This window comes from Desulfobacterales bacterium (assembly GCA_029211065.1).
Classification (GTDB): Bacteria; Desulfobacterota; Desulfobacteria; order Desulfobacterales; family JARGFK01; genus JARGFK01.
Genome location: JARGFK010000009.1, coordinates 1 through 57671 on the forward strand (window position 1 = coordinate 1; position 57671 = coordinate 57671).

At 53.1% G+C, this 57671-nt stretch carries 52 protein-coding genes and 1 tRNA gene; 34 read left to right on the forward strand and 19 right to left on the reverse strand.

The window, feature by feature from the left end; translation table 11 throughout:
* The 6 genes from P1P89_03440 to P1P89_03465 form a co-directional block, all read right to left on the reverse strand.
* Positions 1-647 (reverse strand): hypothetical protein (locus tag P1P89_03440; GenBank protein MDF1590547.1); only part of this gene is annotated, 647 nt, incomplete at its 3' end.
* 230 nt (positions 648-877) lie between these two features.
* Positions 878-2209 carry a M48 family metalloprotease gene (locus P1P89_03445; protein MDF1590548.1) on the reverse strand — a complete coding sequence of 444 codons (1332 nt, stop codon included), beginning with the start codon at positions 2207-2209 and terminating at the stop codon, positions 878-880.
* 63 nt (positions 2210-2272) lie between these two features.
* Complete coding sequence (locus P1P89_03450) at positions 2273-2512, reverse strand: ORF6N domain-containing protein (protein MDF1590549.1); 240 nt, start codon at positions 2510-2512, stop codon at positions 2273-2275.
* A 27-nt stretch (positions 2513-2539) separates the two neighbouring features.
* Positions 2540-3256, reverse strand: a complete 717-nt coding sequence (gene pyrF / locus P1P89_03455) for an orotidine-5'-phosphate decarboxylase (GenBank protein ID MDF1590550.1) — start codon at positions 3254-3256, stop codon at positions 2540-2542.
* Between the two features lie 85 nt (positions 3257-3341).
* Positions 3342-4397, reverse strand: coding sequence for a dTDP-glucose 4,6-dehydratase (gene rfbB / locus P1P89_03460; protein ID MDF1590551.1), 1056 nt, complete (start codon positions 4395-4397; stop codon positions 3342-3344).
* Positions 4398-4626: 229 nt separating this feature from the next.
* Entirely contained in the window at positions 4627-5559 is a 933-nt protein-coding gene (locus P1P89_03465; GenBank protein MDF1590552.1) for a diacylglycerol kinase family lipid kinase, read from the reverse strand.
* Between the two features lie 343 nt (positions 5560-5902).
* On the opposite strand from P1P89_03465, the gene selA reads away from it, so the two are divergent.
* From selA to P1P89_03485, 4 genes are read left to right on the forward strand one after another with little or no spacing between them, the layout of a single operon-like run.
* Positions 5903-7330 (forward strand): L-seryl-tRNA(Sec) selenium transferase, encoded by a 1428-nt coding sequence (gene selA / locus P1P89_03470; protein ID MDF1590553.1) that lies wholly within the window; start codon positions 5903-5905, stop codon positions 7328-7330.
* On the forward strand, positions 7327-8664 hold the full coding sequence (locus P1P89_03475) for a tetratricopeptide repeat protein (GenBank protein MDF1590554.1): 1338 nt from the start codon (positions 7327-7329) through the stop codon (positions 8662-8664). Before selA ends, P1P89_03475 begins: the two co-directional genes overlap by 4 nt.
* Positions 8665-8704: 40 nt before the next feature.
* Complete coding sequence (locus P1P89_03480; GenBank protein MDF1590555.1) at positions 8705-9280, forward strand: D-sedoheptulose 7-phosphate isomerase; 576 nt, start codon at positions 8705-8707, stop codon at positions 9278-9280.
* A 1-nt stretch (position 9281) separates the two neighbouring features.
* On the forward strand, positions 9282-10232 hold the full coding sequence (locus P1P89_03485; GenBank protein ID MDF1590556.1) for a deoxyhypusine synthase family protein: 951 nt from the start codon (positions 9282-9284) through the stop codon (positions 10230-10232).
* A gap of 363 nt (positions 10233-10595) precedes the next feature.
* Here P1P89_03485 and P1P89_03490 read toward each other — a convergent pair whose 3' ends face one another.
* The 4 genes from P1P89_03490 to P1P89_03505 all read right to left on the reverse strand — a co-directional run bounded on the left by P1P89_03490 (position 10596) and on the right by P1P89_03505 (position 14152).
* On the reverse strand, positions 10596-11807 hold the full coding sequence (locus P1P89_03490) for an MFS transporter (GenBank protein MDF1590557.1): 1212 nt from the start codon (positions 11805-11807) through the stop codon (positions 10596-10598).
* A 1-nt stretch (position 11808) separates the two neighbouring features.
* Positions 11809-12504, reverse strand: coding sequence for an isochorismatase family protein (locus P1P89_03495; GenBank protein ID MDF1590558.1), 696 nt, complete (start codon positions 12502-12504; stop codon positions 11809-11811).
* Between the two features lie 80 nt (positions 12505-12584).
* On the reverse strand, positions 12585-12740 hold the full coding sequence (locus tag P1P89_03500; GenBank protein ID MDF1590559.1) for a hypothetical protein: 156 nt from the start codon (positions 12738-12740) through the stop codon (positions 12585-12587).
* 14 nt (positions 12741-12754) lie between these two features.
* The gene (locus P1P89_03505; protein MDF1590560.1) at positions 12755-14152 is read right to left on the reverse strand and encodes a UbiD family decarboxylase; all 1398 of its coding nucleotides are present in this window, start codon (positions 14150-14152) and stop codon (positions 12755-12757) included.
* 365 nt (positions 14153-14517) lie between these two features.
* On the opposite strand from P1P89_03505, the gene P1P89_03510 reads away from it, so the two are divergent.
* The 5 genes from P1P89_03510 to P1P89_03530 all read left to right on the forward strand — a co-directional run bounded on the left by P1P89_03510 (position 14518) and on the right by P1P89_03530 (position 17970).
* Positions 14518-14748: a zinc ribbon domain-containing protein gene (locus P1P89_03510; GenBank protein ID MDF1590561.1), complete on the forward strand. Its 231-nt coding sequence runs from the start codon at positions 14518-14520 to the stop codon at positions 14746-14748.
* Positions 14748-15695 (forward strand): hydroxymethylbilane synthase, encoded by a 948-nt coding sequence (gene hemC, locus P1P89_03515; GenBank protein MDF1590562.1) that lies wholly within the window; start codon positions 14748-14750, stop codon positions 15693-15695. The genes P1P89_03510 and hemC overlap by 1 nt, the downstream gene beginning before the upstream one ends.
* Entirely contained in the window at positions 15670-17199 is a 1530-nt protein-coding gene (gene cobA / locus P1P89_03520) for a uroporphyrinogen-III C-methyltransferase (protein ID MDF1590563.1), read from the forward strand. The genes hemC and cobA overlap by 26 nt, the downstream gene beginning before the upstream one ends.
* 181 nt (positions 17200-17380) lie before the next feature.
* Positions 17381-17617: a DUF433 domain-containing protein gene (locus tag P1P89_03525; protein MDF1590564.1), complete on the forward strand. Its 237-nt coding sequence runs from the start codon at positions 17381-17383 to the stop codon at positions 17615-17617.
* A 29-nt stretch (positions 17618-17646) separates the two neighbouring features.
* Complete coding sequence (locus tag P1P89_03530) at positions 17647-17970, forward strand: DUF5615 family PIN-like protein (protein MDF1590565.1); 324 nt, start codon at positions 17647-17649, stop codon at positions 17968-17970.
* Positions 17971-18270: 300 nt separating this feature from the next.
* On the opposite strand, the gene map is transcribed toward P1P89_03530, so the two are convergent.
* Positions 18271-19164 (reverse strand): type I methionyl aminopeptidase, encoded by an 894-nt coding sequence (gene map, locus P1P89_03535; protein MDF1590566.1) that lies wholly within the window; start codon positions 19162-19164, stop codon positions 18271-18273.
* 205 nt (positions 19165-19369) lie between these two features.
* On the opposite strand from map, the gene P1P89_03540 reads away from it, so the two are divergent.
* From P1P89_03540 to P1P89_03560, 5 genes are all read left to right on the forward strand, one after another.
* Positions 19370-20518: an acyl-CoA dehydrogenase gene (locus P1P89_03540; protein MDF1590567.1), complete on the forward strand. Its 1149-nt coding sequence runs from the start codon at positions 19370-19372 to the stop codon at positions 20516-20518.
* A gap of 5 nt (positions 20519-20523) precedes the next feature.
* Positions 20524-21345: an electron transfer flavoprotein subunit beta/FixA family protein gene (locus P1P89_03545; protein MDF1590568.1), complete on the forward strand. Its 822-nt coding sequence runs from the start codon at positions 20524-20526 to the stop codon at positions 21343-21345.
* Positions 21342-22343 (forward strand): electron transfer flavoprotein subunit alpha/FixB family protein, encoded by a 1002-nt coding sequence (locus tag P1P89_03550; protein MDF1590569.1) that lies wholly within the window; start codon positions 21342-21344, stop codon positions 22341-22343. Before P1P89_03545 ends, P1P89_03550 begins: the two co-directional genes overlap by 4 nt.
* Before the next feature lie 12 nt (positions 22344-22355).
* Positions 22356-23180, forward strand: a complete 825-nt coding sequence (locus P1P89_03555; GenBank protein ID MDF1590570.1) for a mechanosensitive ion channel — start codon at positions 22356-22358, stop codon at positions 23178-23180.
* Positions 23181-23345: 165 nt separating this feature from the next.
* Positions 23346-24215, forward strand: coding sequence for a radical SAM protein (locus tag P1P89_03560; GenBank protein ID MDF1590571.1), 870 nt, complete (start codon positions 23346-23348; stop codon positions 24213-24215).
* Between the two features lie 9 nt (positions 24216-24224).
* Here P1P89_03560 and P1P89_03565 read toward each other — a convergent pair whose 3' ends face one another.
* Entirely contained in the window at positions 24225-25376 is a 1152-nt protein-coding gene (locus P1P89_03565) for a transglycosylase SLT domain-containing protein (GenBank protein ID MDF1590572.1), read from the reverse strand.
* Positions 25377-25542: 166 nt separating this feature from the next.
* Positions 25543-26343 (reverse strand): sugar phosphate isomerase/epimerase, encoded by an 801-nt coding sequence (locus tag P1P89_03570; protein ID MDF1590573.1) that lies wholly within the window; start codon positions 26341-26343, stop codon positions 25543-25545.
* A 427-nt stretch (positions 26344-26770) separates the two neighbouring features.
* On the opposite strand from P1P89_03570, the gene P1P89_03575 reads away from it, so the two are divergent.
* Positions 26771-29806 (forward strand): pitrilysin family protein, encoded by a 3036-nt coding sequence (locus P1P89_03575; GenBank protein ID MDF1590574.1) that lies wholly within the window; start codon positions 26771-26773, stop codon positions 29804-29806.
* A 30-nt stretch (positions 29807-29836) separates the two neighbouring features.
* Here the strand turns inward: P1P89_03575 and P1P89_03580 are convergent, their stop codons facing one another.
* Positions 29837-30112 (reverse strand): helix-hairpin-helix domain-containing protein, encoded by a 276-nt coding sequence (locus P1P89_03580; protein ID MDF1590575.1) that lies wholly within the window; start codon positions 30110-30112, stop codon positions 29837-29839.
* A 424-nt stretch (positions 30113-30536) separates the two neighbouring features.
* Here P1P89_03580 and P1P89_03585 point away from each other — a divergent pair, with 424 nt between their 5' ends.
* From P1P89_03585 to P1P89_03640, 12 genes are all read left to right on the forward strand, one after another.
* Complete coding sequence (locus P1P89_03585; GenBank protein MDF1590576.1) at positions 30537-31127, forward strand: hypothetical protein; 591 nt, start codon at positions 30537-30539, stop codon at positions 31125-31127.
* Between the two features lie 492 nt (positions 31128-31619).
* On the forward strand, positions 31620-32891 hold the full coding sequence (locus P1P89_03590) for an ABC transporter substrate-binding protein (protein ID MDF1590577.1): 1272 nt from the start codon (positions 31620-31622) through the stop codon (positions 32889-32891).
* Between the two features lie 312 nt (positions 32892-33203).
* Positions 33204-34070, forward strand: a complete 867-nt coding sequence (locus P1P89_03595) for a branched-chain amino acid ABC transporter permease (GenBank protein ID MDF1590578.1) — start codon at positions 33204-33206, stop codon at positions 34068-34070.
* Entirely contained in the window at positions 34067-35086 is a 1020-nt protein-coding gene (locus P1P89_03600; protein MDF1590579.1) for a branched-chain amino acid ABC transporter permease, read from the forward strand. The genes P1P89_03595 and P1P89_03600 overlap by 4 nt, the downstream gene beginning before the upstream one ends.
* A complete protein-coding gene (locus P1P89_03605) occupies positions 35083-35877 on the forward strand; it encodes an ABC transporter ATP-binding protein (protein MDF1590580.1) in 795 nt (264 codons plus the stop codon). The genes P1P89_03600 and P1P89_03605 overlap by 4 nt, the downstream gene beginning before the upstream one ends.
* Positions 35864-36610, forward strand: coding sequence for an ABC transporter ATP-binding protein (locus tag P1P89_03610; GenBank protein MDF1590581.1), 747 nt, complete (start codon positions 35864-35866; stop codon positions 36608-36610). Before P1P89_03605 ends, P1P89_03610 begins: the two co-directional genes overlap by 14 nt.
* A gap of 180 nt (positions 36611-36790) precedes the next feature.
* Positions 36791-38449 (forward strand): AMP-binding protein, encoded by a 1659-nt coding sequence (locus P1P89_03615; GenBank protein ID MDF1590582.1) that lies wholly within the window; start codon positions 36791-36793, stop codon positions 38447-38449.
* Between the two features lie 319 nt (positions 38450-38768).
* Complete coding sequence (locus P1P89_03620; GenBank protein ID MDF1590583.1) at positions 38769-39626, forward strand: MurR/RpiR family transcriptional regulator; 858 nt, start codon at positions 38769-38771, stop codon at positions 39624-39626.
* A 128-nt stretch (positions 39627-39754) separates the two neighbouring features.
* A complete protein-coding gene (locus P1P89_03625) occupies positions 39755-40798 on the forward strand; it encodes a TAXI family TRAP transporter solute-binding subunit (protein ID MDF1590584.1) in 1044 nt (347 codons plus the stop codon).
* Between the two features lie 52 nt (positions 40799-40850).
* Positions 40851-42722 carry a TRAP transporter fused permease subunit gene (locus P1P89_03630; protein MDF1590585.1) on the forward strand — a complete coding sequence of 624 codons (1872 nt, stop codon included), beginning with the start codon at positions 40851-40853 and terminating at the stop codon, positions 42720-42722.
* 70 nt (positions 42723-42792) lie between these two features.
* Entirely contained in the window at positions 42793-44181 is a 1389-nt protein-coding gene (locus tag P1P89_03635) for an acyclic terpene utilization AtuA family protein (GenBank protein MDF1590586.1), read from the forward strand.
* A gap of 2 nt (positions 44182-44183) precedes the next feature.
* Positions 44184-44510: a DUF4387 domain-containing protein gene (locus P1P89_03640; GenBank protein MDF1590587.1), complete on the forward strand. Its 327-nt coding sequence runs from the start codon at positions 44184-44186 to the stop codon at positions 44508-44510.
* 54 nt (positions 44511-44564) lie between these two features.
* Here the strand turns inward: P1P89_03640 and P1P89_03645 are convergent, their stop codons facing one another.
* Positions 44565-45392, reverse strand: coding sequence for a hypothetical protein (locus P1P89_03645; protein ID MDF1590588.1), 828 nt, complete (start codon positions 45390-45392; stop codon positions 44565-44567).
* Positions 45393-45754: 362 nt separating this feature from the next.
* Between P1P89_03645 and P1P89_03650 the strand changes: the two genes are divergently transcribed.
* The 4 genes from P1P89_03650 (at position 45755) to P1P89_03665 (ending at position 49221) form a co-directional block, all read left to right on the forward strand.
* Entirely contained in the window at positions 45755-47029 is a 1275-nt protein-coding gene (locus P1P89_03650; protein MDF1590589.1) for an MFS transporter, read from the forward strand.
* Complete coding sequence (locus P1P89_03655; protein MDF1590590.1) at positions 47022-47201, forward strand: hypothetical protein; 180 nt, start codon at positions 47022-47024, stop codon at positions 47199-47201. Before P1P89_03650 ends, P1P89_03655 begins: the two co-directional genes overlap by 8 nt.
* A gap of 113 nt (positions 47202-47314) precedes the next feature.
* On the forward strand, positions 47315-48631 hold the full coding sequence (gene chrA / locus P1P89_03660) for a chromate efflux transporter (protein ID MDF1590591.1): 1317 nt from the start codon (positions 47315-47317) through the stop codon (positions 48629-48631).
* Between the two features lie 26 nt (positions 48632-48657).
* The gene (locus P1P89_03665; GenBank protein ID MDF1590592.1) at positions 48658-49221 is read left to right on the forward strand and encodes an HDIG domain-containing protein; all 564 of its coding nucleotides are present in this window, start codon (positions 48658-48660) and stop codon (positions 49219-49221) included.
* Positions 49222-49547: 326 nt separating this feature from the next.
* Here the strand turns inward: P1P89_03665 and P1P89_03670 are convergent, their stop codons facing one another.
* Complete coding sequence (locus P1P89_03670; protein ID MDF1590593.1) at positions 49548-49808, reverse strand: GIY-YIG nuclease family protein; 261 nt, start codon at positions 49806-49808, stop codon at positions 49548-49550.
* Positions 49809-50149: 341 nt separating this feature from the next.
* Between P1P89_03670 and P1P89_03675 the strand changes: the two genes are divergently transcribed.
* Both P1P89_03675 and P1P89_03680 read left to right on the forward strand, forming a co-directional pair.
* On the forward strand, positions 50150-50764 hold the full coding sequence (locus tag P1P89_03675; GenBank protein ID MDF1590594.1) for a type IV toxin-antitoxin system AbiEi family antitoxin domain-containing protein: 615 nt from the start codon (positions 50150-50152) through the stop codon (positions 50762-50764).
* Positions 50761-51678 carry a nucleotidyl transferase AbiEii/AbiGii toxin family protein gene (locus P1P89_03680; GenBank protein MDF1590595.1) on the forward strand — a complete coding sequence of 306 codons (918 nt, stop codon included), beginning with the start codon at positions 50761-50763 and terminating at the stop codon, positions 51676-51678. Before P1P89_03675 ends, P1P89_03680 begins: the two co-directional genes overlap by 4 nt.
* Positions 51679-52493: 815 nt before the next feature.
* Here P1P89_03680 and P1P89_03685 read toward each other — a convergent pair.
* From P1P89_03685 to hisS, 3 genes are all read right to left on the reverse strand, one after another.
* Positions 52494-52569: transfer RNA gene (locus P1P89_03685), tRNA-Asn, on the reverse strand.
* 317 nt (positions 52570-52886) lie between these two features.
* A complete protein-coding gene (gene aspS, locus P1P89_03690) occupies positions 52887-54662 on the reverse strand; it encodes an aspartate--tRNA ligase (protein MDF1590596.1) in 1776 nt (591 codons plus the stop codon).
* 136 nt (positions 54663-54798) lie between these two features.
* A complete protein-coding gene (hisS, locus tag P1P89_03695; GenBank protein MDF1590597.1) occupies positions 54799-56070 on the reverse strand; it encodes a histidine--tRNA ligase in 1272 nt (423 codons plus the stop codon).
* Positions 56071-56457: 387 nt separating this feature from the next.
* On the opposite strand from hisS, the gene P1P89_03700 reads away from it, so the two are divergent.
* A complete protein-coding gene (locus P1P89_03700) occupies positions 56458-57435 on the forward strand; it encodes a TRAP transporter substrate-binding protein (GenBank protein MDF1590598.1) in 978 nt (325 codons plus the stop codon).
* Positions 57436-57671 lie beyond the last annotated feature (236 nt).

A 57671-nucleotide genomic window follows, 5' to 3' on the forward strand; every position in this document is an offset into this window, starting at 1 on the left:
ACCGTCCCGCAATGCGCCCATACCAGCCTAAGCTTCTTGTTGTAGTCCAGTAAGTTTTCCAGGGATCTGATCGCATCAGCCTCGGGCTCCATGTGGACAGTCATCACGACATTGTATTGTACGACGATATCGCTTAATTTCTTAATGAAGGGAGAATCAGCCGGCACATTAATAGCAGGTTCATCCTTTGAAGGGATTCCGTAGTACCGCAGCATCACTTCACCAACCCCCTTGAAAATACCGGTGCTGAGTTGTCTCTCGGCAAAGGAAAGCACCCGCTCATCTTGCCTATGCCAACCAGGATACATGCTGCTCACAAACGGCAGAATTCTCTGCGGAGCTTGTTTGTATATCTCAGTGGTTAGCGCATCGTTCCGTCCCCTGGCCATCAAAACCATGTGACTGATGCCTGCCATATCCATCAAAGAAATCACTCTATCCGCTTTCAGACCAGGAACCGTATGACCGTGCGCATCAACCCTTGCAAATTTAACGCCTTGCAAGGCATTGGGGTGGGCCGGAGCTGTTGGTAATGTCTTGTTGGTTGCTACGCAGGAGGTTAAGCTGCCAAAACCGAGAGTCATTCCGGTTTTTACGCAATAGCTTAAAAATTTTCGACGATTCATAAAGCCGCCATTTTTATCCATTTCATAATTGATATTTCCTTTTGACCGTTAAGTGCTCAAGTGGAATTGATAAGTAGAGCTTTACTTAAACAGCGCCTGAGGCCCGAGCACTCCTTGCCATAAACCGCCACACTACTTTTCATCTGAATAATTTCGGACTACATTAGACAAACCTCGAATCTGAATTTTCTCACTCACCGCTCGGTTTACTGACCGGTATCTGAGCATACAGCACTTAGTCCATATCGTTACTACTTGATGTAACCCCACTCCTTCAGCCGCTGATACGCATATTGCGCCAGTTTCCCCTGCCGGACCTGGTTCAGATATCGGATGTAGGCCTTCGCAGCCGGATCGATTTTCTGCATGCCTTCCAGGGAAAGACCCTTGAAGAACACCGTGTTGGGATTTCCCGGAAGAAGCCGCTCGTAGGTAGAAAAATCCTCATGGGCGGCTTCGTATTTTTTTGTGCGGATCTTGGCAATGCCGCTGATATGACAGCCTTGGGCCTCATCGGGATAGACCTGCCTGGCCCTGTCCGCATAGCGCTCCGCCTCGCCGTCTTTCTTCTGGACCAGCTGGCACTTGGCCATCAGCAGCAAGCCTGTGTAATCGTCAGGAACCTGGACAAGGGCCTGCTTGAACAGTTCTTCGGCCTGACTGTAAGCTTCCCTGCCCATGGCCGCTTCACCCTCCTGCATCGTTTTAAGGGCGGCTTTGATTTTTCTAAGATCGGCGGTAGCGTCCATGTATCGCTCTCGAAACAATGGCTGGCCGCTGTACTGCCGGTAATCGTCGGTGGCCTGGCTCACCGATGTCTGGTAGCGTTCAGCGCTCATGGGATGGGTGGCAAAGAGAAGATCCGTGGCACCGGACTTGTGCCGGCTCATGCTGTTGAGCATCTCCATGAGGCCCACCATGCCCTGGGGACCGTAGCCGGACCTGGCCATGTATTCCATGCCCAGGCTGTCTGCCTGGCGTTCGTTGTCCCGGCTGTATGAGGCCAGCAGGGCGCCCGAGCCCAGCTGACCGAGCTGCCCGGCAATCTTGCCGGCGCCTGATCCCAGGGCCGCACCGGTCAGGATGGAAAGTCCGCCTGCGGCCATGCCGGCCAGCGCGGCCTTTGACATGATTTCCGCGGTATGCCTGGCATTGACGTGGCCCAGTTCATGCCCCAGCAGGGCCGCCAGCTCCGCCTCATTATCAAGCTCCAGCAGGATTCCCCGGGTGCAGGCGATGCTGCCGCCGGGAAACGCGTAAGCGTTTACATAATTGGCGTTGACGCAGTGAAAGTTGTAAGGCATATGGCTGCGGTGGGTGTTGGCGGCAATCCGCTTGCCGGTGGCCTGGATGTAGTCCTGCAAGCCTCGGTCCCGGACGGTCCCGTAATCCGAAGAAAGCTGGTGCGGCGACTGCTGCCGGTCGACCGCTATCTCCTGCTGTTCATCCACGATCATGAACTGGGATTTTCCCGTGACCGGGTTGACGGCACACCCCGCGGTCAGCCCGGCAGCGGCCATGCCGGTCATAATCAGAAATTCACGGCGGCTCAGTCCGTTGATCACTCTTCTGGAAACACGCATATGTCCACTATCGATTAAGATCCAAAATTCGATGAGTTTCAAGTAATTGCCCGATGACTTCGATTAACGAAGCACACGCAAACTTGAGGTCACAATTTGTGACCTCAAGTTTGCGAACTCATCCCTCCCAAGTTCAAACATAAAATCTTCAGGAAAACGATCAATATTTCTCTTGACAGCCTGCTTTAACACCTTGGTTTCAACTCCATAACGTTCTGACAGATCCCTATCCAGCATGATCTTTTGGCCGCGTATGAGATATATTTTACTTGTAATCCGCGCAACCGGAACTTCCGTACTCATGACAAGAGCTGCTCCTCATTTTAAAAATCATATGACTTCATCAATCTCTTCCGCAATCCGCCGAGCGGCTTCCCGCGGGTCGTCTGCGTTGCGAATGGGACGACCGATAACCAGGTAATCGGCGCCGTCCTTGACGGCCTGGGCCGGAGTGGTGATTCGTTTCTGATCATCTTTGCCTGCGTCCCAGAGTGGCCTGATCCCCGGGGTGACGGCAACAAAATCCTTGCCGAATTTCGCTTTCACGGATTTTACTTCAAGGCCGGAGCAGACGATTCCGGTGCAGCCGGCGGCCTTGGCCATTGACGCCCGTTTCATGACAAGGGCGGACAGATCGCCGGCATACTCCGGGCTGAAACCGGCCGCCTGGATGTCTTTAGCGGAAACGCTGGTCAGAACCGTAACGCCGAGAACACCGACGCTCCGGCCTGCGGCATCAACCGCCGCCTGCAGCATTGCCGGCGACTCGCCGCAGTGAACCGTTGCAAACTGAACGCCCAGGTCTGCAATGACCTTCATGGCGCCCGCAACCGTTGCCGGAATGTCGTGAAGTTTCAAATCCAAAAAAATTCCCGCAGGACCGCACGCTTGAATCAGTTTTACGATTTCAGGCCCGGAACGGACAAACAGCTCCAATCCGACTTTAAACATGCCCACATCATCCGCCAGCAGTTCAACGTACTTCCGAGCTTCAGCCGCTGTGGGAACGTCCAGGGGGAAAATAATATAGTCTTTTGAGGGTTTCATGCACATCCTTTTATGTTGGCTTGCAAAGGGTTGTGGCAATTCTCAATTCTCAATTGCCAATTGCCAGTTGTCAGCCTATCCCCCTTCAGCCTTGCCGGTAATGATCTTCCATCCACTCCCGGTAAGCGCCGCTTTTCACCCGCTCAACCCAGTCCCGTTTTTCCATGTACCAGGCAATTGTTTTGCGGATGCCGGTCTTAAACGACTCGATCGGCTCCCAGCCCAATTCCCGCTGCAGTCTTGAAAAATCGATGGCATATCGCAAATCATGACCGGGCCGGTCTTTGACAAACTGAATCAGGTCCCGGTGCGGGCGCTTGTCCGGCAGCGGTTCCATATCGTCCAAGAGATCACATATCATCCTGACGACATCGATGTTGCGCATCTCGCCGCGGCCGCCGATATTGTAGGTTTTTCCCGGCTCGCCCCTTTTCATGACTTCCCACACCGCCCGGCAGTGGTCCTCGACATACAGCCAGTCCCTGATGTTGCGGCCGTCGCCATAGATTGGCAGGGCGCTGCCTTCTATACCATTGAGGATGATCAGCGGAATGAGTTTTTCCGGAAACTGATAGGGGCCGTAATTGTTGGAGCAGTTCGACAGGGTTACGGGCAGGCCGTATGTTTTAAAGTAGGCCCGCACCAGATGATCGGAGGCCGCTTTGGAGGCGGAATAGGGACTGCTGGGGTCATAGGGGGTGTCTTCCCTGAAATAACCGTCAGCCCCCAGGGACCCGTAGACTTCATCCGTGCTGATATGATGAAAACGGATCAGCCGGCCTTGATGCCCCCGGGCGGCTTCCAGCAGATTAAAGGTGCCGACGATGTTGGTCTGGACAAACGCATCCGGTGCTGCAATCGACCGGTCCACATGCGATTCTGCGGCAAAATGGCAAACCGAGTCGATTTCAAATTCACTGAAAATCTTTGCCAGAGCAGCGGCATCGCAAATATCGACTTTTTGAAAATAATACCGGTCGGAAAACGTTTGTTCAATATCTGCCAGGTTTTCCGGATTGCCCGCATAGGTCAGCTTGTCGGCATTGACGATGCGGCCTGAAAAGTCGGATTCCACTAACAGATATCGGATAAAATTTGCCCCGATAAAACCGGCGCCGCCTGTAACCAGCATATTTTTCATAAGATCCCTTAAAGGCGTTTATGGTAAATGCTGTTTAGACAATTCTGTTTAAATTGAAAACGCCTTGCGTGACGATAGGATGCTTGGATGCTATGACGTCAAGGCGTTGCCCTTTAAGCTTCCCGGCTTCCCAGCCTCCCAGCTTTATCGCTTATTTTCACTTCCCCTGAACCGTTCGACTGAGCTCGCCGCAAGCCCTGGATCTCTTGAACCATCGAATCCTTTTCTTTTACCTCTCGGGCGTGATCAGGTTCAGCGCACGGGGCAACAGGTCTATGACAACCGGCAGGGTCCCGGGCTGCTCGCCGTCAATATCCAGCAAGACCCGCTGGGACGACGACGCCTCTATTTTTCTGCCGGTAACGGAAAATACATTCTTCACCTGCAAAATCCGGCCGTTATACAGCCGTGGCAGATTGAGCAGCACTTCCGGCACGCTCAGATCGCCGATGACGGTGACATGAAACAACCCGTCATCAACAGACGCATCCGGCGCAACCCACATCCCGCCGCCGTGGTACTGACCGTTGGAAACGGCCACATTCCATACGATGCAGGTCTGTCTAAAATGATCATCAATTTTCAGATAGACCTTTTTTTTGCCGTACTGAAATATGGATACCAAGGTTGCCCATATAAAGGATACAAAGGGGCCAAACGGTTTGGCGGTCCGGTTGACCCGCTGGTCGACCTCTCCGCCCAGGCCGAAACTGCTGATGTTATGAAAATAGCGGCAGCGGGTATTGCCGTCATGGTCTTTATAATGAAGTCTGCCGACATCGACGGCGCACACGTTGTTTGCAGCGATCACCCCCACAGCCTGTTTGATATTGCCCGGTATCTGAACCGTTTTGATAAAATCACACCCGGTCCCGTTGGGAATAAAGCCCAGTCGGACGCCGGAACGAACGCTTTCTGCGTGGGCCATGTAGCCGTTGAGCACCTCGTTGAGGGTCCCGTCCCCACCGACGCAGACCACCTGATCCGCCCCTGAAGCGATGGCCTCTTTGGCAAAACAGCCGGCATCCCCGGGACCGGTGGTAATGTAATACTCAAATGGAGCCAGGCTGCTTTTGGCCAGCACGCGGATATGCGGCCAGTTCAAACCGGTGGAGCCGTTGCCGGCATTGGGATTGACGATAAACACACGCTTTGGTGTCACGGCCACACTCCTGGTTGACAGTCGTTATCCCCGAGCCGCACTGCTTGCCGGAGGCGCTAATTTCGTAAGCTTTTCGCTGTTCAAAAATGCGGTTGCTGCCGACGCACTCTTTATGTCTGTGGTGAATCATTAAAAAATACGTTATGATATTTACGAAACAGAGGACTTAATTCATCATATAGACCAAAATCGGCATCCGATAAAGCATTTTTTCAATTCCCCTGCTAGCGTTAAAAAAAATATTGAAATAATTAGCTTTAAATTGTATTAGTTTCAAATAAAGGATTTTTCGGAAGTCTTTACCCGGTGATCGGAACCCACTATTTTTACCCCGGAATGATTTATGGCAAAAACTGACACAATGCATTCCCGCCTGCGGATGCTTCCCGGCGTCGACCACCTTCTTGAAATTTCCAAAGAAGACCCATTCTTTCAGACCCTTCCGAAATCTGTTCTGGTCCGCGCCATCCGCACCGTCATTGAAATGCTTCGGGCGGAAATTCTTTCCGGCAAAGCCGATGACCCTGAAAAAGCCCTCAGCGAACCTTCGATCCTGGCAACCGTCAAGACCGCCGCCCGTGCGCTCATGGCCCCGAAGCTGGCCCCTGTCATTAATGCAACCGGAGTGGTGATCCATACCAATCTGGGCCGTTCCGTCCTCTGTGATAAAGCCCTTGAGCAGCTGACAGACATCGCCGGCGGATACTCCAATCTGGAGTTTGATCTTAAAACCGGAAAACGGGGCTCGCGCTATTCCAGCGTGGAAGACATTCTCTGCGAACTCTCCGGCGCGGAAGCCGCCCTGGTTGTCAACAACAATGCCGGCGCTGTCTTCCTGGCGCTGGACACCATTGCCAAGGATAAACAGGTCCTGATATCCAGAGGAGAACTCGTTGAAATCGGCGGATCATTCCGCATTCCGGATGTCATGGCCAAAAGCGGTGCGATCCTGAAAGAAGTGGGCACCACCAACCGGACCCATCCCGAAGACTATGAAGGTTCCATTGGAAGCCATACCGGCCTGCTGCTGAAGGTCCATAAAAGCAACTACAGCGTCGAGGGGTTTACCGCGGAAGTTTCGCTGAAAGAGCTGGTGGCGCTCGGGCAAAAGTATCAGATTGCGGTGATGGAAGATCTCGGCAGCGGGACCTTTATTGATTTCTCCCGCTACGGACTGATAAAGGAACCCACCGTTCAGGACTCCGTCAGAACCGGTGCGGACGTGGTCACGTTCAGCGGCGACAAGCTTCTGGGGGGACCCCAGGCCGGCATTATTGTCGGCCGCAAAGAAATGCTGGACCGCATCAAAAAAACCCCCCTCGCCCGGGCCCTGCGGATCGACAAGCTGACGCTGGCGGCGCTGGAGGCGACCCTGTCGTTATACCGGGATGAACCCCGGGCAATGGCATCCATCCCGACCCTGCGGATGATGACGCTGCCCATCGATGTGATCCGGAAAAAAGCCAATAAACTCCGAAGACGGCTCATGGCGCTGAAATCTCCGGACCTGCAGGTTAAGTCCCTGCAGCTGGATTCCCGGGTCGGGGGCGGTGCGCTGCCGCTTCTGAAACTTCCCAGTTTCTGTTTGGGCGTCACGGTGCAGGGGATGCCCGCCAACGGCATCGACGACTACTTGCGGCAGTCTAAACCCGCCGTCATCGGCCGGATTGAAGATGATTTTTTTATCATGGACCTGCGCACCGTCCGGGACAGCGAGATTCCGGTCATTGCTGCCGCATTCAAAGGCCTACTGGAAAGGACGGCCCCATGACCAAGCAGCAGGAACTTATTCGCAGACGCGCTTCAACCCGGCAATTTTTACTATCCCGAACAGACCCCGAGGCCAAACCCAAACCGACCTTCAAGGCTGCCGCCGTCACTCCGGATCCTTTACTGGAAGCCTACCCCCAGGCTCTCAGCAACCGCAAATTTCTGAACCATGCCATGGCCGAACTCTATATGTGCCAAAAGTTCAGCGCCCTGGTCATGCGCATCGATAATTTTCGCAGCAATCCGTCCGAAACCCGGCTGACGACGGACTGTCTGTTGGCCGCGGCTGAAATCATCGACACCTTTTGTAAAACCGCAAACGGGTTGTGGGGCCGCTTAAAGTCAGATGAACTTGGGTGCTTCTTTCCGGAAAAAACCGCTCTGTTTTCTTTGAAGACAGCCAAGAAAATCCGCAAAGCACTTACCGCTCACTGCCGGGAAACCGTTTCCATCGGAATCGCGGCTTACCCGACCATCACCTTTTCCAAGCGCCAGGTGCTTGAAAACGCCTACAAGGCCCTTGACCATGCCGCTTTTTTCGGCCCCGGCAGCTGCGTCTCCTTTGATGCCGTCAGCTTGAACATCAGCGGCGATAAGCGTTACCATGAAGGCGACATCCCCGGCGCCATTGAAGAATTTAAGCTGGCCCTGCTGCTGGACCCGGCCAATGTAAATGTCCACAACAGTCTGGGCGTTTGTTACGGCCTCCAGGGATCTTTTGAAAAAGCCCTGGAAACATTTTCAACCGCCATTCAGCTGGATGCCGGCGAAGCCATGTCCGTCTATAACGCCGGTCTGGTCCACATGCTGTCCGGCCAACAGGAAAAGGCGCTGACGCGCTTTCTCGAAGCGCTGAACATTTCAAAAGACGTGTTTGAAATCCTGTTTCAAACCGGCCGGCTATACCTGGAGATGGGCGACTTTGAAAACGCCCGGCGCTATCTTGAAAAAGCAGCCGACCGCCATCCGACCGCCGGATCGGTTTATCGTTACCTCGGCGACTGTTATGTGGCCGGCGCCATGCCCGCCAAGGCGGCCGACGCCTACCGCAAGGCCATCAAACTGAATCCCAATGACGCAGCTGCGCTTTCCGCCCTGGGAGACCTGTTTGGGGTGATGGGCGAAAATGCGGAGATTGCCATCATGTTCTGCCGGCAAAGCATCGAAATCTCCCCCGACAACGGCCTCTTCCGCCACCGTTTGGGAACGCTTTATCTAGATCAAAATATGCTGGAACCGGCCTTAAATGAATTTAAAAAGGCCGTAAAGCTCGGCCATGATTCCACTCAATTCATAGACAAGATCCGGGACCGCTTGATGGCAAAGGCCTCTTAATGGTTACAGCATGATTAGAAGAAAAGGACACGCCTGATTTATGAAAGACATCATTCTGGAGGCGCTCTCAGACAGCATCCGGGTCAAGGAAGCGTTCATCACCGGCCATCTCGACCGGATCATTCAGGCTGCTGAAATGGTGGCGACCGCCATCGTTTCAGGCCATAAACTGCTTGTTTTTGGAAACGGCGGCAGCGCCGCCGACGCTCAGCATATCGCTGCGGAATTCATCAACCGCTTCCGGATCGAACGGCAGCCGCTGGCCGCCCTGGCCCTGACAACGGACACATCCATCATCACCAGCATCGCCAACGACTACCATTTTGACGAAATATTTGAAAAGCAGCTCCGGGCCCTGGGGAAAAAGGGGGACATCGCCTTAGGGATCAGCACCAGCGGCAATTCCCGCAATGTCATCCGGGCTGCTGCCGCCGCAAAAGAAATCGGACTCCTGACCGTCGGCCTGACCGGACCGGGCGGCAAATTGTCCGAGATGGTCGACTTAAATTTTGCGGTTGAATCCCGGATAACCGCCCGAATTCAGGAAGCCCACATTATGCTGGGGCATCTACTGTGCGAACTGGTGGACCGGATTCTTTTTCTGGAAAAATTTTAGCATGAAAAAGCCCATCAAACCCATCGACCTGAATCACATCAAAACGCGCCCGCTTTCGGACCGTAAGAGCCTGGTTAAGGTCAATGACGCTGCCAGGCCCTGGCAAAAAGGGTCGTCATTTACAAATTTTCTCGATTCCCTGCCGAACATCCTGGCCGGCGACCATGTTCGCAAGGTGATTGCGGCAATGGCCGCCGCCGCTGAAAATGAGAAGGTCGTCATCCTGGGAATGGGGGCCCACGTCATAAAGGTCGGGCTTAATCCGGTGGTGGTGAATTTGATGGAACGCGGCATTGTGTCGGCCGTTGCCATGAACGGCGCCGGAATTATCCATGACTTTGAGCTGGCCCTGACGGGCCAGACATCCGAAGACGTGTCTGCCTCTTTGCAGGACGGCGCTTTCGGCATGGCCGATGAAACCGGCGTTTTCTTATGCGAGGCCATTCAATATGCCGGCCAGCAGCAGATCGGAATCGGTGAAGCTGTGGGCAGGTCCATCATCGGCAACAAACTCCCCTTTAGCGATAAAAGCATCCTGGCCGCCGGCGCCCGTTTGGGCATTCCGGTTACCGTGCATGTCGCCATCGGAACCGACATTATCCACATGCACCCGCAATTTGACCCGGCCGCCGCCGGGGAAGCCTCCCACCGGGATTTTCGCACCTTTGCCGGCTTGGTGGCCGATCTCGAGGGCGGCGTTTACCTGAATGTCGGCTCGGCTGTCATCTTACCGGAAATTTTTCTCAAAGCCGTCAGCCTGGCCCGCAACCTGGGACACCGCTTGGACAGCTTTACCACCGTCAACATGGACTTTATCGCTCACTATCGCCCCCTGACCAATGTGGTCAAACGGCCCACCGCCGGGGGAGGCCAGGGATTTAACCTCATCGGGCACCACGAAATCCTGCTGCCCCTTATCGCCGCCGGTGTGATCGAAAAATTGGAAAGATAATCGCGCCTATTACAACTATTCTTAAGTATCGTAATGTATTATTTTTAATTTCACCACCCATTCGCTGCACTCATTCGAGACACGGAGATTACGGAGGAACTTTTATTTTTGCCCATCGGGAGACCCCGGTTAAACTGTAAGGTTTAACTGGGCAGGCGGCGACGGGCAAAAAATCATCTCCTTAATTATCGCTGCATAAGCTGATAACGTACATAGGGTGTATATTTTGTCTGAACCGGTATCTCCCGTTCAGACAAATGGATTCATTTCTCCGTGTCCTCCGTGCCTCCGTGGTGAATCATCTGAATAATATTAGAAGCTATTTAATTTGCCGCCCTCTGGACTCCGGCCCTCGCCCCTCAGCTAATCATGTTCTTCCTTTTTTCTCCGCCGCGGCAGGGACTCCTTGGCCGCAAACATCAGCAAGAAGGCCGCCAGCAGATGCAGCGGTGCAAAAAACAGAAAGGAGATGGCGGCGCCATAGAGGTTCGCGATGACGCCCCCCAGGAGCGGACCGGTGAATGCACCGACTTCCCCGATGGTCCGACGCATGGCCTGCAATTGGGCCCGGGTGCGGTAAGGGACGATGTCGTAGGTATAGGTCGTCATGGAGCCGAGCGCCATGCCGTTGGCGATTCCCAGCATGGCCGCCAGGACCATCAGCCCCGACGGTCCGGTTACCAGCGGATAGGCCGCAAAAGCGATCCCGGAGAGCAGGGCCGGCGGAACGGTCGCCCATTTGCGGCCGAACTTGTCCGAAATCACCCCCGCCGGAACGATCATGCCGAATGTGATGGCGCCGATGACAAAAAAGATAAAACCGACATGGGTCGCGCTGTAGCCCAGTTCATCGACCACATAGATGGGGAGCATGCTGCTGAGCACTTCGGAGCGCAGCATGGCGCCGAAGGTGGCAAGGATTAAAACAAGATAGGTTCCACGAAAATAACGCTCGATTTGATCGAGCCGGGCAAAATTAAAAACCTCCCGACGGGAAACGGCCGCGCGCTCATGGGTCTCCTGGACCGTTGCTGAAATAGCCAGAACCACCGCCGCCATGGCGGCAAATATTAAAAACAGGCTCCGAAACCCCCAGGTGTCCAGAATAATGCCGCCGATGGCCGGCCCCAGCGCCGTTCCCGAGGCATGGATGCCGAACAGGGCGCTCATCTGGCGGCCGCGCTGGTCCACCTTTACCAGGTCGATGGCCGCCAGTTCCCGACCAAGCCGCCACAGGGTCAGGCCCACGCCCCAGCAGCACTGGGAAAGCAGAATGATCCAGAAGGACGGTGCAAAGGCTGTCGCCACCGTGCTGATAACAGCGATAGCGGCCCCAATCATCATACCCATGCGAAAACCGGTCCGGTCCAGCAGCATGCCCGAAGGGATCATCGATACGGCCCGCCCCAGCACCTGGGCGGTCACCACCTGGGCCGCCAGCCCCATGGAAACCCCGAATGTCCGACCCAAGAGAGGCACCGCCGGAACGATCATCCCGATCCCCAGGGCCATGATCAAGGACGGAAGGTATATTTGGAAAACAGCCTGCCGGGCTTGTCTGGAGAGTATCTGCATGTCAGTTCAGAATGGTTTCACTCAGATGTGCCTTGACTTCCTGAAGGTGCATGACATCGGCATATTTATGATGCAGATCAAACAGGTTGACCTTATGGGAAAGTAGGCTGCGGTCAAAACAGCATTCTTCCACCACAACCGCATGAAAGCCGTATGAATAGGCATCCACCACGCTGGCCCGCACACATCCGCTGGTGCTTTCACCGCAGACGATAACGCTGTCCACTCCGAGCCGGGTCAGATAGGCAATCAATGGTGTGCCGAAAAAGGCGCTGGCACGCTCTTTCCGGATAATGAGATCCTGCGGCCGTGGACTGAATTCCGCCTTGATTTCATATGCCCGGGGACTAAGTTTGCGGGCCTTTCGATGGGTGGCATGCACAGCTGTGTTTTGAGTTTTTTTGCGGATGTCATTGGTGGTGTAGATGACCGGGATGTTTTTAGAACGGACCAGGGCCAGCAGGTCCTGAATGGGCTGGATGGCATCCCAGGCGAAACTGCCGCATGAACTTGGATGGGTCTTTACGGCCTCATGAACCGGCAGCGGACCGCCCTCAAATACCAGATTGTATAAATCGATGGCCAGCAAGATCGGTTTAGAACCGATATAGGTCTTTCTTTTGTAGGCGCTGTAGATATCCAGAATCTCCGGATCGACAATATCTTTCCAGCAGTGGTCTTCAAATGCATCGGTCATGTTTCTTCCTCGATACGAGGCCGTTGAAAAATACCCCTTCTGCCGATTGAGACGGAACATGATTTTGACAGATGCCTATATCAGTCGCTGTCGATCACGTCCCTGGCCTCTTTGTCCAGGAACCTTTCGCTGCAAAAGGGGCACATGAGCTTGCGCGGCTGGAACCGGAAATCATCCTTGGCGGCATAGAATTTTCGGTCGCATTTAGGGCACACCACCCAGAAAATTTTAGCCATAATCGTCCCCTTTCTCAGCCTATAAAATCTTTGAGGTCGATCCGGTCCATCACGTCGGCCGGAATATTGATCCTTTCGGAAAACGGCCGGTTGACCGGCCGGGTCGCGTCAATGATCATTTTGCCGCCCACGGCATGTTTGACCGCGGAAGGATCCAGGGCCCCGCCCCGTGCGTTCTTGATGATATTGATATCCAGGTCCGGCTGCACCCGGGTCGCCATGGCCCACAGCACGTCGCGTTCATTAAAGGGATCGACGTCATCATCCACCACGATCACGTGTTTGAGTTCGTCATGATGGGGAAAAGCCGCCATACCGGCAACGATTCCTTCGCCGTCAACCCGCTGATGCAGTGAAATATAGGCATGGAAGCGGCAGCAGCCTGAAATCGGAAAATGAACCGCTTTGACGCCCGGCACCGCCCGTTTGATCTCCTCGTATATGCCGGCCTCCTTGGGAATGCCGCCTAAAATAGCCGTATCCGCATGCCCCACTAAAATGTTCAGGTAGATGGGGTCCCTGCGGTGGGTGACGGCCGTTATTTTAACCGACGGCGACCAGCGCTGGGGGCCATAGTAACCGGTAAATTCACCGAACGGCCCTTCTGCATCCCGCTGGTTGGGCAGTATTTCACCCTCGACAATGACTTCCGCATCGGCCGGCACCAGCAGCCGTTCTCCGTAAGTTTCTGAAGGGACCAGCCGCAGCGGTTCGCCGATGACGCCGCCGATGGTCTCATACTCATCGACCTCCATGGAACTGATGGCCTCGGAACCCAGATAAAATCCGGGATGATGACCCGGCACGTGGGCGATCGGCAGGGGCTTGCCTTGTTCCTGGGCGCGCATGTAATAATTCCATAAATGCCGCGGCGACATCCAGATGCGCGACTCCGTTTTGCCGGCCACGATCATGCGATGGTGGGATGAATTGTAATTTTTGCCGGTATCGGGGTCCGCCGCAACCACCGCATCCGGAAGATAGGGATAGCCGTCCATCTCATGATGCGTCACCACCGGCAGGTCCCTGAGGTCGACATCAGCGCCTGTAATGACCACTTCCTTAACCGGCGCAGCACTCTTGTCGATCACCACCGGCTTTTGCGGCTGCAGGCATCTTTCGGCAAATTTGAAACTGGTCTCCATGCGCCACTGTTCCCGGTCCAGGCCCAGCGCAACGGCGCAATACTGGCGCATGGCAAAAATGTTGGTGGCGACTTTGAAACCGCTTTTCCGGCCTTTTACATTTTTCACATTTTCAAAAATCAGAAATGGAAAACGGCCTTCATTCTCAAGTTTTTGCTGGATGGCCGTTATCTCGAATTTGGGATCGACTTCATTTTTAACCACAATGACTTCATCGGGCATTTCCTTCTGAAGCTTTTTAATAAAAGATCTCAGATCCGCAGCCATACCTTGCCCTCCCTTTTTCAAAGAAATACTTACGCGTCAAACCCATTGAAATTTCGTTAAAATACGGCTTGCTGACTATAAAAAAGCAGATGGAAGGTGTCAAGCCCAAAGAAATTATTGAAAATCACCGCCTATTTAACTGGAAAATCCTTTTCGGCCTTACGTTTCCGTTGAACCGAGCGCCCATATCCTTTTCGGGAATACGCCGCCGGCAAATTGATTTGTTTTGGTGGAATATAGTTCCGATGAACGCTTGACTTCAAACCAAAAACATAAGAGTATGGCCATTGATTTTATGAATAGTATACCTATTTTTAATTCAACCCATAAAGGTTAAAAATAGTTTTGAACAGGGGGAATATTGAATGCCGATCTATGAGTTTCGTTGTAAAAAATGCAACCGGGAGTTTGAATATCTGGTTTTTGGCAGCGACAAACCTGTCTGCCCGTGCTGTAAGAGCAAGAACGTCGGAAAACTGATGTCTGCATGCGGGTTTGTCAGTAAGGGCGGCAGCGGGGAAACCATGCGCTCATCCGCATCCGCATCCTCCTGTGGCGGCTGTTCGGCCGGCAGTTGTGCGGGATGCGGGCACTGATGCCGGCAACCGTTAAAATAGGAACCAGGGGCAGCCAACTCGCACTCTGGCAGGCCCACTGGGTGCGGTCCGCCATCCAGAGGATGAATCCTTCCCTTTTGATTGAAATTGTTACGATCAAAACCAAGGGGGATAAAATTCTGGACACGCCGCTTGCCTTGGTAGGCGGCAAGGGGCTTTTTGTAAAAGAAATTGAAGAAGCGCTCAGCGACGGGCGCATCGATCTCGCGGTTCACAGTTTAAAGGACATGCCGGCAGACATCCCGGCGGGGTTATGCATCGGCCCGATTCCAAAGCGGGAGAGCCCCCAGGACGCTCTGATATCCAAATCCGGCCTGCCGCTGGCACAGTTGCGAAACGGCGCCCGCATCGGGACCAGCAGCCTCCGGCGCGCCGCCCAGTTGCTCCACCGGAGACCGGATATTATCATCCTGCCGTTAAGGGGCAACCTCGACACCCGTATCCGCAAGCTTGAAACTGAAGATATCGACGCCATTGTCCTGGCGGCTGCCGGCCTCAGGCGACTCAACCTTGAGAATAAAATAACCGAATACCTGGATGACGCGGTAATGCTCCCCGCCGTCGGCCAGGGCGCTTTGTGCATTGAACTCAGAAAAGACGACGCCCGCACCGCCGCGGCTGTTGCAGGCCTCAACCACCCGGCAACCCAAACGGTCGTGAGGGGGGAACGGGCTTTTTTAAATCGCCTGGAAGGCGGCTGCCAGGTCCCCATTGCCGCCCATGGCGCCATAAAAAACAACGACTTTACCCTCCAGGGTCTGGTTGCCAATCTGGATGGGACCACTATTATCCGGGATAGATTATCAGGCCCCGCAGCAGAATCTGAAAAAATCGGCACTACCCTGGCCGAACGCCTGCTGTCCATGGGCGCCAAAAAAATATTGGATGAACTGAAAGCGAATGAACAAGCACCAACCCAAAGGTAAAGTTTACCTCGTCGGCGCCGGTCCGGGTCACCCGGATTTAATTACCCTACGGGGCAAGGATTGTATTCAAAGGGCGGATGTTATCATCTACGATTATCTTGCATCGCCCGCCCTGCTCAAGCATGCCTCTGAAAAAGCCGAATTGATCTATGTCGGCAAGAAAGAGGGGCACCACACTTTGCCACAGCCGGAAATCAATGATCTGATCATCAGCAAGGCCCGGCAGGGACTTACCGTAGTCCGTCTGAAAGGCGGCGATCCCTTTATTTTCGGCCGCGGCGGTGAGGAAGCGGAAGCCCTCGTCAAGGAGAACATCCCTTTTGAAGTGGTTCCGGGAGTGACCTCCGCCATTGCGGCGCCGGCTTATGCCGGCATCCCCCTTACCCACCGGGATTTCACATCCACCCTGGCCTTTGTCACCGGGCATGAGAAAACGGCTAAGAGAAAATCGAACATCAATTGGAAAGCGCTTGCCAAGGGCATCGGCACCATCGTCTTTTTCATGGGGGTAAAAAATCTGCCGAATATCACTCAAAAGCTGATGGCGCATGGCATGCCCGCCGACACCCCGGTGGGATTGATCCGCTGGGGCACCACACCCCAACAGATGACGGTTACCGGCACCCTGGCCACCATCGTTGAACGGGTCAAAGCCGCCGGCCTGAAAGCCCCGGCGATTACAGTCGTCGGCCGGGTGGTACAGTTGCGGGAAACATTGAAGTGGGTTGAAACCCGACCCCTGCTGGGGAAAAAAATCGTGGTCACCCGCGCCCGCGAGCAGGCCAGCGACCTGGTAAAAGAGCTCTCTGAACTGGGCGCGGACTGCCTGGAATACCCCACCATCAAAGTCGCCGCGCCCGATGACCGGGCCCTTTTGGACAGCGCCATCGAAAATCTTTCCGCTTACGACTGGCTGGTCTTTACCAGTGTGAACGCAGTGGATTTTTTCTTCAAACGCCTGTTTGAAAAAAACAAGGATGTGCGCGCCCTCGGCCGCCTGCAGACCGCAACCATCGGCCCTGCAACGGAGGGGCGGCTATTTAGTTTCGGCATCAAAAGCGACATCGTTCCCCAGGACTACCGGGCCGAATCCGTGGTGGCCGCTTTTGCCGCTATCGACGTCAAAAACAAAAAGATGCTGCTGCCCCGCGCCAAAGAAGCCAGGCCGGTCCTGCCCGCTGAACTGGAAAAGATGGGGGCTGTTGTGGACGACATCCCGGTCTATTGCACCCTTGCGGTCAGCGACAATGCCGAAAGACTCATCCAACTGCTTGAGGATAAGGAAGTCGACCTGATTACGTTTACCAGTTCCTCAACGGCCAAAAATTTCAAGTCGCTCTTACCGCAGGAAAAGTTTAAATCGCTTTTAAAGGATGTCGCCGTCGCCAGCATCGGGCCGATAACTTCCGAAACCGCTCAAAAGCTGGGATTCAAAGTTCACATTACCGCCGAAGACTACACCATCCCCGGACTGTGCCAGGCCATTCAGGAATATTTCACTTAAGCTGATAAAATATAGCTCTCCTCCTCCCTCCTGACGATAACAGGGTATCCAGTCGTAGACGAATAAAAAAGTTGCCTAAATATGCATTAATGGACTATATTACAGCTCAAAAAGATTATTTTTATGGTTGCAGAATCATGCGCCGATCTAATGAGCAAAAAAAACATATAGGAGTATTATTATGATTGAAGGTATTTCAGTCGATCCTAAAACTTGTCACGGGCAAGCCTGCATCAAGGGCACAAGGATTCCTGTTTATCAGATTATCCGAATGCTGGCCAACGGTGATAAAATGGAAGAACTCCTTAAAGAGTATCCTTCCCTTAAGGTTGAAGACATCTACGCTTGCCTGGATTACGCAGCATCGCTTGCTGAAGAACAGATTACCCCTATTGAAATGTTTGAAAATGCCTTATGAGGATTTTTGCGGACGAAAACATCCCGCTAATGACGATAAATGAGCTGCGTCAGAAGGGGCATGAGGTTATTGATATTCGTGGCACTGACGATCAGGGTTTAGATGATGAAGCGCTATGGCAAAGAGTTCAAATGCAAAAGTGCGTCTTGATTACGACTGACAAAGGCTTTTCAATTCATAGGGATGAAGCTCACCACGGAATTTTGATAATACGTCTTAAGCAACCTACCCTGTTAAAAATCCACCAGCGTGTCATGCAGGCAATCTCAAGATATTCGGAAAAAGACTGGTCGAGTCTGATGGTTGTTATGCGGGATACTGTTCAAAGCAGCTGGAAGCCTCGCAACACATGATGCTTATTCCCGCCGAAGTTAGCAATCTCTAATCCGCAAATCCTTATTCTAATCTTGCTTCATCTGACTTGACGCCCTTTTTCCCCCGGTAATCCAGCAGACAAAAAATCCGGACAGAAGCACGCATGTCAGAACCAGCAACCCCAGCGGTTTGCGTGACAGGGCATAAGATATGGAGCTGTAAAGCATAAAAACACAACTCACACAAAAGATGCCTGTAGTGAAGGGATGGCCGGTGACCTTATTCTAAAAAATCAAAGCACTATTTTTTTAATGCTTTTTTTTGGGGGGGGTGAAAGATTATAAATCAAACGGGGTGAGGCTTTCAAATCCGTCCGGGGTCACGTGGAGGGTCTGCTCGAACTGGGCCGAGAGCGATCCGTCCTTTGTCACCGCCGTCCATTTGTCGGCTAAAATAATCAGTTCTTTTTTGCCCAGATTGATCATGGGCTCGATGGTAAACACCATGCCGGGCACCAGGACGATGCCCGTGCCCTTTTCGCCGTAATGAAGGACCTGGGGCGGTTCATGAAAGTCAAAACCGATCCCATGCCCCACAAACTCTCTGACCACGGAACAGCCCCGGCTTTCGGCATGCTGCTGAATGGCCCAGCCGACATCGCCCAGGGTGCTGCCCGGCTTGACTTGGGACATGCCGATTTTTAGGCAATCCCGGGCTACTTCGACGATTTTCAGTGCATCCGGACCGGGCGTGCCCACAATATAAGTTTTGCTGGCGTCGGCATAGTATCCGCCCATGATCGGCGTGACATCAACATTGATGATGTCCCCGGATTTTAAGCTATAGCCGCCCGGGATGCCGTGACAGATCACCTCATTGACCGAAGTGCAGACACTCTTTGGAAAGCCCTTATAGTTCAGCGGGGCTGGTATGGCGCCGTTTTTAATGGTGATCTCATGCACCAGGGTGTTGATGTCCTCGGTGGTCAGGCCGGGCCTTAATTCGGCTTCCACCCGTTCCAGGGTCTCGACAACCAGTCTGCCGGCCTTTCGAATCGCTTCGATGTCGGCCGGCTCCTTCAGGCGAATTTGATACTTTTGTTCATAGGTTTCCTTGATATTATTTTCCTCAACCCCCGGTTTATTCAAACAGCATTTTTTATGTTTTAAGCCGCTCCCGCAGGGGCATGGATCGTTTCGGCCCACTTTTAATTTGCCAATGATGGATATCATTTTCAGTCCGTTCCTGTCAGCTGTCGGTTTTCAGCGCGTCAATTGTAAATTCCTGAATTTTACATAACAGAACCCCTTTAACAAATCAATTAACCCGGTGTAATTAAAAAGCGGGGTCCGGTCAGTCGTTTTTTTAAAATTGATTTTTAACGTTTTTTAAGTTAGTTGTAAAAGACAGGAACGACTACAAACCGGAGAGAAGCTTTTGGATTTCAATCCAACGATGAAACACAATGTGGTGCGCAAAACGGTCCGCAAGTTTGCCGAATCCGAGCTGGGACCCATCGCCCATGAAATCGACCGTGATGCGCGGTTTCCCCTTGAAGTCATCGAAAAGATGCAGCCGCTCAATTTTTTCGGGCTGCAGATTTCAAAAAAATATGGCGGCGCCGGGCTGGACACCACCAGTTATGCCATTACCATCGAGGAGATTTCGCGTGTATGTGCGGGAGTCGGACTCTGCGTAACGGTCCACAACAGTGTGGGCGCTTTTCCCATTGAACGCTTCGGCACCCCCCGGCAGAAAGAGCGTTTCCTGCCCCCTCTGGCCGGCGGTGAACACATCGGCGCCTTCTGCCTGACGGAAGCAAACGCCGGATCCGATGCCAGCGGTGTTGAAACCACGGCCGTCAAAGAAGGCGATGAATACGTGATCAACGGCACCAAAATCTTTGTCACAAACGGCGGAGTATGCGGAACCGCCCTGATTTTCGCCGTCACCGACCCGGAAAATCCGCGACGGGCCGCCAGCGTTTTCATTGTGGAAAAAGGGACACCCGGGTTTTCCGTGGGCGAAATTGAAGACCTCTGCGGCATGCGCTCCAACCCGGTCTCTTCCCTTTTTTTTGAGGACTGCCGGATCCCATCCGAAAATCATCTGGGCCGGGAGGGGGATGGATTAAAGATCGGCCTGACAGCCCTGGACACCGGCCGGATCGGAATCGCCGCCCAGGCCCTGGGCATTGCCCAGGCTGCTTTCGAGGCATCGGTCAAGTACTCCCAGGAACGGCAGCAGTTCAAAAAGCCGCTGTCTTCATTTCAAACCATTCAAAATTATCTGGCGGACATGGCCACAGAGATTGACGCCGCCCGGCTGCTGTTGTATCGGGCCTGCGCCCTTAAAGACGCAGCCAAGCCCTTTGGCGCCGAAGCCGCCATGGCCAAACTTTATTGCAGCACGACGGCGACGCGCATTACCAACCTGGCGGTTCAGATTCACGGCGGCTATGGATACAGCAAGGAATACGACGTGGAGCGTTATTTCAGGGACGCCAAGGTCACCGAAATTTATGAGGGCACCAGCGAAGTTCAGCGGATGGTCATTTCCCGCGCAGTGCTCAGCAAACTGACGTAAACGATATGATCAAACTGATTGTCTGCATCAAACAGGTCCCGATGGTATCGGAATTGCCGTGGGACGCGCACACCGGAACCCTGAAACGGGACATGGCTGAAGGGATGATGAATCCGGCCTGCAGCCATGCCCTGGAGGCGGCCCTGCAGATCAAGGAAAAACACGGCGGGCACATCACCGCTCTGACCATGGGCCCTCCCATGGCCGAAGAGGTTTTGCGGGAAGCCATTGCGCTGGGGGCTGACCGCGGCATCCTCCTGACCGATCCCCGCATGGCCGGCGCCGACACCTTTGCGACCTCCTATATTCTTGCCCGGGCCATCGAAAAAATGTGCCCCGGCTTCGATCTTATCTTTTGCGGCTGTCATACCAGCGACAGCGAAACCGCCCAGGTCGGCCCCCAACTCAGTGAAGAGCTGAATGTTCCCGGCGCCGCATATGTCGAAAAACTGGATTTAACCGACCGAATCCTGCGCATCCGGCGATTGTCCGACAATTTTTTAGAAACCCTTGAATTCGATTTGCCCGGACTCATCACCCTGACAACCCAGCATTACGAACCGCGCTATTTACCGCTGTCCGGCATGCAGCAGGCCTTTGAACACGGAGAAGTCGTTACCGTGCATGCGGCTGATCTCGGCCTCGACGCAAAATTTACGAGCCGGGAAAATTCCCCTACCCGGATTTTAGATGTTTTCTCACCGGTCGCACAAAACAAAAACATTGTCATAACAGGCGTCCCCAAAAAAATCGTCGAAAAACTATTTGAAAAATTTGAAGACAAAATCGGCGGCGCCATCGGGAAAGATCTTAAAAAAACAGTATGATGGACGCAAAACGCAACATATGGGTGTTCGGTGATTACCGCAATTATTTTCAAAACCGGGTCACCCTGCAGCTTTTATCCCGCGCTGTTGATCTCGCACCAAAGATTGATGCCAGTGTCGGAGCGGTGGTGCTCGGCAGCAACATTAATGAATATGTAAATGAATATATCGCCCACGGCGCCCAAAAAGTTTACTCGATCGAACACCCTGCCCTGGCCAATTACAGCATCGAGACATACACCACTTTAATTGAAAGGCTGGCACGAAAATACAGGCCCGATATTTTTCTGGTGGGGGCCACCTCTTTCGGCCGGGAGCTGGCGCCACGGTTGGCCAAACGGCTTAGAACCGGCCTGACGGCCGACTGCATCCGGCTGGATATCAATGCGGACGGCTTTCTGGAGCAGACCGCGCCTTCATTCGGCGGCAATCTACTGGCAAAAATCGTGACCCCCGTTAGCCGCCCCCAGATGGCAACCGTCCGCCCGGGTTCGTTTCAGGAAATACCTCACGACAGCACCCGCCAGGGAATGGTCATTTGCGAACCCATGCCCCCAAAACTTCCCAGAGAACGCATGCGTCTGATAGACTATGAACGCAAACCCCTGCGCGGCCAGAGAATCGAAGAAGCCAGCGTGGTGGTGTGTGGCGGCCGGGGGATGGGCAGCAAAAATAAATTCAAGAAACTGTTCGAGCTGGCGCAGCTGCTGGGAGGGGAAGTCGGCGCTACCCGGCCCGTTGTCTATTCCGGCTGGGCCGAACCCGACGCCCTGGTCGGCCAGGCCGGCAAACAAATTAAACCGCAGGTTCTTTTTTCTTTCGGCATCAGCGGCGCCATTCAGCATACCGCCGGCTTCAACAACGCCGGCCTGGTCATCGCCGTCAACAAAAACCCCAATGCGACCATGATGAAAATAGCCGATGTCGCCATCGTGGCGGACGCCAATCAGTTCTGTTCCATTCTGATCAAGGAACTGAAAAAAAGAATCCGCAGCTAAGGAATAACCGCTATGGAAAATATGCTCCAAACAATCTGGAAGGTGCTGGCCGCCTATGGGCTGAAGGTCTTTGCCGCCCTGGTGATCTTGATCCTGGGTCGTTGGCTGGCCCAATTTATCAAAAGCGTCATCAAAAAAGTAATGCTGAAAAGGGGGGTTGAACCGACCCTGATTTCCTTTACGGCGGATCTGGCTTATTTTACGCTGCTGGTATTTGTCGTGATCGCCGCCCTCGGCCAGCTCGGCATTCAAACCACCTCTTTTATCGCGGTGATCGGGGCGGCCGGTCTGGCCATTGGTCTCGCCCTGCAGGGATCTCTGGCAAACTTTGCTTCCGGCTTTCTGATGATTCTGTTTCGCCCCTTCAAGGTCGGCGATTATATCGAAGGCGCCGGCGGCGGCGGAACCGTTGAAAAAATGAAAATTTTCTCCACCCAGCTGTTGACCCCGGACAATAAAACCATCATCATCCCCAACTCCAAGTTGACCTCTGACAATATCATCAACTATTCCACCACGGGTACCCGGCGGATCGACCTGGTGTTTGGCATCGGCTACCAGGACGATATCGACAAGGCCAAAAAAATAATAGCGGATGTCTTGGCGGCAGACGAACGGATTCTGAAGGATCCGCCACCCAAAATTGCCTTGTTGGAGCTGGCGGACAGCAGCGTCAATTTTGCGGTTCGTCCCTGGGTTAAGTCGCAGGATTATTGGAATGTCCGTTTTGACCTTGTCGAAACCATCAAAAAGCAGTTTGATAAAAACAGCATTACCATTCCGTTTCCCCAGAGAGATGTGCATGTCTACAAGCAGAGCCTTGACTCCGGCGAATAAATCCCCATATTGTCGGTGTGATTCAGTACATATTTTTATAAATACGCGGATTTGTTTCGGTAAAATGGATTATAGACTTTAACGGACTATCTTAAAGAAATCCCCTGTTCCCCCCTTTGAAAAAGGGGGTGCAGGGGGGATTTAAATAAGGAATTTTTTTGATTTATGCATTACGAAGGTAATATCATTCGGCCTCCCAGCGAGGCCAACAGTATTCTGCTGCAGGTGACCGTCGGCTGCTCCCGCAACAAGTGCACCTTTTGCGGCACTTACCAGGGGGAACGCTTTCGCATCAAGCCGGATGAGGTTGTTACGGCGGACATCGCCTTTGCCGCCCAGCATTGCCGGCGCCAGCGGCGGGTTTTTCTCTGTGACGGCGACGCCCTGATTATCCCCCAGAAAAGACTGCTGGATATTCTGGCCGGGATCGAAAAAGAGCTCCCCTGGGTCACCCGGGTGGGGGCTTATGCCAATGTCAAAAGCCTTAAGATGAAGACCATAGAAGAGTTAAAGGCGTTAAAAGCAAGCGGGCTCGGCATCGTCTATCTGGGCATGGAGACCGGAGATGACGTAACCCTCAAAAATATCAATAAGGGCACAACCGCCGCAGAGATGATCCCGATGGGGCGAAAGGCCATGGAAGCCGGACTTAAACTCTCTATTACCGTTTTATTGGGAATTGCCGGACGGGAACGCTCCCACATCCACGCCCGGGAAACCGGCCGGGTCCTGTCCGAAATCGATCCGGACTATGTCGGCGCCTTGAGCCTGATGCTGATTCCCGGTACGCCCCTCTACGCAGATCATGAGGCCGGCAAGTTTCCCCTGTTGACACCGGACGAACTGCTGGAAGAACTCAAGGTCATGATCGCCCGTACAAACCTTTCAAAGGGTCTTTTCCACGCCAACCATGCATCCAACTACCTGCCCATCAAGGCCAGGATGCCCCGGGATAAAGAATCCACCTTAAAGCTCATCGATGAAGCCCTGGCCGGCCGGGTCTCCCTCAAGCCGGAATGGCTGCGGGCGCTGTAACGGAAGTGTTTATCCGGATATCCCTTCGTCTTCCCCGGTTTCAGTTTCATCAATTTTTGTTTCTTCTGAGTAAATAATAAGACGCTGCCCCGGATAAATCGGACGTTTCAGATCGATACGATTCCAAATAATGAGGGCTGCCAGCGGTACATCAAATTTATCCGCAATGGAAGAAAGATTGTCTCCCCTGCTGACAACATATACCTTATCCTTCCGTGCCGTAATGTATTTGGCCACCAGCTCCGCATACCGGTTCTGAAACCCTTCGGAAGCGCCTTTGGGAATCAGGATTTTATGGGTCCCTTCTCCCAGGTAGTGCCCCCGTATCTCCGGGTTCAGGTCTTTAATGGCCTTAAAATGGGTATTTGCGGACTGGGCGACAATACGAATGGGCGTTTCCTGCCGGCAGTCCACCTGAACCTGATCGTATGAAAGCGGGGGATAATAGTCATCGTCGTTCAGCCTAAAGCCGTACTTCTCCGGGTTCAACAATATCAGTTTGACCGAAAGGATACGAAAAACATACCGCTGGGTTTCAAGGGGAAGGTAAAGCTGGTAATAGTTATTCGTATCCTGCTCCAGTATTTCGGCCATGAGGCCCTCTTCTCCCATGTTATATGCGGCAGCAGCCAGTTCCCATGAGCCGAACTTCAGGTAAAGTTCATTTAAATAGCGAATGGCCGCCGCAGTCGAAGAGAATAGGTTTCGCCGTTCATCCACATACGCATCGATTCTCAGGCCGTAATTGCGACCGGTATCGGCCATAAATTGCCAGAAACCCATGGCGCCTTTGCTGGAACCTGCATGCGGGCGCAAGGCGCTCTCTGCGAATGCAATGTATTTGATATCATCCGGCAGGCCGTTTTCTTTCAATATCTGTTCAATATGGGGCAGATAACGCCGGGATCGTTTCAGCCAGAGAATCACCTGTGGGCGATCCCACAGGGTCAACAGCAATTCCTTTTCAAAGCGTTCCCGGACTTCATCATTTTCGACCGGGACTTTTCCGCCGCAAAACTCGAGCGCCGGATCCAGCCTCAGCGACGAAACCAGCGAAGGAATATCAGACAATTCATTGGAAACGGCATCGCCGGCAAATAAACCCGGCGCCGATAGCGCAAACACCAGTAAAACAAACCGAACCATAACAGTCGCTTTCATGATTTCACCTGAATTGAGCTTATTCCAAAGCTCTCAATCATATATAGTTTTTGTCACTATAACCCCAAAAATGGATCTGGCTTAACCCTGGGGGGAACAACTCCCTGATGCAGCAAAAAAACAATGTTTCGTAAATTTGCCGTAATTTCAATTTATTGTCGCGTAGTTAGCGCCAGGCTTCCTTTAAATACGCCAGACTGGGCCAGAGATCCGCCTCCCTGTGGGGTTCCAGGGTCACCACCAGGGGACGGCTGCAATGGGTTTTCAGGAATTGGAAAAGGGTTGACAGGTCATTATTACCCTTTCCCAGGGCCAGATGACTGTCCCGGCTCCCGTTATTATCGTGCAGGTGGACCTGCCCCAGAAAGGGACCGAGCGCCTGCAGCCAATTTTCCAGGGTACTCCGGCTGAAGGCATGCTGATGCCCGATATCCAGGCAAAACCTTACCCCCTGGTGTTGGAGGCGTTCAAACAAGGTCCGCATCTCCGCCGGCCCCTGTTCATATACATTTTCTATCATTAACACAGCACCGGCGCTACGGACGTCGGCAGCCAGCCACTCCCAGATTTCCAGGCTGTTTTGGAGCCACTCCGCTTGCATATGCCCATAGCGTTTAGGGTCATAGCCGCCATGGCAGACAATTGTTTTCGGCCTGAAAACAGGGACCAGTTCCAGCACCTGTTTGAAGCGCTGCCGGGTCAACGCCCTTACGGCCGGGTCCGGCGATCCCGGCGCCAGATCCATGAAAGGGGCATGAAAGGTTGTGGTCAGTCCATTTTTTTGCAGCCGGGAAGCGATCTTGCCGAAATCGGCAAGGGAATAGGTATCAAGGCTGCGGGCGTCAAAGCCGATCTCGGGATTCAGCCGGTAATTGAGAAATCGATCCAGGTAATCTTTGTAAAGCATACCAAACGGTATGTTCACCTGAACGTTCCGAATTTGTTCCGCCATATTGATTGTTTCCATAGTAGCGTTTTCCCAGTCTCCGGGATTGACCTTTTTTCATCCATCGGTCTTGGGACAAAAAATGTTCGAGCTTTTAATGAACTACCCCGCAGCAAGCTGCGGGGTATCAAGAATTAAGAAGCCAGAATTCAGGAGACAGAATAAAAAACCATAGAAACGGCTTTCTTATCAGCCTTATTCTTCTGGATTCTGACTCCTGGCTCCTGAACACTTTAAAGCACATGACACATTCAGCGGCATGATAGTTTGCAATACGCAGCAAGCTGCGGAGAATTAACCCTAAGAGAGATTAAAGCAATTGGTGCAGTCGTCAACTTGCCAATGGGTCATTTCACGATTATATTATCCTAACATATTTTTTAAACCCTGTTGTTGCCGGGCAAAATCATCTATGCACCCGCGTCTTCACGGGAAGAGAGGGAACACCATGCGTTTATTCAGGTATATTGTTGTCGGTTTCGCGATACTGCTGGTCTTTAGCGGTATCTCCCCTGCAAAGGCCTCGGTTTCAGAAATACAAATCGAGGTTAAGGAATTCACCCTTGAAAACGGCATGCAGTTTTTAATCGTTGAAAGACCCGCCACACCCCAAGTCGCCATCCGTTTGGCAATCCGGGCGGGATCGGCCCTTGAATCCGCCGGTAAAACCGGCATCGCCCACCTGCTGGAACACATGATGTTCAAGGGCACTAAAAATTTCGGCACGCTGGACTATCAAAAAGACCAGGAATTGCAGGAGCGCATCGAAGCGGCCTATCAGATAGTATTACGGGAACGGCAAAAGCGCAACCCGGATCTCAATTTGATTACGCAAAAACTCGCTGAGATGGACTCGCTACGCATGGAAGTGAAAAAAATATTTGTTCCCCAGGCCTTTTCCGCCCAACTCGGTAAAAACGGAGCGGTCAATGTAAACGCCTTTACCACCAAAGATCAAACCCAGTATATCATGTCGGTTCCATCGGACATGATCGAACAGTGGTTCTCAATGGCCAGCGAACAGCTCTTTGAGCCCTCCTGGCGGGAATTTTATGTTGAAAAGGAAGTGGTCCAACGGGAGTGGGCTTTTCGATACATCAACAACCCCAACGGCGCCGCCTGGCTCGATCTCGAGGCCACAGCTTATCATGCCCACCCTTACCGCAATCCGGTCATCGGCTGGAAGGCGGACATGGAGAAATACAGCACCCGGGACGCCATGGCATTTCACAGCACCTATTATAATCCCGCCAATGCCGTCGCTGTCTTGGTGGGCGATATCACCTTAGCGGATGCCAAACGCCTGGCGCAAATTTATTTTGAAAGATATCCCACCGGCATCCGGGCGCCGGAAACGGTAACCGCGGATCCCCCCCAGGAGGGCCCGCGCAAAAGTATCCGATTTCTCAAAGGCGCCCGATCCCCCCTGGTCCGCATCGGCTTCCATGCCGCACGCATGGGAACCGATGATTTTTACGCCCTCGATGCCATGACCATGATTTTAGGCCAGGGCCTCAGCGCCCGCATGAACCAGAATATCGTCAACCGGGGGGTGGCCGTTGAAGCCTGGGCCGCCAACCCGGATAATCGCTACGGCGGCATGGTGGTCCTGGGCGGATCCCCCAACGAACCCGAGGGGCTGTCGTCTCTTACGGACGAAGCCAAACGACAGGCGTATCTAAAGGCCTGTGAAGAACTTGAAGTCCTGCTTCTGGCGGAAATTGAAAAGATAAAGACGGAACCGGTCAGCCGGCGGGAATTGGATCGCATTATAAAGCTCAACAGGCGGGAATTTCTGGACCGATTAAGCAGCAACGAAAGTTTGGCAGGCACGCTGGCTTCATTTGAAGTAGAGGTCGGCTGGCGTTATCTTACCACCTACCTTGACAAAATTTCAGAAATTACGCCGGCAGATATCCAGCAGGAAGCCCGAAAATATATCCACAGCGAAAACCAAACCAGTATCTACGTCCTTCCCGGCGGGGATCCCGATCAGGCGCCGGCGGAATACGCAGAGATGCGATCACTGGGAAGCGCTGCTGCATCCGGGGTTGCGCCGGCCCGTTCATCTGAAAACCACTCCCGCTATCCCACTCCGGCCGGCTGGAAACATCCCCTTTCGTTTGAGCGTCATCCTGAGAAAATAAAATATCCGCCGGCCGAAACCACAACGGTTGAAGGGGCCAAGATCTTTTACCTGCCGGATCATGAGCTGCCCCTGGTCAACCTGACCCTTTTGATCAAGGCCGGTGAAGTGGATATTGCGGACAGCACATTCGGTCTGGATGATTTGATCAACCAAAGCATCGTCCGGGGCGGGACCGAAGCCTATTCGCCCGCAGAGCTGGCACTGATCCTGGATGAAAATGCAATCCGCATATCCGTATCGGTCCGCCAGGAAGATACCGTTGTGAATCTCTCAGTGATGAAACCGGACTGGCAAAAAGGGGTGTCGATCCTGGCCGAGATTCTGGCACGCCCGCGTTTTGACGCGGATATCCTCAACGCCTTTAAGCAAAGGACGCTGATGGGGCTGGCCCGACAGAGCGAAAACGCCCGGGCGGTCTCCCAGCGGGAAGGCACGATCTGGCATTTCAAGGGGCATCGCTATGGACGGGACCCGCTCATGGCGCTGAAAACCATCCCGGCCATCACCAGAGCGGACCTGAAAAATTTTATTCATGATTACTTTGTGCCTGCAAACATGACCGCGGCCGTTTCCGGCGACATCACCAAGGCGGAAGCCGTCGCCGGCCTGGAAGCTCTTTTCCGGGAGCTACCCCGGACAAAAGCACCCCTGCGCAACATAGGCGAACCCACGGATACCCCGCCGACCCTGACCCTTATCCATAAACCCGGTCAGGTACAATCCCAGGTCAACCTGACCCTTTCCAGCATCAAGCGGTCTCATCCGGACTTTTGGAAAATGAACCTGCTGATGAGTATTTTCGGCGGGAGCGACTCCCTCATGTATACGCGCCTCAGGGACGACCTCGGCCTGGTCTATTCGGCCTATTTTTACCAGTCCTTCAAATGGCAGGCGGGTTTTTTGACAGGATATATCGGCGGCAAGAGCGACCAGACGGGCGAAGCGATTATGGAGACCCTGGACATTATGAAATCGCTGCAAAATGAAATACCGGAACCGGATTTTAGACAAAAACGCCTGGACGCCCTAAACAGTTTTGTCTTTAACGTGGACACCCCGGCAGCCCTGGTGACGACCTATGGTAGTTACCACCTGCGCAATGAACCCCTCGACACCCTCGACCGGATTCAGGAGGCCTTTATCCATGCCGACCGGGAAGAGTTGAAGGGCCTGGCCGCGGCATTTCTGAATCCTGAAAAAATCCAGATCACCGTGGTGGCGGACAAGACGACTCGGGTCAAAAAAGTCGATGGAACAGCGGTCACGCTGGAAGAGGACCTCAAGTCACTTGCCAAAACCCTGGGACTGCCATTTAGGGAAATTGAACTGCGTTAAATAAAGGGGCTTCAATGTTTATCTTCAAATTCAGTCGATTAAAATTTTGTCTTTAATCGTATCATATTTTTTTGCGCCGATTCCCTTCACCTTCATGATCTCTTCTGGAGATTTGAAAGGGCCCTGTTCTTCACGGTATTGCACGATACGCTCAGCCATGGTCTTTCCAATCCCTTTAATCTGTTGAAGTTCTTTTAAAGTTGCCTTATTAATATTTATCTTTTCAGCGGATTGGGCCCAGGCCATCGAAACAAAGGTTATAAGAATTACCGTGGCGATAAAACCGATACTGAATCTTGTTTTCATTGTAATGCTCCTTTTTTTGGATTGAAGCCCCTTTTTGTGAAACGAGCTGTAAAGCTCTTTAAATCCCTTTTCAAATTTCATGCCGAAATAACCCACCTGTCGGCAAAAAAATATAAGAGACCCAATTATCATTGTATCCTTAAAATATTTAAATAGTTATGTCGCCCCAACAAGTGGGACCGATTTTTTTTTGGGAAAGCGCCACTTCTGGCTGTGATTCCGGAAGCACCTGAAGAAATTTCGATGCACAAAAAAATGTGCAAACATGCACATTTTTTTGTGCATGCCGGATGAATTTGAAAACCGTTATAACCGTATCGGTCTAGAAATTCACCGGCAATTGCCGCCGCCCTCTCTTGGGTTGCATTTGGACGCTAAAAGATATAGATTATAGAAAATCAAACCTAATAAACAGGTGCAGCAAATGAAGGTTTTATTAAAATGTTTTTATTTTTTCCTGATTGCCATGGTAGCGGCGAGCCCGGTCGCGGCGAATGTCCTGCAAAGTGAAATCTTGGGGGTCAAATGGGGAACCGACATATCGGCGCTGAAAAACTATGTAAAATTATGGCAAAAGGATAGTGTCAGTTTCTATCTCAAACCGGGCGTCAACCATACCATCTATGAAATTCAGATTCCCGGCGTTGTTTATGGATTCTATTCAGATAAGTTTTTTGCGGCTTATGCCAAAATTGATGATCCGACTGTTTTCAGCCGGCTTAAAAGCGAGCTTACGGCCCAATACGGAAACCCCAAAATAACGCTAACCATGAAAAACGAGCAGCGCATATTTACCTGGAAGGACGGAAACATAAGGATAAAACTAAAACACTATCAGCAGGGCGGCAAAATGAAGCTTGCCTTTTATTACATGCCGCTGTCTGAAACCGTAAATGAAACCCAGCAGGAAGAGCTCCAGGAAAAGACCTGGACCCTTTTTCCCATCGAAACAGGCAAAACACCCAAAAACCTGAAGCCCGAAGATCTTCCCAGCATCCCCATCCTCAGGTTTTAAATTGACAGCAGGCCCACGGTGTGACATAAATTGCTTAGAAGCCATTTCAAAACCTCAGATCAGGCTTGAGAGCAAGGCGCAAGCCGATGAAAAAGCGCAGCATACATGTGAGTATGTGAGCATTTTGAAGAGGATTGCAACGCAGCTATCAGGCCTCAGATGGGGTTTTGAAATGGCTTCTAAACTGAAAGACAGCTCTCGAATGAAACAGATACCTTTGAAAAACACTTTTTTTAGACAGCATAAAGTGCAATTGATTTTGTTGAGAGTTCCCCAATCGTTCTTCTTGTCCATTAACAAAACATTCATAACGGATCTAAATTAGTAAATTTATCCTGAGGCCATAACCGCTCCACCTCTAAATAGTCTTTGATGTTGGGAAATCGCTGATATTCATACTTCCTTCTCCTTTTCATGTTGGGGCCATCATGTGAAAATTACGGCTTGGCTTTTTTCTATAACCTACACCGAACAACCAAAGGAGGAACAGATATGAAGATAAAGGAATTGAAAAGCTTGGTCGTCCTGCTGGTGGCATTTTTTATGATCTTGCCCGGGGGTCCTGCTGCGGCTGAAAAACCGATTGTTATCGGCGCACCCCTTTCAACCGCATTTCTCTATGGCTGGTCTGCTGAAAGGGGCATGAAACTGGCTGTTGACGAAATCAATGCCAAAGGGGGCGTGAAAGTCAAGGGGGCCATGCGGCCCTTCTCGGTGGAGGTGATCGATACCCGCGACCTGGAACCCGGGGTTCCCGTGAGCGACGCCCTGCTGGCAGTGGAAAAGCTGATTCTGGACAAAAAGGCCGATTTTATCATCGGGGGCCCGGTCCGGTCTGAAGCGGCCCTGGCCGCCATGTCGCTGCTGTCAAAATACCAAAAAGTTTCCATCCTTACCACCGGTGTTCTGACCCCCGCGTACCACGCCATGGTGGAAAAAGAGTACGACAAGTTCAAATACTGTTTCCGCATTCACGGGGAAGCCAAGAATCTCGTTGGGGAAATCTTTGCCAATTTTGATGAGCTTAAAGAACTTTATAAGTTCAACAACCTGTTTATTATCGCCCAGGATGTGTCCCACGCACGCGGCGCCGGAAACCTTGTGAAGGATATCGCCACCAAAAAAGGATGGAACGTCACCGGCCTGGAAATTTATCCCACCGGTGCCACCGATTTTTCCATGGGGCTGCTCAAGGCCAAAAGCACCCAAGCTGAGATTATCAACATATGGATGGACATGCCCGAAAGCGCCATCCTGCTGAAACAATGGTATGACTTGAAGATCCCGGCGCTGCCGTTCGGCTCCACCCTGGCGGCCGCCGAACAGCCCGGCTTCTGGAAAGCCACCGACGGCAAGGGCGAGTACACCCTTTGCAACGTGGTCAACGCCGGCAATGCTCCCTCCGAGGCCACCCCCTGGACCATGAAGTTCTATAACGCCTACTCCCAAAAATGGGGAGTTGAACCCGAAGGCCTGGGATCATCCAGCAGCTATATGGCGGTTTATGTGCTCAAAGACGCCATTGAGCGGGCCGGCAGCCTGGACTCCGGTAAAGTGGTTACCGAGCTGGAAAAAACCGATGTGATGGGGGTTTACGGAAGGCTGCGCTTCAACCCCAAGAGCCACCAGGTGATCCCCGCAACCGACCCCAAAGAGGGCGCGGTCGGCAGTGTCCTGCAGTGGCAGGCCGGCAAACGCGTTGTGGTTTATCCCAAGAGCATCGCCACGGGCAGCATTCAGCTGCCGCCGTGGATGAAAAAGTAGCGATCCGGATCCCGAGGACAAGACTTTAGTCTAAGTTCAGGGGGCATATTTTACAATTGCCAATTAGCAAAGCCCGAAATCCGAATATCGAAATCCGAAACAAATATTAAATTCGAAGGCTCTAAGGCCTAAAACGAGCAATAAAGTGCGCATCTCCTAACGGCAGGATTTTTTTGGACATTAGAATTTTGGTCATTTGAGTTTGTTTCGGATTTCGGATTTCGTGCTTCTAATTTTGTATTGCGTAATATCGGCCAAGCAGCTGCACCATGGCTTTACCTTGCCGCCCAAGTATTCTATGCTGGAATTCATATGGAAATCTTGATTTACGGTACCATCAACAGTGCTGCCCTGGCGCTTTATGCCCTGGGTTTTGCCATGGTTTACGGGGTCAGCCGACTCCCCAACTTCGCCCACGGCGCCCTGTTCGTCCTGAGCGGCTTCATGACCTGGTTTTTTCTAAATTCTCTGGGGCTGAATTACCTTATCAGTATTATTCTTACCTTGATCGCCACCGGTTTGATCGGCGCCCTTATTTATCAGTTTATCCTGATCCGCATTCGCGGGATGGAGATATCCGAAATTATGGCGACCTATGCCATGGGCCTTGCCATCCTCGAAGGCCTGAGATGGGGCGGCTTTAAAGGAATGACCTATACCCTGCCGGCTTTTATCAGCGGCAGTGTCACCATCCTGGGCGTCTCGGTGGACTATCAGCGTCTGCTGGTGGTCGTCATCGGCGGGGCCGTGGTCGGACTGTTGTGGCTGTTTACCCACTATACCCGCATGGGGCTGTCCCTGCGGGGCATGGCCCAGGATGAACGCGCCGCCCTGATGCTGGGGATCGATTCCGATCGCATGGCTCTGGTGGCCATGGCGTTCGGGTCCAGCCTGGCCGCGCTGGCGGCTATCTGTCTCCTGCCGCTGGGAAATATCGTGGTGGAAGCCGGTTACAACGTCCTGATCCTGGCCATCGCCGTCTGTATCGTCGGCGGTCTCGGCAGCTGGATGGGAGCGGTCCTGGCCGCTTTTCTGATCGGTTTCGCTCAGATTCTGACGGTGGTCTATTTAGGCGCCCATTACCAGATGGTGGTGGCGCTGCTGGCCATCATCCTGACCCTGATTATCCGGCCATCCGGTCTTTTCGGTCGGCAGAAAGAACTGGAGGAAAGGGTATGAGCGTGAAAACCGGGCAACAACGCCAAGAAAGGATCGACCGCGGAATCAGAATCCGTTCGGATGGAATTTATGCCCTGATGTCCTGGCGCGAGCTGTCCTACCTCACCGTGCCCCGGCTGGCACTCATTGTCGGGATGCTGGTCCTGCCGCTGGTGCTGCCCGGCATGTACTGGCAGCGGGTCGTTTCCATTGCCTGTATCTACGCGCTGCTGGCCTTGAGCTTTGATTTCCTGGCGCACTACGTCGGCCTGGTCTGCCTGGGCGGGGCTTTTTTCGTGGGAACCGGCGGATATCTGGCCGCCATCCTGAATACATCCTTCGGCCTGCCGCCCCTGGTGACCATTCCCCTTGCCTCCATTTTAGGCGCAGCTCTATGCACCCTGCTGCTGCTCCCCTGTCTGCCGCTCAGAGGCGTTTATTTCGCCATTGTCAGCCTGATGTATCCGCTTTTTGCCATGCGCGTTATCGAGGCGCTCAATATCCTGGGCGGCACCGACGGCATCCTCGGCATCGACAGCTTTTCCAGCCGCTGGGTCGAACAGTATGCTGTAATCGGGGCAACCCTCCTTTTTCTCTTCGGAACAAGACGCCTGGTGAACATGGATATCGGCTTGGTCTTGCGCGGGGTAAAGGATAACGATCAGGCTATCCGGGCGTCGGGTATGAACATCACCCGCTACAAGACCATGGCTGTTTTTATCGCGTCGGCCATGGGGTGCATGGGCGGCGCCATCCTGGTGCATATTTACATGTGGTCCGGCATCTCCCAGTTTGCCCTTGATTTTTCGATTCTGCCCATTGCCGCCACCGTAATCGGCGGCAGCGGCACCCTGGCGGGGCCGGTTATCGGCTGTCTGATCCTGGTCCCCATATCCGAATTGCTGAGGGATTTCGGAACCCTGCGTATTGTGTTTTATGCGGTGATCCTGATGGGGTTTATCGTTTTCCGCAGCGAGGGACTCCTGGTTTACGGCCAGCGCAAATATCATCAGTTTGAAAGGTGGACGCGGTTATGACCACGGAACCGATTCTGCAGGTCAGGGACGTAACCAAGGCTTTCGGCGGCATCCAGGCGCTCAACGGAGTAAGCTTCGACGTATACGAGGGGGATATCCTGGGCATCATCGGTCCCAACGGTTCCGGCAAAACCACGGTGGTCAACTGCATTACCGGCTTCATCAAGAAAAGCGCCGGAAAAGTTTTCTTCCGGGGCAAAGATATCAGCCGCAAACCACCCCATAAAATCGCCGATATGGGGGTGACGCGCACATTCCAGATCATGCGCCCCTATTACAGCCTGCCGGCCTACAAGAACCTGGTGATCCCTCTGTTTTCACCGCGGGCCAAACGCACCGGCGGCTGGCGCGGCGGCGGCAGGCTGGGGGACCGCAATACCGTGGGAATTGACATCCTGGAAGAAATCGGATTTGAGCGCGATTCCTTTGTCCCCTACAAAATGGCGTCGAGTCTGCCCACCGGTTATCTTAAGCGCCTGGAGCTGGCCCGCTGTCTGGCGCTCAAGCCCGACATCATTTTCTGCGACGAAATCTTTTCGGGTCTGAGCATGAGTGAGATCAGCAGCATGGTCCCCCTGATCGAGCGCCTGCAGATGGACGGGATCACCCTGGTGATGATCGAACACCGCCTGCGGGAGCTATTCCGGGTGGCCAACCGGGTAATGGTCCTCAACTTCGGTGAAAAACTCATGGAAGGAACCGCCCAAGCGGTGATGGCGGATGAAGCGGTCAAAAAGGCCTACTTCGGATCGGAAAATGTAGAGGAGCTCATGGGCAATGCTAACGGCTGAAGGCCTGATGGTTTTTTACGAAAACATGCTGGCGCTAAACAACGTCGGCATCACCTGCAGGGAAAACCAGATCGTGGGCGTATTCGGCGCCAACAGCGCCGGAAAGTCCACGCTGATGTACACCCTTTCAGGGATCATGGAAGATATCCGCCGCAAAGCGGAAATGGCCGGCGGCGAGCGCATCACGGTCATGGGGCAGATCCGCTATCTGGGCGAGGATATCATGGGCGTCAAACCGAGCCAGCGTGCCCGAAAGGGAATCGTCCTCTGCCCGGAGCGGCGCCGGATTTTTAACGAGAGCAGCGTCATGGAAAACTTAAGGATCGGCGGCTACGTGGCATCGCCGGCCCAGGCCCGGGAAACGCTGGCATATGTTTTTAAAATATTCCCGGCGCTGGAAAAACTGAAAAAACGGATCGGCGGCTTTCTCAGCGGCGGTGAGCAGCAGATGCTGGCCATCGGCCGTGCCTTGATGGCGCAGCCCAAGCTGCTCCTGCTGGATGAGCCCCTGATGGGCCTCAGCCCCCTGGTTCAGGCCATGCTGGTGCGGGCCGTCAGGGAAATCCGCGACGAAACCGGGATATCCATCATCATTACCGAGCAATATGCCCGGCCGGTGCTCCCTATCATTGATTACGGTTTTATTCTGGAAAACGGAGCAGCGGTCATGGAGGGAACCCGGAAAGAACTGATGGGCAACCCTGACGTGCGTTCCGCCTATTTTGGAATCTGACGGGTTGCGGGTTACGCGTTACGGGTTACGAGTTAGCGAAGGCTATGGTTCAGAAATGGATTACAATGCCTCCCGGTTCACAAAGGACGGTGTCCGGTTCATTAAAATCCCTGAGCCCTGAACCCTGAAAGCTTAGGCCGATTTAATACCGACTTGCTGGAAGGATATTATGATTGGGCCATGAGTAACAGCGAACTGCAAAACGAACGGATATTTACCCGCTTTGACCGGATGAGCGAGCGCTACCCGGACCGGACGGCGCTACTCTATCTGGGCGAACGCTTTACCTTTGCCCGGCTTCGAGAGCTAAGCGACCGGTTTGCCGGCGCCCTGACCGGCATGGGCATCGGCAAGGGCGACCGGGTCATGCTTTACATTCCCAACTGCCCCCAGTGGGTCATCGCCTTTCTGGCGATTCAGAAAATCGGCGCGGTGATGGTGCCGGTTTCACCCATCTACACCTCCCATGAGATCACCTACATGATAGAAGATGCCGGCGTTGAAACCGTCATTTGCCTCGACACCAATTACTGCTATGCCAACGAGGTCTGCTTTAACGTCGGGGTCAAACATGTCATCGTAACGAACCTGGTGGAGCTGCTCCCTTTATGGAAAAGATATCTCGGGGTTCTGCTGGATAAAATCCCCCACGGCAAGGTCGAAAAGCAGGACGGCGTTTACACGTTTAAATCGCTTTTAAACCACCCGCCCATCCAGTCGGCGGTTGCACTGGATCCCCGCAAAGACCTGGCATACATTCTCTATACCGGCGGGACCACCGGTTTCCCCAAAGGGGTTCCCGGCAACCACATCGGGATGACCTCCTATGTCAATGACGTCACCGAAGATGTTGCCCGCGGCTACCTGAAAGAGGGCGAAGATGTCTATATCGCCGTCAACCCCCTGTTTCACATCATGGCGCTGGGGCTGTTCATGTCGCTGGGACTGAACAAGGGCAACACCACCCTGCTGATGCCGGTTCCCCAGGTGGATGCCATTCTGGAAACGATCCAGCAGCACCGCGCCCGCTGGCTGCTGGGGGTTCCCGCCCTTTACCGCATGATTCTGGAAAACGACCGCATCGACCGGTATGACTTGAGTTCGCTGGCCTACTGCTACTGCGGCGGGGATGTACTCCCCATGGAAGTGTTCAACCGCTGGCAGCAGCGTTTCAACATTCCGATCTATCAGGTGTACGGCTCCACCGAGATCGGTCATGTCACCTACAGCCGCATTGACCGTCCGCCCCGGCCCACCTCCATCGGGCTGCCGCTGAAAAGCCGAATATGCAAGGTGGTGGACCCGGCGACCCTGGAACCGGTTGCAGCCGGTGAGGTTGGGGAACTGCTGGTCACCTCACCCTATACCCTCAAAACCTACTGGAACAAGCCGGATGAAACCGAGCGCGCCTATGTGAACCTTGACGGCGAAACGTATTACCGCATGAGCGATTTCGTCCGCCAGGACGAGTCCGGAGAACTGGTCTATGTGGAGCGCTCCGCCGACATCATCAAACACAAAGGCTACCGGATTTCCGCTTCGGAGGTGGAAGCGGTTTTGCAGAACCATACGACCGTCATCGGCGCCTGCGTCGTTGGTGTCCCTGACCCCAAAGTCGGAGAGCGGATCAAGGCCATCGTGGTCTTGAAGGAAGATGCCCGGGGGGTGGGCGGCGCCGAGCTCATCAACTGGTGCCGCGAACGCCTGGCGCCCTATAAAGTCCCCAGCTACATCGAGTTTCGCGACATGCTGCCCAAGTCCAAAGTGGGCAAGCTGCTTCGGCGTGAAATCCGCGACGAGGAACGCCGGCGCATCTCCAAGGAAAAAAGCACGGCGTGATTCAACTGATATAAATTTTTTTGCCTGATTTGCCCCTTTGATTAACATAGCGTCCATGTATCCCGCCGGTAAAAAAATTCGTTATCCTTTTAATACCACCCCAGCGTTATTTCGCAAAGCAAAAGCCCCAAATTGTAATTCCAGCTGTTTTTATTTCTACACTAAATTTTATAACCATCTAGAATATTTGATTATAAAATATATTGACAATATTATTTCATATATGTATTTATATGAAAAATATATTTCATACAGGGCTGCCAAAAAATAGCGTGCTGTCCGAATGTTTCCAAACCATTCAATAGGGTGACCGACAAGCATGAAAGAAATCGAAAAAATTTTTAGCCATCTGGAGGGCAGGTTCGAAAAACTGTCACAGAACCAGAAGCTTCTGGGAAAATATATTTTGGATAATTATCAGAAAGTCGCCTTTGCAACCATCGAGCAACTTTCGGCGGAATCAGGTGTCAGCGGTGCAACCATCGTCCGGTTTGCCAAAGCCATGGGCTACAAAGGATATCCCGCATTCCAAAAGGAAATCCGACGGATTGTTCGTGCGGATTTAAAAGGAAGCGAACGGTATAATATCGACTATGAATTTCGCGCCCGGGAAAACGATCCGCTTTCAAGAACCCAGCAAAAAGAGCTTGAAAATCTTTCTCACCTCCGGGAAACGCTTGATGTGTCAGAATTCAATAAGGCGGTTGAGACGATACATCGCTCGCAGAATATTCTGGTAATTGGATCTCGCAGCACCGCTTCCCTGGCCTACCATCTCTGGTTCGGCCTCACCAAGCTTGAGTTGAATGTATCCAAGATTACGACCGTCAACTCGGAAGCATACGACCGCATGAACAAAAGGAATCGACCGGATCTGGTCATTCTCATCGGATTTCCGCGCTATTTGAGAGAACTCAAAGAGCTTCTGGACCTCGCCAAGGAAAAGGATGTCAACACCATCATCATCAGCGACAGCCCGTTCTCGCCGTTCCGCGGAGACATCAATCTTTACTCCCCGGCGGAATCAGCTTCATTCATGGCATTTCACTGCGCCCCCCTGATTCTGATAAACGCCCTTATCGACCACGTGGGTATGCTGGATCGGGATCGAACATTAAACGCGCTGGATCGCTTTGATAAATTGGCCGCAGAAAGGAAATATTTCATAAAGGCATGACCGCCTATGACACGTCCTTAAATCAGTTCTTTTTCATATTGGGGGTGTTCCGGGCAAAAGACCCACAAGGCAGGATGGATATTAACGACGTTCATGAATAAACAAGTATGAATGCAAAGGAGGTCAAAATGAAAAAAACAATTATGTTGGTTTTTGTTCTAATGACGTTTGTTCTTCAGGGTCCGGCCGGGGCGGCTGAATCCCCCTCCGCCCAGAAAGTCAACCTGTCCCTGGGCAGTGTCGGTTCCTCCTCGGGGGTTTATGCGTTTGCAATTTCTTTGGCCGCGGTCGTTCATAAATACGATCCAAACATAATGGTGACGGCCGTGGAAGGCGGCGGCGGATATGACCATGCCAAATCCATGAAAAAAGGTATCTTGGACTGGTCCATGAGCGGCAGCCCCGCCGTTTACGCAACAGTGCGTGCAGGTGTGGCCAATTTTCAGAAAGAGGGTCCGTGGGAACCGATCCGTCTGATGTTCATGCGAAACCTGAATGTAACCCGCATCTATGTGCGCGCCGATGTTGCCGCCAAGGAAGGAATCCGCACCTGGAAGGATTTAAGCGGAAAGAATTTCTGCCCGGGAATCCCCGGCACCCGGGACGCTTCCCGCATCATGGATGCCAACAAGATGCTCGGAACCGGCATCAAGTTGATCCCCAGTTCTTTGGCGGATGCCACCCGGGGGACTCGCGAAGGCAAACTGGTGGGCATGGTGAAGGGAAGCCCGCACGACAGCTTTGATGCAGCCATGATGGAAAGTCACTACAGTACCCCACTCACCGTCATCGGCTTTGCCAAAGATGAGGCTGACAAACTCCAGGCTGAAGATCCGATGAATACCTTCATGGAAACTTCGGCAGGCGCCATCCGGGAACTCCCGAATCTGCCAAGTTTATGGGAGATGAGCTCGGCCACCATGACCATCAGCAGTTCGCAAATGTCCCAGGAGACAGGTTATCGCATCGTAAAAGCCGTTTATAAGGGATGGGACGAAATCGCAGCGGCATTTCCTCCCTGCAAAGGAATCGATCCCATTGCAGATGCCTTCAAGCATACACCCGCCGGCAAGGAATTCTTTTTTCACGCCGGTGTGATCCAGTATGCCAAAGAAAAGGGAATTCAGGTTCCGGACCGTTTTATCCCGCCGGAATATAAAGACGTAAAATAACAGGGACGGGATTTTAAATCATCATAAAGTTGTTCTTCACAGGAGGTTTCCCATGCCCTGGATTACCCGCGAAAGGGCGGTATACTGGACTGCTTTAGGATTCGCGATATTTCAGTTGTTCATCACCGTCAGCATATCCCTTTATGATATGCAGCTCAGGGCGCTCCATGTCCTCATGAGCCTTTCCGTTGTTTTTCTGGCGCTTCCCCTGAGTAAAAAGGCAGACAGCACCAACCGCATATCGCTCGGGTCGCTGTTGATTGTCGCTATTGTATTAACGGCCAACATCCGGATTTTTATCGACTGGGAAAAAATAATCATGTATCCCGGCGATGCCGGCCGGATCGATCTGGTCCTCGGGGCTTTCCTGACCGTTTTTATTCTGGAAGCTTCCCGCCGGGCTACGGGCTGGGCGATACCGGTGCTGGTCTGCCTCATGTTCGTATATGTGTTTTTAGGGCCGCTGATGCCGGGGATCTGGATCCATCCGGGTTTTACGCTGGAGCACGTCCTTTCGTCCCTCTACTATTCATCGGACGGCATCTACGGCTCCTTGACCGGTACTTCGGCGACCTTTATCTCCATGTTTATTATTTTCGGGACGCTGCTGGACGCCTCCGGCGGCGGGAAAACGTTTATCGATGTAGCCCTCCTGTTCGCGGGGCGCTTCAAAGGCGGACCGGCCAAAGTGGCTGTGGTTTCAAGCGCGCTATTCGGGATGATTTCAGGAAGCGCGGTCGCCAACGTTTCGGTGACCGGCAATTACACCATTCCCCTGATGAAGGGGCTCGGATATGATCCGAATTTCGCCGGCGGGGTGGAATCCATATCATCAACCGGGGGGGGCATTACTCCCCCGGTGATGGGCATTACGGCCTTTATCATGGCTGACCTGCTGGGAATACCCTATTTAAAGATCATCGGCTATGCTGCCATTCCCTGCCTGCTGTTTTACATCGGGATCATCGCCGGTGTACATTTTGAAGCGACGCGCATCCGGCTGATTCCGGTCCCAGCGGATCAGATTCCGCACTGGAAAGAAGTCCTGACCTGGAATAAAATCATGCCGCTGATTGCCCCGGTATGTGTTCTGCTGGTTCTGCTGTTCAGGGGATACACGCTGATATCGGCCGGTTTCTACGCCTGCAGTACCGTGATCGTTCTTTACATAAGCTCGGATTTGACCTTGTCCGGCTTGAAGCAAAATGTTTTGAAAATATTAAAAGCCCTCTGCAACGGCGGTCTTTCCATCGCCAAAATCGCTCCCATTCTGGTGAGCGTCGGCATCTTTACCGATCTGCTTGGCCTTACCGGCGTCGCTCCCAAAATCAGCAGCTTGATACTTGAAATGGGCGGAACCAACTTGATCGGTTCTCTGCTGGTGGCAGCCCTGATCCCGCTGATCCTGGGCGCACCCCTGCCGGTGACGGCGACTTATATCCTTTCGGCCGCCCTGATCGCACCCGCAATTGTAAAGCTCAAGATCGACGTGGTGGCCGCTCACATGTTCCTGCTTTACTGGGCCACCCTGGCATCTGTAACCCCGCCCACCTGCACGGCCTGTGTGATCGGCGCCAATATCGGCGGCGGGAACTGGTTTAAGGTCGCGCTGGTGGGCATGCGCCTGGGGGCGGTCGCTTTTCTGATCCCGTTCTTTTTCGTTCTTAATCCCGCTCTGCTGGGACGGGGAGAGCCCATTGATGTTATAATTTGCGCGGCAACCGGGATCATCGGGGCGATTTTTCTTGCTGCCGGTTTTTTCGGATCAAGGGACAACATCATAAAATCTGTTGTGAAAGTTGCGGCCGGCGCCCTGATGCTGGCGCCGAACTACACGCTCTCATTTCTGGGAATCGGGATGGGGGGAATTACACTGGTGTATGAAAAGATCTTTTCGGAAAAACAACGTGCCGCTAAAGTTTAGATGTCCGGTATTGCCCCGCTTGGGTTGCCGGGAATTGAAATATTCATAAAGTAGGCTGGGAGGTCATATTTTGGAAAAACATACCGTAATTTCACCGACTTCTTGTATGGGGCTGGTGGGGATCGATGAGGGCGCTTATAAGATCGCTTTAACCAGAGATCCCGATTCCATCGCCGTTGACGCAGGTTCCCTAGATCCGGGTCCCCATTATTTAGGCGCCGGGCTGCCCCACGTCGCAGAATACAAAATGAAAAACGATTGCAGAATAATGATGGAGGGGCTCTTAACCAAAAAAACGCCCATGGTGATGGGATCTGCAGGGGGTTCCGGTGGACGCCCGCACATTGAATGGCACCTGAAAAGAATGAACGAGGTGGCCAAAGAAATGGGGAAAACCTTTAAGGTGGCGGTTATTGATACGACTTTAGACAAAGAATATCTTAAAAAAAGAATCAAAAGTGAAACCATAGCGGGCTTGGACCATGGCCAGCCCCTTACGGAAGATATCGTTGACCGCTGTACGGAAATCGTCGCCCAGATCGGTGTAGAACCCATTATTAAGGCGTTAAACATGAACCCGGATATTGTTCTGGCCGGCAGGGCCTGCGACAACGCCTGTTTTGCCGCCGAGCCCGTCCGAAGGGGTTATGACAAGGGATTGGCCCTTCACCTGGGGAAAATCATTGAATGCGGATCTGCCAGCGCCATACCTTTGCCGGATTCCAAAATCATGCGGACCCCCATGCTGGCCACCCTCATCGATGATTATTTTTTGGTGGAGCCTGCCACGGACGACTGGATCAGTACGGTAAGATCCACAGCAGGCCACGAAGCGTATGAGCGCACAAATCCTTTTTACCAGCTTGAACCAGGCGGAATCCTGGACATGCGAAAAGCCAAACTGTCTCAGCCCAATGAACGGAGTGTAAAGGTTTCCGGCAGTGTCTGGATCGATGATCCTGAATCTTACAAGGTCAAATTGGAGGGCGCGGAAAAGCTGGGGTATCGTTCTCTATTTATTGTAGGGGCCAGAGACCCCGCTTTTATCCAGAACATTGACTGGATTATTAATTTTACCAAAACACGGGTAATCAATGAATTTGAACCCAAAGGCCTTTGCGAAGGCAAGGATTACCACATTATATTTCGCATATATGGCAAGGACGGGGTTATGGGGCCGCTGGAGCCCCAAAAAAAAATTACCTCACATGAACTGGGAATCATCATGGAGATTATTGCCCCTACCCGGGAACTGGCCCACGAAATTTGCTATTTTGGAAAATACGGCATGGTTTGGTGTAATTACCCCGGACGCATCACCATATCCGGAAATGTAGGATATGCTTTTTCTCCCAGTATAATAGATGCCGGAGAGGTCTATAAGCTTTCGGTCCATCACCTGCTGCCCATCGACCGGGACCAGGCGCTTTTTGATATTAGAATTGTGGAGGTGGGATAAAAATGAATCTTAGAGAAATCGCATCTGTGATCAGAACAAAGAATGCTGGTCCTTTCTGGTTTACCGCCGATATCATGTTTGACAATACGCAGCTATACGAGGCTGTAAAAAAATCCCAGGCCATCACTCGGGAGCGGGTGGCCCAGCTTTATAACGTCGACCCGGGAAACATTTCTGAGGTCATCTATCATGACGAAGGCAGGATTATTAAGGTGAATATTAAAAGGCCCCATGTATCCGGCGACCCGGGAGATGCGGATGTTCTTGGCATGCAGCAGCACGCCCCTCTTTTGGATATAGACATAAGCTTTCATAAACTATTCAGGTAGTTTATAATACTATGTGTCCGTAGAGCCCGGCAAAAATACCCGAAAACCCCGCCCTCAGTGCAGGGTCCTATTGTCGTCGTCGTCATCTTCATCGTCCCAGAGCTCGCCGGCCATGGCCAGGGCTTCGTAAACCGCATCAACAATGTCCTCGTCGTCAGAGTCCGTAAGGGGCTGGAGAATCTCAGCCGCCGCTTCGGGACGGATCATGACCGCCGCCTCGATGGCGGCAAGCAGCAGTTCCTTTTCAGTCTGATCTGAACGGATGAGAGCCTCAATGTGCGGCCAGGCCGCATCGATTTCCCAATTGCCTGCCGCGCAGATCGCCTCATAGAGGATATCCGGATTTTTACTGCCGATCGATTCGTAGATCTGTTCATCGAATCCATCAATGTATTGCATGCAAAAGACCGCGGTCAGTTTCCAGTCTTCTTCGTTGCTTCGATAGGCGGCGCGCACAGCCTCCTTATGCCAGTCCTCCGGTGCGCGCACCGAAGCTTCCAGGATCCGCCGGCGCACTTTCCTGGGAACGCGGGCGTCCCGGTAGAGCCGGTGAAGCGTCTCCTGGATGTTGCGGAACATGGCTTCGGTTATGAGCACCTCATCCGGGTCGTCGAAGCCGTCCATATAAGCGTACTCAAGGGCGGGGCCCAACGAAATGACCGCCAGGCTGCGCAGGGCCTCCGGTTCGTTGCTGTTTTGCAGAATTGAAAGCAATGCCTCGGCAAGCTCATCGCTGACATCCCCGGAATCGCCTGCCAGCTCAGCAGCCAGAAGACGGTCGGACGGTTCAGCCTGATCGTTTCGTAGAACGTCAAGGATAATGCTGCCGGCCTCCTGGGGCCATTCCCATGGCGGGATCGCTTCCAAAGTCTTAAGGTCCATTTTATTTCCTTCCTTTCATCAGAATCGGTTCCAAGGATCGTATAATATATTTTCCAGTAATAACAAGTCTGTTTTTTGTATTAACGCATCTAAAGTTAAAAATACAAAAAGTTTTACGTTTATTTATCCCTCTCCTGTTTTGCATCGAAATGGCCCCCCGTATAGAGCCCCTATTCTTTGAGCAGTTTTTCCATAGCAAATCCAGTAACTTTAACACCTTCAGCAGTCAGTTATGGCTTATTTTCAAAAAGGGGATTTTCCCGCTTAACGCGCTGTCCCAAAGATCCCTTGTGGTTCACTCTTGACAAAAAAAACAACTGCTACATTCTATTTGTAACATTTAAAAAAGTAGAGGGAAAACCATGGCAACCCATAAAGTCATAACAACTCGCGCCGCTCGGATTTCCGGCTTCCTCGGCCTGCAGCGGACCACCATCGGCGTGCTGGGCATGGTGGTGATGGTGGGCATGGGCGAGCGCATGGCTGAACGCTTCCTGCCCATCTACATCATGGCCCTGGGGGGCGGGGTGCTGGCCATTGGTCTTTTGCAGGCCATGGACAACCTGCTCTCGGCCCTCTATTCGTTTCCGGGGGGCTACCTGTCCGACCGTCTGGGCACCAAGAAGTCGCTCCTCATCTTCAACCTGGTGGCCATGGCAGGCTTCACCCTGGTGATCCTGGTAACAACCTGGCAGGCGGTGCTGGCCGGGGCGGTGCTTTTTATTTCGTGGTCGGCCATATCCCTGCCGGCCACCATGAGCCTGATATACAAGGTCCTGCCCATGAATAAACGCACCATGGGCGTAACCATGCATTCACTGGTGCGCCGCATCCCCATGGCCCTCGGTCCTTTGGTCGGCGGGCTCTTCATCGGAATATGGGGTGAACGCGACGGGGTCCGGCTTGCCTTTGGTGCCGCCCTGGTATTAACCATGGCAGCGGTGGTGCTGCAGCAACGGATGATCCAGGACGACAGGCCCGATAAGGTTTCCCCGGGCGATACCTGCAATCTCACGCCGGAGAAAAATCCGTTGAAACTGCTGCGGCTGATGAACCCGGCCATGAAGGGGCTGCTGGCCACCGATATACTCGTCCGGTTCTGCGAGCAGATCCCCTATGCCTTTGTGGTGGTCTGGAGCATGAAGGTGATAACGGCGCCGGTATCGGCCGTACAGTTCGGCCTGCTCACCACCATCGAAATGGCCACGGCGGTAATTGTTTACATACCGGTGGCCTACATGGCCGACCGCGGCGCCAAGAAACCCTTTGTGCTCATGACCTTTGTCTTTTTCACCCTTTTTCCGGTGGCGCTCATGTTCAGCCGCTCATTTGAGTGGCTGGTCGCGGCATTTATCCTGCGGGGGCTCAAGGAGTTCGGCGAGCCCACCCGCAAGGCCCTGATCATGGATCTGGCGCCGGACCACTGCAAGGCGGGCATGTTCGGGCTCTATTACCTGATCCGGGACATCTTCGTATCCCTCGCCGCTCTGGGCGGGGCGTTTTTATGGCAAATCAGCCCGGAAACGAACCTGATCACGGCATTCGTTTTCGGGATCATCGGCACCGTCGGGTTTGCGGTTTTCGGCCGCGATATTCCGGTGCCCGCATACAACAAAAAGGAGGTCCAAAATGACTGACCCCAAAAAAGATAAATGGCTGGAGGTGTTCTGCCCTGAAGGCGCCTGCATGAACGAGGAAGAGCGTATCTCTCTGCCGGTGACTGAAAAAGCGGAAGAACACAGTATGTGGCTGGAGATTTTCTGTCCGCAGAACTGCTGCGAACTCATTTTTCCCACGCAATTGCCGTAACATGAAACCGGTTGGCCGGAATAACGATTTTTCCGGTCAACCAAACGGTCAGGGTCTATCTGGAGATCTTTATATTTCGGCGAAAACGATGATTCGAAACCAGGAGAAGATGGATGACACCTCAATCTGATTCACTGCCGCCGACAACGGCCACATTCAAAGGCGCCTTAAAATTCTGGGCCAAGCTGGGCTTCATCAGCTTCGGCGGCCCGGCCGGACAAATCGCCATCATGCACCAGGAAGTGGTGGAGCGGCAGCGCTGGATCGGTGAAAATCAGTTCCTGCGGGCCTTGAACTTCTGCATGCTGCTGCCGGGCCCCGAGGCCCAGCAACTGGCCACCTACATCGGCTGGCGACTGCACGGCACATGGGGCGGCATCGCGGCCGGAGCGCTTTTCGTGATCCCCTCGATCTTCGTCATGCTGTTTTTAAGCTACCTGGCAGTGGCCCACATCAATATCCCGGCGGTGGCCGCCGCCTTCTACGGCATCCAGCCGGTGGTGGTGGCCGTGGTGGTGGAGGCGGTGCTGCGCATCGGCAAGAAGGCCCTCAAACATCGCGTACTATATGCTTTTTCCGCTTTGGCGTTTGTCGCTATCTTCTTCTTCAGGTTTCCGTTTCCCTATATTGTCGCCGCCGCCGCCCTTGGCGGTCTGCTCATGCAGCACCGGCTGCCGGAGGTCTTTTGCAAGGGCAACTTTGACGCCCAAACCCGCGAATGTCGAATTAAAACCGAACCCGCTACCGGACAGAACCACATTCGACCGTCTTTTGCCTATGTCGTCCGGGTCTTTCTCATCTGCCTCGGCTTATGGACAATTCCGATTGGGACTTTATGGATCTGGCGAGGTTACAACGATACGTTGACGCAGATCGGTTTGTTTTTCACCAAGGCCGCCTTTGTCACCTTCGGCGGCGCATACGCAGTTCTAAGCTACATTACCGATGTGGCCGTAACCAAGGGCTGGCTTGGAATGCAGCAAATGCTCATCGGCCTGGGCCTGGCAGAGTCCACCCCCGGCCCCCTGATCATGGTGACACAGTACGTCGGCTTTCTCGGCGCCTGGAACCTGCCCGGGGATCTCACACCGCTGACCGCCGGCATTTTTGGAGCGCTGATCACCACGTATGTAACATTTCTGCCGTGCTTCTTCTTCATCTTTGCCGGCGCGCCTTACATCGAGGCCATGGCCGGCAACCAGCGGCTCCAGGCCGCGCTGACCGGCGTCACAGCAGCAGTGGTGGGCGTTATTCTCAACCTGGCCGTATGGTTCGGCCTAAATATCATTTTTCCCAACAACGGCATCGATTTTTTTGCCTTGATATCCGCTGTTGTCTCCCTGGCCCTGCTCCAGAAATTTCATCTGCCGATTCAATACTTGGTTCCCGCGGGTGCCGTTACCGGCGTGGTCTGGAGGCTGGTGGTTTAACAATTGATTAAAAAGGATAAATAACCATGACAAATTCCATCGAAAGCTACACCCTTAAAGCGTCCGACATCGACCTGTTGCGCACGTCCGGTGTTTCGGAGGATGATATCGCCCATAGCGTTAAAGTGGCGGAAAAAGCGCTGGACATCGCCGGCCGTACCAAAGTTGATCTGGATATGGAACTGGTGGGACGCGGAGCCCTTTTCCACGATCTGGGCAAGGCTAAAACCCATGACATGGAACACGGCAAGCTTGGCGCGGAAATGGGTGCGGCCCTGGGTCTTCCCGAAACCATCACCGCGGTGATGGAAAAACACATCCGCGGCGGACTTAGCGCCGAGGAAGCGGTTGAATTAAGACTGCCGGTCAAAGATTACACTCTCCGGAGCCTGGAAGAGCGGATTATCATTTATGCCGACCGTCTCGTGGATATCATCACCGACGGTATCGTAACCCTCCGGGATGAAACGGAAGCGGAAGACCGTTTCGAGGAGTTTTTACAGAATATTCCCAAATACGGGAAGAACGATAAGACTTTGGTTCGGTATCTGGGCTACCATCGGGAGATCCAAAGCCTGTTAAATGACTGATGCAGCAGTGTCGAAAACACGGCGAGATACCCGCCGCAAAGACCCTCATAGGAGGGAACATCCTACACGCTTCCGATGATGTAACCCCTTTTTTGTGGAACCCATCAAGATTTCCTCTCTATTGTATTCAGGCGTACTCACCTTTCCCTTCAAGACTTTTAAAGCACCCTTATTACCTTAGAAAAATAAAATACTGGCCTTTCGACAGGCTCAAGGCCATTCTTCACGATCAAAAACTAAGTCGAAATGGCTTGCCCTGAGCGTGTCGAATGGCTCCCCGATCCCGCCACGGCGGGATTGAACATACAGTCCCGCCTCCGGCGGGATTAATAGCCATTCTTCTGGCCATCCAGGAAACGCCGGATCCCTCGTTTTTTGATCTTGCGCTCGAGCCGAACCGATTCGGAACCGGTCCTCACCGGTTTGGACCACACCAGTCGCCACGGCCCCTGAAATCGTTTCGTTGTCTTCGAAAGGTCATTTCCCGGGTCGTTGTGTTGCGCGATCCGGGTCTCCAGGTCGTGGGTCTGACCGCAATAAAAGCGACCGGAACTGTCGCTCTGCAGGATGTAGACCCAAAAGGGCATTGCAGCGGTCCCTCGAACCAGCGGAACTCGACGGTTCCCCGGTACCAGACGTTGTGCAGGTTCACCCCGTAGTAGCGGTTCGAGTCGAAGTGCTGCGGTTCGATGCAGGGCGTTGTCCTGCCGGGAACGGACGCGAAGGCCATGGCGAAGCGCGAAAGCCGCCGTTGCAGGCAGCGGATTACAATCTACGAGAGCTCGCCGGGGTAGGCCTGAAGGCATGTGTCAAAGTATCGACCCTTGCCAACATGTGTCGATATCTACACACAAGTGCGCCGACGAACGGCGAAGTTCTATTGTGTTTTTTTCTTGACATTTTTACAAATATGTCGATAATTTGACACATGCAGATAAAGGACAGAAAACCCAACGAGCAGACAGTGCTGGAACTCGCCCGCAACTCGGGCGTGGTGAGTGCCTCTGAGGTACGGTCTCTCGGCATTCATCCCGAGTACCTGCGCCGACTCTGTGCCAAGGGTGAGCTTGTGCGGATAGAACGGGGGCTTTATCGGCTTCCAGACGCAGAGGTAACTGCTCATCATGGCTTGGTACAAGCAGCGAAGGCGATTCCCAAGGGCGTCGTGTGCCTTCTGTCAGCCCTGCGCTTTCACGAGATCGGAACGCAGGCCCCTCACGAGGTGTGGATGGCTATCAACCGCAGGGCTGCCCAACCTCGGATAAAGCACCAGAAAGTACGTATCGTTCTTTTCTCCGGCAAGTCCCTCACGGAGGGCGTCGAAGAACACACCATCGAAGGTGTGTGGGTGAGCATCTATAATCCTGCTAAGACCGTGGCGGATTGTTTCAAGTATCGGAACAAGATCGGGCTCGATGTTGCACTCGAGGCCCTGCGCGACGTTCTGCGTGGCCGCAAATGCTCGACCGACGAACTGTGGAAGTATGCGAAGATCTGCCGGGTAACGAAAACGATGCGTCCTTACATGGAAGCGACCGTATGACCAAGGACAAGCCATCGAACGTCGCTGCGTCTGTTCGCCAGCGACTTCTCAACATCATCCGAGATACCGGAGATGATCCGAATCTCGTCTGGACGCGCTACGCCACGGAACGGCTCCTCTATCGCCTTTCCGTTTCGCAATACGCGGGGAATTTCATACTCAAGGGAGCCATGTTGTTCATGGTCTGGACGGGCGAAACATACAGGTCAACGATGGACATGGACTTCCTCGGCCATGGTGACGATTCCAGCGAGCGACTGGCTGAAGTATTCCGCAAGGTCTGCGGTGTAGACGTTGAACCTGATGGTCTGGTCTTTGATGCCGACACCGTGGCGGCTGCGCCTATCCGCGATGAGCAGGAATACCAGGGGCAGCGCGTCACGCTAACCGCCTTCCTCGGCAAGGCCCGCATTCCCGGACAGGTCGACGTGGGATTCGGCGACGTAGTCACGCCCAAGGCCAAGAAGATCAGCTATCCCACGCTGCTGGATTTTCCTGCCCCGAGCATCCGTGCATGTCCGAGGGAGACGGTTATCGCCGAGAAGTTCCAGGCCATGGTCATGATAGGCATTGCCAATAGCCGGATGAAGGATTTCTATGACCTGTACGTGCTGGCCCGCGATTTCGCCTTTGGGGGCAATACCCTTGTCCGGGCAATCAAGGCGACTTTCAAGAGACGGAAGACCGAAATCCCCATTGAACCGCCGCTGGCCCTGACAGATGAGTTCGGCCGCGACGAGGTGAAATCGGTCCAGTGGACAGCGTTTATTCGGAAGAACGGTCTCGAAGAAAGCGCACCTGAGTTTTTGGAGTTGCTCTCGCGCCTCAGGGAATTCCTGTTACCTCCCATGAAAGCAGCTTCCAAGCGTGCCCCCATTCCAACAAGCTGGGCCAAGGGAGGCCCCTGGAGTTGAAGTCGTGAACCCCCTGGTCCGGCTTCCGGCTGATACCTATCGGAGCATGGCGTTTGATGTCGACGCAGGGGCTTTGGGGAACCGGGCTGTTAAATTGCCGGATTCAAAAAACGGAGAATGGGAGAATCAGGAAAGGACATTTGCGAAGACCGAGTCTGAACCCCCACGGTTGCACCGCAACCCCGGGCGGAGAGCATCGAAACAGAGAATCGGGAAGGATGTGGCCGGAGGCGTAAATCGGCGTGAGTACGGCAGAAACGATGAGACCCCGAGGGGATCACCCCACGGGGTCTTGTGTTAAATAGGAACCGCTGATTTCAGCAATATCGGCCGATGGCTTTGCTCTGGAGAATGTAAACCCAAAATGCCATTACAAATGCCTTTGTCGATTTTGATAAAGCTGTTTCGAAATATAAATGCCCGGCCGTCGGGAAAACGGCAGGGCATTAAATTTGGCTCCCCGATCCCGCCCTGGCGGGATTGAACCTACGACCTAGTGGTTAATCCCGCCTCGGCGGGACTCTGCCGAATGGAACTCTTCCAAGAACCGTTTAATTCCACGCTTCTTAATCTTTCTTTCCAATATGGTAGATTCCCTAAGACTGTCGCACTCTTCTGTCCAGACTAATTTCCAAGGGCCCCGAAACCGTTTTGTCGTTTTCGACAAACCATAATCAGGGTCATTGTGCTGCCGCAGGCGACGTTCAACATCTCTGCTTTGGCCACAGTAATAACGTCCAGAGGATTCGCTTTGGATGATGTATACCCAGCTTTTCATAATAAAAAAGGCCGGGGGAGTCCCGGCCTGTTATTTGTGGCTCCCCGAGTAGGACTTGAACCTACGACCTAGTGGTTAACAGCCACCCGCTCTGCCAATTGAGCTATCGGGGATCATTTTTTCAACTTTAAAAAACTATATGAGAATTAATAACTTTTAATTCCACGAGCCCAGTGGTTAATCCCGCCTTTGGCGGGACTCTGCCAATTGAGCTATCGGGGATCATTTTTTCAACTTTAAAAAACTATATGAGAATTAATAACTTTTAATTCCACGAGCCCAGTGGTTAATCCCGCCTTTGGCGGGACTATGCCTGACCTGCCCCGTCACGGGCGCGGTTGAGCTATTAGGGATTAAATCGAAACCTTTTTGTTAATAGAGAAAGCAACCAAAGTCAAGCAAAAATAAATGAAACAATATCAGCCGGTTCTTATTTGATTTTGATGTTCAGCTCCTTTAATTGTTCGGCGGCGGCTTCCGAAGGTGCGTTGGTCAGCAGGCAGGCGGCCTTCTGGGTCTTGGGAAACGCGATGACATCCCGGATGGAAGCCTGCCGACAGAGGAGCATTACCAGCCGGTCGAATCCGAAAGCGATCCCGCCGTGGGGCGGCGCACCGGATTCCAGGGCCTCCAGCAGAAATCCAAATTTTTCTTCGTAAGCCTCAGGGGCCAATCCCAGGGCGGAAAACACCATTTTCTGAATATCGATCTGATGGTTGCGGATGCTCCCGCCGCCGATTTCCGAGCCGTTCAAGACCAGGTCATAGGCCCGGGAGCGGACCGCCAGGGGGTTCTCCTGCAACAGGGCATAGTCATCTTCAACAGGTGCGGTAAAGGGGTGGTGCATCGCCTGATAGCGCTTTTCGGTTTCATCGAATTCAAGCAGGGGAAACCGGGTCACCCATACAAACCGGAATTCATCCTCGTTGATCAGACCGAGCTTCCTGCCCAGGTGATTGCGCAGGTGCCCCAGGGCCTCGTTGGTAACCCTGGGCTGGTCCGCCACAAAGAACACAAGGTCTCCGGGTTCAATTTCAATGCGCCGGGTTAAGGCCGCCTTTTCCTCATCGCTGAAAAATTTGGCGAGGGGAGACTGCCAGCCGTCCTCCCGGACCTTTATCCAGGCAAGGCCCATGGCCCGGTAAACCGACACAAACGCCGTCAGGTCGTCAATCTCCTTGCGCGACAGATCGATCCTCCCTTTGGCGTTCAGGGCTTTGACGATGCCCCCTTTTTCGACAACACTTGAAAACACTTTAAACGCCGACCCGGCCACGATATCGGAAACATCCTTTAGTTCAAGACCGAAACGGACATCGGGCTTATCCAGGCCGAAACGGCCGACAGCTTCCCCATAGGTCAGGCGTTCAAACGGCAGGGTCAACTTCAGTCCGTGGACATCATTAAAAACCGCTGCCATCATCTCCTCGGCAACGGCCATGACATCGTCTTCCCCTACAAACGACATCTCCATGTCGATCTGGGTAAACTCGGGCTGACGGTCGGCCCGCAGGTCTTCGTCCCGGAAACAGCGCACAATCTGATAATAGCGGTCATACCCCGCTATCATCAGAAGCTGCTTGAAAATCTGCGGCGATTGCGGCAGGGCATAAAATTGCCCCGGATTGACCCGGCTGGGGACCAGATAATCCCGGGCGCCCTCCGGCGTACTGCGGGTTAGAAAGGGTGTTTCTATATCCAGAAACCCGCGACCGTTTAAAAACTGCCGCACCGACATGGCAGCCTTGTGCCGCATCATCAGATTCTGTTGAAACTGATTGCGGCGAAGGTCGATGTGGCGGTATTTCAGACGCACCATTTCCGACACGTCGACAGCATCTTCAATCAAAAACGGCGGCGTTTTGGCCTCGTTCAGCAGCTTCAGCTCCGACACCGTCACTTCGATTTCGCCGGTTTTCAGGTTGGGGTTGATCATCCCCTCCGGTCGGTTGTCCACCCGGCCCCGCACGCCGATGACAAATTCATTTCGGATGGCATGGGCCTTGGCGTGGACCTGTTCGTTTACCTCCGGGTTGAAAACCACCTGGGTGATCCCTTCGCGGTCCCGCAGGTCGACAAAAATAACGCCGCCGTGATCCCGGCGCCGCTGAACCCAGCCCATCAGGATGACTTCCCTGCCGACATCCGCCGCGTTCAGGGTGTTGCAGTGATGGGTCCGTCTCATATCTCCAAGTATATCTGACAAATTTTTGACTCCTTTTAAGCAGCTGTCCCTCACCGGTCTTTTTTACAAAACAAATGCCGCGTACGCAAACTGGCAAATTGTTCCCGCAAAGGGCATGAAACTGTTTTCGGCAGATCGTACCTTCCGCTTCCCGTGATTATAAAGGTTTCGACTCTCTCCGGACAATGGCGGCTATCTTTTCAACAATCCCTGCCAGCGGAAGTACGGTCTGTTCCTTGGTTGCCATATTTCGCAGGAGGATTTCGCCTTTATCCAGTTCATTCGCGCCGACGATCAACACGTAAGCCGCACCCAGGCGGTTGGCCCGCTTCATCAGACTTTTCAAGCTTTTCCCGCCCAAATCCATTTCCGTTGTGACGCCTGCCAGCCCCAGCGCACAGGACCAGTCAAACGTCACCTGCATGCTCTCTTCGCCCAGGGCAGCCACAAACACGTCCGGCTTTTTAATAAAATCGGAACGTTCCAGCCCAGCCACTTCCACCAGCCGGTCAAGCCCGATGGCAAAACCGATCGCCGGCATGTCCGGCCCGCCCAGCAGTTGAATCAGACCGTCGTAGCGCCCGCCGCCGGCAATCGCGTTCTGGGCGCCCAGTGAGTGGGTCTGGATCTCAAAAGCCGTGCGCGTGTAATAGTCAAGGCCCCGGACCAAACGGCTGTTGATGGTATAGGAAATATTGAGGCGACCGAGGGCATCCTGGACCGTTTTGAAATGGGTTTTGCAGTCGGCGCATAAAAAATCCAGCAGGGACGGGACTCCGGTGATGGCTTCTTGGCAGGTCGGCACCTTGCAGTCCAGCACCCTTAACGGGTTGCGGTCGCTTCGCCGCAGGCAATCCGTGCAAAGCTTTTCTTTAACGCCGGACAGAAAACCGGAAAGCGCCGCTTTAAACGCCGGGCGGCAGGCCGGGCAGCCCAGTGAGTTCAGCTGGACTTCGGTATCTTTGACCGACAGCCGCGAGAACAGCGTCACCAGCATAAAGATGAGCTGGGCGTCTATCAGGGGCGACTCCACCCCCAGGACCTCGGCATTGATTTGGTAAAACTGCCGGTAGCGCCCTTTCTGGGGCCTTTCCCGGCGGAACATGGGACCGATGGTATAAAATTTCTGAACCGGATCCTGGGCATAAAGCTTGTGCTGGACATAGGACCGGACAATGGATGCGGTCGCCTCCGGCCGCAGGGTCACCAGGTCCCCCTTGCGATCCGGAAAGGTGTACATTTCCTTTTCCACGATATCGGTGTCTTCACCGATGCTCCTGGCAAAAAGCTCGGATTTTTCCAGCAGCGGCAGCCGGATTTCACTGAAGCCATAGGCCTCAAAAAGATCCACGGTCGTCTTTTCAATATGCTGCCAGAGCTCCCCCTCGCCGGGCAGTATGTCTTTGAACCCTCTGATTAACTGAATCATTTTCAATGTCTTTTCGTCATAAACAGTTACTTAAATTTAACTATGTATCCTAATAAAAACGGATTAGTCAATATTAATATTTCAGGCTCTTCTACCAATTGGGAGAAATGGTCCATGGGTTAAGGGGTCAGGGCTTAAAACGTTTTTCCTTTTTCCAAGATGCTTGGAGGCTATGATGCCAGGAAGATTCCTGATTCGCTTTCGCATGCGTTCCGGCTTGCCAGCATCCCGGCTTTCCAGCCTATCACTTATTTCACCTGAACTCTTGAACCCCCGACCTCCTGAATCCTTCCGGATTAACAACTGATCTGGAGACGATCCCATTTTATGCCTATTGGCTTTTCCGCGGATATTTGTTATCTATCACTATTGATGAAGGGGTGATACATGCTGAACAGAATACTGCTGCTGATTTTCGTTTTTGTTTGTTTATTATCTGCCGAAGCAATGGCCGCGACCCGGATTAAACTGGGGGTCGTCACCAAACCCGGCTCCGCCCAGAATATCGTTGCTGAAAAATTTAAAGAACTCGCCGAAAAACGATCCGGAGGAGGCCTCCAGGTCCAGATATTTCACTCAAGCGCCATCGGCAATGAAACCGAAATCCTGCAGCAGATCCAGATGAATACCATCCAGATGGGCATCATTACCGACGGCCCGTTTGACACCTTCGATCCCATTGTCCGGGTCATCAATTACCCTTTCTTATTTAAGGACAACGCCCAGGCCGATGCCATTCTGGACGGCCCCCTGGGCGCCCGGATATTAAAAAGCCTTGAAAGCTCCGGTTTTAAGGGCCTGTGTTTTTCCGAAAACGGCTTCAGAAACCTTACCAACAGCAAGCGCCCGGTCAGGGGTCCGGCGGATATTAAAGGACTAAAAATCAGGGTCATGGCGTCGGCGCTTCACAAAGCGATCTGGCAGGCGCTGGGCGCCAATCCCACCCCCATGCCGTGGCCGATTTATACCGAGCTGGAACAAGGCGTTATCGACGGCCAGGAAAACCCCCTGTGGGTCATGGAAGTCTATAAATTTTATGAGATCCAGAAATACATGACCCTGACCCGCCACGTCTATTCGTCCCATATTGACGTGGCTTCGCTCAAGTGGTGGCAAACGCTGGATTCCGCCACCCAGGGGATGATCCAACAAACCATTTACGAATCGGCCCTTTTCCAGCGGGCGGACAATCGCGCCAAGGACGGCGAGCGTCTCAGGCTCCTGAAAGAAAAAGGGATGGTGGTGGATGAAAACCCGGATGTCGGCGCTCTGCGCGCCAGGGTTTCCGGTCTAAAAGATTTGGACCTTTTCCGGTCGCCCCCTGTTCAGGCGCTTCTTTTGGAAATGCTCGGGGCTACCCGATAAATATCCGATCCCAGAGGGAATTTGCTCTGTTAGAATTTCATTCACTTATTGAAATTCCAAATGTCAAATTCCAAATATCAAACAAATTCCAATGACCAAAATTCGAAAATTTAAACAATTTTTCGTCCTGAAAAATTTTGGTCATTGAACATTGGGATTTGAGATTTTTTTGAAATTTGATGCTTTGATTTTGTATTTTAAAAACAAAAATCCTGCAGTTAAAACAACAGGATAAA

Excerpts from the sequence above, each read along its gene's own strand:
- P1P89_03490 (MDF1590557.1), bottom strand. The coding sequence starts at position 11,807 with ATGCAGATACTCTCCAGACAAGCCCGGCAGGCTGTTTTCCAAATATAC.
- P1P89_03545 (MDF1590568.1), top strand. The coding sequence starts at position 20,524 with ATGATCAAACTGATTGTCTGCATCAAACAGGTCCCGATGGTATCGGAA.
- P1P89_03610 (MDF1590581.1), top strand. The coding sequence starts at position 35,864 with ATGCTAACGGCTGAAGGCCTGATGGTTTTTTACGAAAACATGCTGGCG.
- hisS (MDF1590597.1), bottom strand. The coding sequence starts at position 56,070 with ATGATTCAGTTAATCAGAGGGTTCAAAGACATACTGCCCGGCGAGGGG.
- P1P89_03495 (MDF1590558.1), bottom strand. The coding sequence starts at position 12,504 with ATGACCGATGCATTTGAAGACCACTGCTGGAAAGATATTGTCGATCCG.
- P1P89_03655 (MDF1590590.1), top strand. The coding sequence starts at position 47,022 with ATGACTGACCCCAAAAAAGATAAATGGCTGGAGGTGTTCTGCCCTGAA.
- P1P89_03565 (MDF1590572.1), bottom strand. The coding sequence starts at position 25,376 with ATGAAAGCGACTGTTATGGTTCGGTTTGTTTTACTGGTGTTTGCGCTA.
- P1P89_03605 (MDF1590580.1), top strand. The coding sequence starts at position 35,083 with ATGACCACGGAACCGATTCTGCAGGTCAGGGACGTAACCAAGGCTTTC.
- P1P89_03590 (MDF1590577.1), top strand. The coding sequence starts at position 31,620 with ATGAAGATAAAGGAATTGAAAAGCTTGGTCGTCCTGCTGGTGGCATTT.
- P1P89_03675 (MDF1590594.1), top strand. The coding sequence starts at position 50,150 with ATGCAGATAAAGGACAGAAAACCCAACGAGCAGACAGTGCTGGAACTC.
- P1P89_03550 (MDF1590569.1), top strand. The coding sequence starts at position 21,342 with ATGATGGACGCAAAACGCAACATATGGGTGTTCGGTGATTACCGCAAT.
- P1P89_03680 (MDF1590595.1), top strand. The coding sequence starts at position 50,761 with ATGACCAAGGACAAGCCATCGAACGTCGCTGCGTCTGTTCGCCAGCGA.
- P1P89_03615 (MDF1590582.1), top strand. The coding sequence starts at position 36,791 with ATGAGTAACAGCGAACTGCAAAACGAACGGATATTTACCCGCTTTGAC.
- P1P89_03625 (MDF1590584.1), top strand. The coding sequence starts at position 39,755 with ATGAAAAAAACAATTATGTTGGTTTTTGTTCTAATGACGTTTGTTCTT.
- P1P89_03480 (MDF1590555.1), top strand. The coding sequence starts at position 8,705 with ATGAAAGACATCATTCTGGAGGCGCTCTCAGACAGCATCCGGGTCAAG.
- P1P89_03485 (MDF1590556.1), top strand. The coding sequence starts at position 9,282 with ATGAAAAAGCCCATCAAACCCATCGACCTGAATCACATCAAAACGCGC.
- P1P89_03630 (MDF1590585.1), top strand. The coding sequence starts at position 40,851 with ATGCCCTGGATTACCCGCGAAAGGGCGGTATACTGGACTGCTTTAGGA.
- map (MDF1590566.1), bottom strand. The coding sequence starts at position 19,164 with ATGATATCCATCATTGGCAAATTAAAAGTGGGCCGAAACGATCCATGC.
- P1P89_03475 (MDF1590554.1), top strand. The coding sequence starts at position 7,327 with ATGACCAAGCAGCAGGAACTTATTCGCAGACGCGCTTCAACCCGGCAA.
- P1P89_03445 (MDF1590548.1), bottom strand. The coding sequence starts at position 2,209 with ATGCGTGTTTCCAGAAGAGTGATCAACGGACTGAGCCGCCGTGAATTT.
- P1P89_03530 (MDF1590565.1), top strand. The coding sequence starts at position 17,647 with ATGACGATAAATGAGCTGCGTCAGAAGGGGCATGAGGTTATTGATATT.
- P1P89_03570 (MDF1590573.1), bottom strand. The coding sequence starts at position 26,343 with ATGGAAACAATCAATATGGCGGAACAAATTCGGAACGTTCAGGTGAAC.
- P1P89_03650 (MDF1590589.1), top strand. The coding sequence starts at position 45,755 with ATGGCAACCCATAAAGTCATAACAACTCGCGCCGCTCGGATTTCCGGC.
- P1P89_03600 (MDF1590579.1), top strand. The coding sequence starts at position 34,067 with ATGAGCGTGAAAACCGGGCAACAACGCCAAGAAAGGATCGACCGCGGA.
- P1P89_03450 (MDF1590549.1), bottom strand. The coding sequence starts at position 2,512 with ATGAGTACGGAAGTTCCGGTTGCGCGGATTACAAGTAAAATATATCTC.
- P1P89_03525 (MDF1590564.1), top strand. The coding sequence starts at position 17,381 with ATGATTGAAGGTATTTCAGTCGATCCTAAAACTTGTCACGGGCAAGCC.
- cobA (MDF1590563.1), top strand. The coding sequence starts at position 15,670 with ATGAACAAGCACCAACCCAAAGGTAAAGTTTACCTCGTCGGCGCCGGT.
- P1P89_03585 (MDF1590576.1), top strand. The coding sequence starts at position 30,537 with ATGAAGGTTTTATTAAAATGTTTTTATTTTTTCCTGATTGCCATGGTA.
- P1P89_03580 (MDF1590575.1), bottom strand. The coding sequence starts at position 30,112 with ATGAAAACAAGATTCAGTATCGGTTTTATCGCCACGGTAATTCTTATA.
- P1P89_03620 (MDF1590583.1), top strand. The coding sequence starts at position 38,769 with ATGAAAGAAATCGAAAAAATTTTTAGCCATCTGGAGGGCAGGTTCGAA.
- P1P89_03555 (MDF1590570.1), top strand. The coding sequence starts at position 22,356 with ATGGAAAATATGCTCCAAACAATCTGGAAGGTGCTGGCCGCCTATGGG.
- P1P89_03640 (MDF1590587.1), top strand. The coding sequence starts at position 44,184 with ATGAATCTTAGAGAAATCGCATCTGTGATCAGAACAAAGAATGCTGGT.
- P1P89_03665 (MDF1590592.1), top strand. The coding sequence starts at position 48,658 with ATGACAAATTCCATCGAAAGCTACACCCTTAAAGCGTCCGACATCGAC.
- rfbB (MDF1590551.1), bottom strand. The coding sequence starts at position 4,397 with ATGAAAAATATGCTGGTTACAGGCGGCGCCGGTTTTATCGGGGCAAAT.
- P1P89_03670 (MDF1590593.1), bottom strand. The coding sequence starts at position 49,808 with ATGCCCTTTTGGGTCTACATCCTGCAGAGCGACAGTTCCGGTCGCTTT.
- P1P89_03595 (MDF1590578.1), top strand. The coding sequence starts at position 33,204 with ATGGAAATCTTGATTTACGGTACCATCAACAGTGCTGCCCTGGCGCTT.
- chrA (MDF1590591.1), top strand. The coding sequence starts at position 47,315 with ATGACACCTCAATCTGATTCACTGCCGCCGACAACGGCCACATTCAAA.
- P1P89_03505 (MDF1590560.1), bottom strand. The coding sequence starts at position 14,152 with ATGGCTGCGGATCTGAGATCTTTTATTAAAAAGCTTCAGAAGGAAATG.
- pyrF (MDF1590550.1), bottom strand. The coding sequence starts at position 3,256 with ATGAAACCCTCAAAAGACTATATTATTTTCCCCCTGGACGTTCCCACA.
- P1P89_03510 (MDF1590561.1), top strand. The coding sequence starts at position 14,518 with ATGCCGATCTATGAGTTTCGTTGTAAAAAATGCAACCGGGAGTTTGAA.
- P1P89_03645 (MDF1590588.1), bottom strand. The coding sequence starts at position 45,392 with ATGGACCTTAAGACTTTGGAAGCGATCCCGCCATGGGAATGGCCCCAG.
- P1P89_03700 (MDF1590598.1), top strand. The coding sequence starts at position 56,458 with ATGCTGAACAGAATACTGCTGCTGATTTTCGTTTTTGTTTGTTTATTA.
- P1P89_03500 (MDF1590559.1), bottom strand. The coding sequence starts at position 12,740 with ATGGCTAAAATTTTCTGGGTGGTGTGCCCTAAATGCGACCGAAAATTC.
- hemC (MDF1590562.1), top strand. The coding sequence starts at position 14,748 with ATGCCGGCAACCGTTAAAATAGGAACCAGGGGCAGCCAACTCGCACTC.
- P1P89_03560 (MDF1590571.1), top strand. The coding sequence starts at position 23,346 with ATGCATTACGAAGGTAATATCATTCGGCCTCCCAGCGAGGCCAACAGT.
- selA (MDF1590553.1), top strand. The coding sequence starts at position 5,903 with ATGGCAAAAACTGACACAATGCATTCCCGCCTGCGGATGCTTCCCGGC.
- P1P89_03575 (MDF1590574.1), top strand. The coding sequence starts at position 26,771 with ATGCGTTTATTCAGGTATATTGTTGTCGGTTTCGCGATACTGCTGGTC.